The following is a 56567-nucleotide window of genomic DNA, read 5'->3' on the forward strand; positions in this document are numbered from 1 at the left end:
TGGGTATGCATGCCATTAAAGATCGCCCGATGGCGGTAGACGGTAAAGTTGAGATCCTGCCGATGATGTACCTGGCGCTCTCTTACGACCACCGCCTGATCGACGGCCGCGAGTCCGTGGGCTTCCTGGTCGCGATTAAAGAGCTGCTGGAAGATCCAACCCGTCTGCTGCTGGACGTCTAGTTTTGCAGTCTTGCCCGGCGGCGTATGGCTGCCGGGCCAATAAAAGCACGACCTAACGATTACCTGAAGGATGGATAGAACACATGAACTTACATGAATATCAGGCCAAACAGCTGTTTGCCCGGTATGGCTTACCGGCTCCGGTGGGTTATGCCTGTACTACCCCGCGTGAAGCAGAAGAAGCCGCATCTAAAATCGGTTCCGGCCCTTGGGTAGTTAAGTGTCAGGTTCACGCTGGTGGCCGTGGTAAAGCGGGCGGTGTGAAGGTTGTTAAGAGCAAAGAAGAGATTCGTGCGTTTGCTGAACATTGGCTCGGCAAGCGTCTGGTAACGTACCAGACAGATGCGAACGGCCAGCCGGTTAACCAGATCCTGGTTGAAGCGGCGACCGACATCGCGAAAGAATTGTACCTGGGCGCGGTTGTTGACCGTAGCTCACGTCGCGTGGTGTTCATGGCGTCTACCGAAGGCGGCGTGGAAATCGAAAAAGTGGCGGAAGAAACCCCGCACCTGATCCACAAAGTGGCAATCGATCCGCTGGCAGGCCCAATGCCTTACCAGGGTCGCGAGCTGGCGTTCAAACTGGGCCTGGAAGGCAAGCTGGTTCAGCAGTTCACCAAGATCTTCATGGGTCTGGCGAACATCTTCCTGGAGCGCGACCTGGCGCTGATCGAGATCAACCCGCTGGTGATCACCACCCAGGGCGACCTGATCTGCCTCGACGGCAAGCTGGGCGCTGACGGCAACGCGCTGTTCCGCCAGTCCGATCTGCGCGAAATGCGCGATCAGTCTCAGGAAGACCCACGTGAAGCGCAGGCTGCACAGTGGGAGCTGAACTACGTGGCGCTGGACGGCAACATCGGCTGTATGGTTAACGGTGCGGGCCTGGCAATGGGCACCATGGACATCGTTAAGCTGCACGGCGGTGAGCCAGCAAACTTCCTCGACGTAGGCGGTGGCGCAACCAAAGAGCGCGTAACCGAAGCGTTCAAAATCATCCTCTCTGACGACAACGTGAAGGCCGTTCTGGTTAACATCTTCGGCGGCATCGTTCGTTGCGACCTGATCGCCGACGGTATCATCGGTGCGGTAGAAGAAGTGGGTGTTAACGTTCCGGTGGTTGTGCGTCTGGAAGGTAACAACGCTGAACTTGGCGCGAAAAAACTGGCTGACAGCGGCCTGAATATTATTGCAGCGAAAAGTCTGACGGATGCAGCTCAGCAGGTTGTTGCCGCAGTGGAGGGGAAATAATGTCAGTTTTAATTAATAAAGATACCAAGGTTATCTGCCAGGGCTTCACCGGTAGCCAGGGGACTTTCCACTCCGAACAGGCGATTGCCTACGGCACGCAGATGGTTGGCGGCGTAACGCCAGGTAAAGGCGGCACCACGCACCTGGGCCTGCCGGTGTTCAACACCGTGCGTGAAGCCGTAGAAGCGACGGGCGCAACCGCGACCGTGATCTACGTTCCGGCTCCGTTCTGCAAAGACTCCATTCTGGAAGCGATCGACGCAGGCATCAAACTGATCATCACTATTACTGAAGGCATCCCGACGCTGGATATGCTGACCGTGAAAGTGAAGCTGGATGAAGCAGGCGTGCGCATGATCGGCCCGAACTGCCCTGGCGTTATCACCCCGGGCGAATGCAAAATCGGCATCATGCCGGGCCACATTCACAAGCCGGGTAAAGTGGGCATCGTGTCCCGTTCCGGTACGCTGACCTATGAAGCAGTGAAGCAGACCACCGATTACGGCTTCGGCCAGTCCACCTGCGTGGGCATCGGCGGTGACCCGATCCCGGGCTCTAACTTCATCGACATCCTGAAGCTGTTCCAGGAAGATCCACAGACCGAAGCGATCGTGATGATCGGTGAGATCGGTGGTAGCGCGGAAGAAGAAGCGGCTGCTTACATCAAAGAACACGTGACCAAGCCAGTTGTCGGTTACATCGCGGGTGTGACCGCGCCGAAAGGCAAGCGTATGGGTCACGCAGGCGCGATCATCGCCGGTGGTAAGGGTACGGCTGATGAGAAATTCGCAGCGCTGGAAGCCGCAGGCGTGAAAACCGTTCGCAGCCTGGCGGATATCGGCGAAGCACTGAAATCCATCATTAAGTAAGTCCTCTCTGCTCCCCAAAAGGGGGGCGTTGAAGTATAAAAATGTCCGTTTCGACATGGTTGGCCGCTGTAAAGCGGCCTTTTTTATTGCCTGTCGGGCGTCATGTAATAGTCACTATATGGTGTTAATTAGAGAGGGGGATAAAAGTAAAATAATTGTTATTTATTTGCCTTAAAGAGAGCGGATGGAAAAAAACGAAAAACGCACTAAAATTTATGTCCTGAATAAATTAGGCATTCGGGCTTCTGAGTTAATAAAAATCACTTCTGTTTATATTCATCAATCGACTTGATAACCTTAATTGTATTTTATATACATATCTTTAACATGGTTTTTACTATGTTCACCCCATCAAAACACATTTAACACAACGGATTGTTTTTGATTTAAATCAATGTTTAATCCTTGGAAAAACCCATCAAAAGGCGGTAAATTGTCCCCGATCAAAATGGCCGAAAAGTGGTAATTTTGCTATAAATTGATCGCCGTCGAAAAACGTAAATGTGATTCAATAAAAACCTGTTTATTGTAAGGGTTTTGCAGCGTATTATATTTGCGGGATCAATTTGAGTTTTTTATTAACGTATTTGTAACCTCACGTCATCGTTTTTATCCTCCTTCAGGGTAATAACGACGACAAGGATGCGAATAATTTGTATTGGGGCATGCGTGTGGATCTCTCTCTGACGGGGTTCACTCTCGGAGTCTTCATGCGATGAGCAAGGAGTCATGATGTTAGATATAGTCGAACTGTCGCGCTTACAGTTTGCCTTGACCGCGATGTACCACTTCCTGTTTGTGCCACTGACGCTCGGTATGGCGTTCCTGCTGGCCATTATGGAAACGGTATACGTTCTCTCCGGCAAACAGATTTATAAAGATATGACCAAGTTCTGGGGCAAGTTGTTTGGTATCAACTTCGCGCTGGGCGTGGCAACCGGTTTGACCATGGAGTTCCAGTTCGGGACTAACTGGTCTTACTATTCCCACTATGTCGGGGATATCTTCGGTGCGCCGCTGGCCATTGAAGGTCTGATGGCATTCTTCCTCGAATCCACCTTTGTAGGTCTGTTCTTCTTCGGCTGGGATCGTCTGGGTAAAGTCCAGCATATGGCGGTGACCTGGCTGGTGGCATTAGGTTCGAACCTGTCCGCACTGTGGATTCTGGTGGCGAACGGCTGGATGCAGAACCCTATCGCGTCTGATTTCAACTTCGAAACCATGCGTATGGAGATGGTCAGCTTTGCCGAGCTGGTCCTGAACCCGGTTGCGCAGGTTAAATTCGTTCACACCGTTGCTTCTGGCTACGTGTGCGGCGCGATGTTTATCCTGGGTATCAGTTCTTACTACATGCTGCGCGGTCGTGACTTCGCGTTTGCTAAGCGCTCCTTTGCTATCGCTGCAAGCTTCGGTATGGCTGCAATCCTCTCTGTTATCGTTCTGGGTGATGAATCCGGTTACGAAATGGGTGACGTGCAGAAAACCAAACTGGCCGCCATCGAAGCTGAATGGGAAACCCAACCGGCACCTGCTGCTTTTACGCTGTTCGGTATTCCCGATCAGGACGCGCAGGAAAACCGCTTCGCCATTCAGATCCCTTACGCGCTGGGTATTATCGCCACCCGTTCTGTTGATAAGCAGGTGACCGGTCTGAAAGAGCTGATGGTTCAGCACGAAGAGCGCATCCGTAACGGTATGAAAGCCTACTCGCTGCTGGAACAGCTGCGTGCCGGTTCTACCGACCAGGCCGTTCGCGATCAGTTCAACAACGTGAAGAAAGATCTGGGTTACGGTCTGCTGCTGAAGCGTTATACCCCGAACGTTTCTGATGCGACAGAAGCGCAGATCCAGATGGCAACCAAAGACTCGATTCCACGCGTTGCGCCACTGTACTTCGCATTCCGTATCATGGTGGGCTGCGGCATCATCATGCTGCTGATTATTGCGGCGTCCTTCTGGTCCGTGATTCGCAACCGCATCGGCGAGAAAAAATGGCTGCTGCGCACCGCGCTGTACGGTATTCCACTGCCGTGGATCGCTATCGAATCCGGCTGGTTTGTTGCGGAGTATGGCCGTCAGCCATGGGCGATTGGTGAGGTACTGCCAACGGCGGTAGCGAACTCGTCCCTGACAGCGGGCGACCTGATCTTCTCCATGCTGCTGATTTGTGGTCTGTACACCCTGTTCCTGGTGGCTGAACTGTTCCTGATGTTCAAGTTCGCGCGCCTTGGCCCAAGCAGCCTGAAAACCGGTCGCTATCACTACGAGCAGTCCACTGCGACTACTCAGCCGGCACGCTAAGACAGGAGTCATCAAATGATCGATTATGAAGTATTGCGTTTTATCTGGTGGCTGTTGATCGGCGTTCTGCTGATCGGTTTCGCCGTCACGGATGGTTTCGACATGGGGGTGGGGATGCTCACCCGTTTCCTCGGTCGTAATGACACCGAGCGTCGAATCATGATCAACTCCATCGCCCCTCACTGGGACGGTAACCAGGTGTGGCTGATCACCGCAGGCGGCGCGCTGTTCGCTGCCTGGCCGATGGTCTACGCGGCTGCGTTCTCCGGCTTCTACGTGGCGATGATTCTGGTGCTGGCCTCTTTATTCTTCCGTCCGGTCGGTTTCGACTACCGTTCCAAGATTGAAGACACCCGCTGGCGCAACATGTGGGACTGGGGCATCTTCATCGGTAGCTTCGTTCCACCGCTGGTGATCGGCGTGGCGTTCGGTAACCTGCTGCAGGGCGTACCGTTCCACCTGGACGAATACATGCGTCTTTACTACACCGGTAACTTCTTCCAGCTGCTGAACCCGTTTGGTCTGCTGGCAGGCGTGGTGAGCGTGGCGATGATCATCACTCAGGGCGCAACTTATCTGCAGATGCGTACGGTTGGTGAACTGCACCTGCGTTCCCGTGCGACGGCTCAGGTTGCGGCACTGGTGACGCTGGTCTGCTTCGCGCTGGCCGGTGTGTGGGTGGTGTACGGCATTGATGGCTACGTGGTGACGTCTGCAATCAACCATACTGCGCCGTCTAATCCGCTGACCAAAGAAGTGGCGCGTCAGGCAGGTGCATGGCTGGTTAACTTTAACAATACCCCTGCGCTGTGGGCTATCCCGGCTCTGGGCGTATTGCTGCCGCTGCTGACCGTGTTGACGTCTCGTCTGGAGAAAGGCGCTCTGGCGTTCGTGTTCTCATCACTGACCCTGGCGTGCATCATCCTGACATCGGGGATTGCGATGTTTCCATTCGTCATGCCATCCAGCACCATGCTGAATGCTAGCCTGACCATGTGGGACGCAACGTCCAGCCATATGACGCTGAACCTGATGACGTATGTTGCCTGCGTGTTCGTTCCGATTGTTCTGGCCTACACCATCTGGTGTTACTGGAAAATGTTCGGTCGTATCACTAAAGAACATATCGAAAGCAACACCCACTCTATGTACTAAGTAAGGAGCTGAATATGTGGTATTTCGCATGGATTTTAGGGACGCTTCTTGCCTGTGCATTTGGTGTCATCACTGCCCTGGCGCTTGAGCACGTGGAAGCGACCAAAGCGGGTGAAGAAAAACACTGATGAATATTATCGCGAAACTTTACGCGGTAATGGACAAGCGCCCGTTACGGGCGCTTTCTTTAGTGATGGCATTACTGCTGGCAGGTTGTATCTTCTGGGACCCTTCGCGCTTTGCAGCGAAAACCAGCGAGCTTGAAATCTGGCACGGCTTTCTCATTATGTGGGCGGTATGCGCAGGTGTGATCCACGGCGTGGGCTTTCGTCCGAAAGCCGTTCACTGGCAGGGAATTTTTTGCCCGCTGATTGCCGATCTGGTGCTTCTCGCCGGTTTGATTTTCTTCTTCTTCTGAATAAGAAATGTCCGTTAACGTTATGGGCTTACCCGAGCCCATAAAAATTTACTCTCCGTTTACTTTCTCCCATTCCCAACCCTCTTTCCCGCGCGTATAGTAGCGAAGTTTAAAAGCATTAACTTTTGTTGCATTACCGGGATGTAAAGTGAATACAACGCTGTTTCGATGGCCGGTTCGTGTCTATTACGAAGATACCGATGCCGGTGGTGTGGTTTACCACGCCAGCTACGTTGCTTTTTATGAACGGGCACGCACAGAGATGCTGCGCCATCATCACTTTAGTCAACAGGTACTGTTGGCTGAGCGAGTTGCCTTCGTGGTTCGCAAGATGACGCTTGAGTATTTTGCGCCTGCCAGACTCGACGATATGCTCGAAGTCCAAACTGAAATTACATCAATGCGCGGGACCTCACTGGTTTTCACGCAGCGGATAGTCAACGCAGAGAATACCGTACTGAACTCAGCTGAAGTGCTGATTGTTTGTGTTGATCCAACCATAATGAAGCCTCGTGCGCTTCCTAAGTCTATTGTCGCGGAGTTTAAGCAGTGACTGACATGAATATCCTTGATTTGTTCCTGAAGGCAAGCCTTCTGGTTAAACTTATCATGTTGATTTTGATTGGTTTTTCAATCGCATCCTGGGCCATCATCATCCAGAGAACGCGTATCCTCAATGCCGCTGGCCGTGAAGCTGAAGCGTTTGAAGATAAGTTCTGGTCGGGTATTGAGCTTTCTCGTCTGTACCAGGAAAGCCAGGGACGCCGTGAAAACCTTACAGGCTCCGAGCAAATTTTTTATAGCGGTTTCAAAGAGTTTGCTCGTCTGCATCGTGCAAACAATCATGCGCCGGAAGCGGTGGTGGAAGGTGCCTCGCGTGCGATGCGCATCTCTATGAACCGCGAGCTGGAAAATCTCGAAACGCACATTCCATTCCTCGGCACTGTCGGTTCCATCAGCCCGTATATCGGCCTGTTTGGTACCGTGTGGGGGATTATGCACGCCTTTATCGCGCTGGGCGCGGTGAAGCAGGCGACGTTGCAGATGGTTGCACCGGGTATCGCTGAAGCACTGATTGCGACCGCTATCGGTCTGTTTGCGGCAATTCCTGCGGTTATGGCTTACAACCGTCTGAACCAGCGCGTGAACAAACTGGAACTGAACTACGACAACTTTATGGAAGAGTTCACTGCGATTCTGCACCGTCAGGCGTTTACCAGCACCGAGAGCAACAAGGGGTAAACCATGGCCAGATCGCGTGGACGAGGTCGTCGCGAGCTCAAGTCCGAAATCAATATCGTTCCACTGCTGGACGTCCTGCTGGTACTGCTGCTGATCTTCATGGCGACAGCGCCAATCATTACCCAGAGTGTGGAAGTGGATCTGCCGGATGCGACAGAATCACAGGCGGTGAGCACCAATGACGATCCTCCGGTTATCATTGAGGTTTCCGGCGTAGGGCAATACAGCGTCGTGGTTGAGAAAGATCGTATGGATCAGCTTCCGCCCGAGCAGGTGATTGCTGAAGCGCAGCGTCGCCTGGAGTCAAATCCGAAAACGGTCTTCTTAATCGGTGGCGCGAAAGACGTACCCTACGATGAAATTATTAAAGCGCTGAACTTGCTACATAGTGCGGGTGTTAAGTCAGTTGGCTTAATGACCCAACCTATTTGATCATCCGCGTAGTTTTTGGGAACCGATAGTGTCAAAGGCAACCGAACAGAACGACAAGCTTAAGCGAGCGATAATCGTCTCCGCAGTGCTGCACGTGATTCTCTTTGCAGCGCTGATCTGGAGTTCGTTCGACGAGCATATTGATGCATCAGCCGGCGGCGGTGGAGGGTCTTCCATTGACGCCGTGATGGTGGATCCCGGTGCGGTAGTACAGAACTATAATCGCGAACAACAGCAGAAGGCGAGTGCCAAACGGGCTGAAGAGCAGCGTGAAAAACAGTCGCAACAGCAGGCGGAAGAGCTGCGTGAAAAGCAGGCTGCAGAGCAGGAGCGTCTGAAGCAGCTTGAGAAAGAGCGTTTGCAGGCGCAGGAAGCTGCGAAAGAGCAGGCGGAACAGCAGAAGCAAGCCGAAGAGGCCGCGAAGAAAGCCCAGGAACAGCAAAAGCAGGCGGAAGAGGCGGCAGCAAAAGCCGCAGCGGACGCGAAAGCACAGGCTGATGCCCAGGCTAAATTAGCGGCAGAAGCGGCGAAGAAAGCCGCTGCGGATGCTCAGAAGAAAGCTGAAGCGGAAGCCGCGAAGAAAGCCGCGGCCGATGCTCAGAAGAAAGCTGAAGCGGAAGCCGCGAAGAAAGCCGCTGCTGATGCTCAGAAGAAAGCTGAAGCCGAAGCCGCGAAAAAAGCCGCTCAGGATGCAGAGAAGAAAGCTGCTGCCGAGGCCGCTAAGAAAGCGGCTGCTGCTGAGAAAGCGGCAGCAGAAAAAGCAGCCGCCGCAGAAAAAGCCGCTGCTGATAAAAAAGCTGCAGCTGAGAAGGCTGCCGCCGATAAGAAAGCTGCAGCTGAGAAGGCCGCTGCCGATAAGAAAGCTGCTGCTGATAAAGCGGCTGCCAAAAAGGCCGCTGCCGCTGAAAAAGCCGCTGCAGCCGCAGGGGTTGACGATCTGCTGGGCGATTTGAGCTCAGGTAAGAATGCACCGAAAACGGGCGGTGGTGCGAAAGGAAACAACGCAGCGCCGACGGGAAGTGGTAACACTAAGAGTAACGGTGCGACAGGGGCTGAAATCAACGGTTATGCCGCGCAGATTAAATCCGCTATTGAAAGCCGATTCTATGATGCGTCTTCCTATACCGGTAAAACGTGTACGTTGCGTATAAAACTGGCTCCGGACGGCATGCTGCTGGATATTAAGTCTGAAGGTGGCGACCCGGCTTTATGTACTGCGGCCCTGGCTGCAGCGCGTCAGGCGAAGATGCCTAAACCGCCGTCTCAGGCAGTTTACGAAGTCTTCAAAAATGCGCCGCTGGACTTCAAACCTTAAGTTACATTTTCCCCGTGCAAACGGGGAAAAATAGACCAGGTTTAGTCACAGGGTTCTGGTAGTTTTGTCTATTTGAGTTTGTTAACATTCTGCTAAATTATCGTGGGTAAGGTTACCCGGATAAGGGAGATATGATGAAGCAGGCATTACGTGTAGCATTTAGTTTTTTAATGCTGTGGGCAGCAGTACTGCACGCAGAAGTACGTATCGAGATCACCCAGGGGGTGGACTCGGCACGCCCAATCGGTGTTGTCCCGTTCCAGTGGGCCGGTCCTGGCGCTGCACCTGAAGATGCCGGTGGCATCGTGGCGGCTGACCTGCGTAACAGCGGTAAATTCAACCCGTTAGATCGTTCTCGTCTGCCTCAGCAGCCGGGCAGCGCGCAGGAAGTACAGCCTGCAGCATGGTCTGCACTGGGTATTGATGCCGTGGTTGTGGGTCAGGTTACGCCTAACCCGGACGGCTCTTACAACGTGGCCTGGCAGCTGGTGGATACCGGCGGTGCACCGGGTACCGTTCTGGCACAGAACTCTTACAAGGTCACTAAGCAGTACCTGCGCTACGCGGCACACGCTGCCAGCGATGCGGTATTTGAAAAACTGACCGGCATTAAAGGGGCGTTCCGTACCCGTATTGCTTATGTGGTACAGACCAACGGTGGTCAGTTCCCGTATGAGCTGCGCGTATCTGACTACGACGGCTACAACCAGTTCCTGGTGAAACGTTCTTCTCAGCCGCTGATGTCTCCAGCCTGGTCTCCGGACGGTTCTAAACTGGCCTATGTAACCTTCGAAAGCGGCCGTTCAGCGCTGGTTATCCAGACCCTGGCAAACGGTGCTGTTCGTCAGGTGGCCTCTTTCCCACGTCACAACGGTGCGCCTTCCTTCTCTCCGGACGGGTCTAAACTGGCGTTTGCGCTGTCAAAAACCGGTAGCCTGAACCTGTACGTGATGGACATTGGCTCTGGCCAGATTCGTCAGGTGACCGACGGTCGCAGCAACAACACCGAACCTTCATGGTTCCCGGACAGTCAAAACCTGGCGTTTACCTCTGACCAGGCTGGCCGTCCACAAATCTACAAAGTCAACATCAACGGCGGTGCTCCGCAGCGTATTACCTGGGAAGGTTCGCAGAACCAGAACTCAGACGTGAGCAGCGACGGTAAATTTATGGTAATGGTGAGTTCCAACGGTGGGCAGCAGCACATTGCCAAACAGGATCTGGTAGCGGGTGGCGTTCAAGTTCTGTCGTCAACGTTCCTGGATGAAACGCCAAGTCTGGCACCTAACGGCACGATGGTAATCTACAGCTCTTCTCAGGGGATGGGATCTGTGCTGAATCTGGTTTCTACAGATGGGCGTTTCAAAGCGCGTATTCCGGCAACTGATGGACAGGTAAAATCACCTGCCTGGTCGCCGTATCTGTAAATAATAATTAATTGATTACTAAAGGAATCATAGAAATGCAACTGAACAAAGTGCTGAAGGGGCTGATGATCGCTCTGCCTGTAATGGCAATCGCAGCGTGTTCTTCTAACAAGAACGCCAGCAATGACCAGAGCGGCGAAGGCATGATGGGTGCCGGCACCGGTATGGACGCGAACGGCAATGGCAACATGTCTTCTGAAGAGCAGGCGCGTCTTCAGATGCAGCAGCTGCAGCAGAACAACATCGTTTACTTCGATCTGGATAAATACGACATCCGTTCTGACTTCGCTGCGATGCTGGATGCTCACGCTAACTTCCTGCGTAGCAACCCATCTTACAAAGTCACCGTAGAAGGTCACGCGGACGAACGTGGTACTCCAGAGTACAACATCTCCCTGGGTGAACGTCGTGCTAACGCTGTTAAAATGTACCTGCAGGGTAAAGGCGTTTCTGCTGACCAGATCTCCATCGTTTCTTACGGTAAAGAAAAACCTGCAGTACTGGGTCACGACGAAGCGGCTTACTCCAAAAACCGTCGTGCCGTACTGGTTTACTAAGAGAATTGCATGAGCAGTAACTTCAGACATCATCTGTTGAGTCTGTCGTTACTGGTTGGAATAGCGGCCCCCTGGGCCGCTTTTGCTCAGGCACCAATCAGTAGTGTCGGCTCAGGCTCGGTAGAAGACCGGGTCACTCAACTCGAGCGTATTTCTAACGCTCACAGCCAGCTTTTAACCCAACTCCAGCAACAACTTTCTGATAACCAAAACGATATTGACTCTCTCCGCGGCCAGATTCAGGAAAGCCAGTATCAGTTGAACCAGGTTGTGGAACGTCAGAAGCAGATTTTGCTGCAGATAGATAGCCTGAGTAGCGGTGGTGGTGCAGCACAAGCACAGCCAGCCGCGGGCGATCAGACCGGTGCGGCGACATCAGCTCCGGCTGCGGATGCTTCTGCTTCAACAGGGGCGCCTGTACAGAGCGGTGACGCGAATACGGACTACAACGCGGCCATTGCCCTGGTGCAGGATCAATCTCGTCAGGATGACGCGCTTGCTGCGTTTCAGAACTTTGTTAAGAAATACCCTGATTCCACTTATCAGCCAAATGCGAATTACTGGCTCGGTCAGCTGAATTACAACAAGGGTAAAAAGGACGATGCGGCGTTTTATTTTGCCTCCGTGGTAAAAAACTACCCGAAATCGCCAAAAGCGCCTGATGCGATGTACAAAGTGGGCGTCATCATGCAGGACAAAGGCGACACTGCGAAAGCCAAAGCGGTTTATCAGCAGGTGGTCTCCAAATTCCCGGGTACCGAAGGTGCCAAGCAGGCGCAAAAACGTCTGAATTCGATGGGATGATTATCGCATGACCAGAAATCGCGTTATTTCTGGTCGTGCAGCATGATTCGTAAGCAGTTAAGTGATCTTCATCGAAATTTTTGTTGCGCTGAATTCTTAAATCAGTAATATATGCCGCCGTTGCCACGGGATATCAAACAACGTGAAAACAGCGTAAAAGTGGGTCGTTAGCTCAGTTGGTAGAGCAGTTGACTTTTAATCAATTGGTCGCAGGTTCGAATCCTGCACGACCCACCACTAAGTCAGGTGGAAGTAGTAGTAAAACGTGAAGGATAACGTTGCGTCAGCAACGGCCCGTAGGGCGAGGCGAAGCCGAGTCATCCTGCACGACCCACCACTTAACGCATACCGGCAGTACAGAGTGGGTGATTAGCTCAGTTGGTAGAGCATCTCCTTTACACGGAGGGGGTCGGCGGTTCGAGCCCGTCATCACCCACCACTCGGGTCGTTAGCTCAGTTGGTAGAGCAGTTGACTTTTAATCAATTGGTCGCAGGTTCGAATCCTGCACGACCCACCACTCTCCGGTGGTACCGAGTAAAAATCTTCGAAGTCAGCACCCGAATGGGTCGTTAGCTCAGTTGGTAGAGCAGTTGACTTTTAATCAATTGGTCGCAGGTTCGAATCCTGCACGACCCACCACTTCGAAGAAAAAAATCCCGCAAGGGGTCGTTAGCTCAGTTGGTAGAGCAGTTGACTTTTAATCAATTGGTCGCAGGTTCGAATCCTGCACGACCCACCAGTGTAGAAAGGCGCCCTAAAGGCGCCTTTTTGCTATCTGTCGTCTGTGCAGGTCGGGCAAGGTGAAGCCGCCACCCGACAAATGCTATCCGCACCTATTTCCGGTGACTTTTCCGCTCATATTCGCTATCTTGTTTAGTATACAAAACACAATTGCCATGCGTTTTGCTATGTCATGCAAAAGAAAGGCAATATTGTTAAGCCCGTAAAACGAGAAGCCATAATGAGTGTGATGTTTGATCCTGAAGCCGCAATCTATCCGTTTCCGCCAAAGCCAGTCCCGCTGAGCCTGGATGAAAAGCAATTCTACCGTGAGAAGATCAAACGTCTTCTCAAAGAACGAGATGCAGTGATGGTGGCCCATTACTACACCGACCCGGAAATTCAGCAGCTGGCGGAAGAAACCGGGGGCTGTATTTCTGACTCACTGGAGATGGCACGCTTCGGTGCAAAACATCCTGCTTCCACGCTGCTGGTTGCTGGCGTGCGTTTTATGGGCGAAACGGCAAAGATCCTGAGCCCTGAAAAAACCATTCTGATGCCGACGCTTAATGCAGAGTGTTCTCTGGATCTCGGCTGCCCGATTGACGAATTCACGGCCTTCTGTGACGCCCACCCTGACCGGACCGTGGTGGTTTACGCCAATACCTCTGCGGCGGTAAAAGCGCGGGCAGACTGGGTTGTAACCTCAAGCATCGCCGTTGAGCTGATTGAACATCTGGATAGCCTGGGCGAGAAAATCATCTGGGCGCCTGACCGCCATCTTGGAAATTATGTCCAGAAGCAGACGGGGGCTGACGTTCTCTGCTGGCAGGGTGCTTGCATTGTGCACGACGAATTTAAAACCCAGGCGCTGGCGCGCATGAAGGCTCTTTATCCTGACGCCGCGATCCTTGTTCACCCTGAATCACCGCAGTCTATTGTCGACATGGCGGACGCCGTGGGCTCAACCAGCCAGCTTATCAACGCGGCCAGGACGTTGCCTCACAAGCAGCTCATCGTGGCGACCGATCGCGGTATCTTCTACAAGATGCAGCAGGCCGTGCCGGAGAAAGAGCTCCTTGAAGCGCCAACGGCGGGTGAGGGCGCAACGTGTCGCAGCTGTGCGCATTGCCCGTGGATGGCGATGAACGGCCTGAAGGCCATTGCCGAAGGGCTCGAGACGGGCGGTGCAGCACATGAAATCCATGTGGACGCCGCTCTGCGTGAAGGTGCGTTGATCCCGCTTAACCGCATGCTGGATTTTGCGGCTACACTACGTACTTAATTCACAACGCCCCGGGGAAAAGATGGATTTTTTTAGCACGCAGAACATTCTGGTTCATATACCGATTGGTGCAGGTGGCTATGACCTGTCATGGATTGAGGCCGTTGGCACGCTGGCGGGATTACTCTGTATCTGGCTGGCAAGCCTGGAGAAGATCAGCAACTATGCGTTCGGGCTGATTAACGTTACGCTGTTTGCGATTATCTTCTTTCAGATCCAGCTGTACGCCAGCCTGCTTTTGCAGCTGTTCTTCTTCGCCGCCAATATCTACGGCTGGTACGCGTGGTCGCGTCAGAACAGCCAGCAGGAGGCAGAGCTGCAGATCCGCTGGCTTCCCTTGCCGAAAGCCATCGGCTGGTTTGTCGCCTGCGTGGTCGCCATTGGTTTAATGACCGTCTATATCAACCCGGTGTTTGCGTTTCTGACCCGCGTTGCCGTTTCGGTCATGTCCGGTTTCGGCCTGAACGTGACGATGCCCGAGCTCCAGCCGGATGCCTTCCCGTTCTGGGATTCCTGCATGATGGTGCTGTCGATTGCAGCGATGATCCTGATGACCCGTAAATACGTTGAAAACTGGCTGCTGTGGGTCATCATCAACGTGATCAGCGTGGCGATCTTCGCCCTGCAGGGCGTCTATGCGATGTCGCTGGAATATCTGCTGCTGACCTTCATCGCGCTCAACGGCAGCCGGATGTGGATTAAGAGCGCGCGTGAGCGAGGTTCTCACGCGCTTTCCAGCTAGTGGTGATGCTGATGTGAATGTCCGGACTGCGCCTCGTTAAGGTGGCAGTCCGGCCCGTTACAGGGCTGATACTCCATCTGGATGGTGGCGTGGCCAATTTCGTAGTGATGTACGAGAAAATGCTGGATGCGCTCAAGCAGCGCATCGTGGTCGTGAGGCGGGATCACCTGGACGTGCAGCGTCATGACCGGTTTCTCCCCCACCAGCCAGACGTGCACGTGATGAACGTTGCGGACTTCCGGGACCGAACGGCGCAGGTTGCGCTTCAGCTCGTCAATATCCATTGATGCCGGTGCCCCTTCAAGCAGTTCATTCACGCTCTCCTTCAGCAGCCGCCAGGCGCTGCGCAGGACCAGACACGACACCAGCACGGACAGAATAGGATCGACAGGCGTCCAGCCGGTGTAGAGGATCACCAGCGCGGCGACAATCGCCCCGACTGAGCCGAGCAAATCACCCAGAACATGCAGAGCCGCAGCGCGTACGTTGAGGTTCTTTTCCCCGCTGCCGCGGTGCAAAATCCAGAAGGCCAGGATATTTGCCAGCAGCCCCGCCACGGCAATCACCATCATTGTCGCCCCGGCGATAGGCTGCGGGTGTCTGAAGCGCTGTACGGCCTCCCAGACGATAAGAACGGTAATGACCACCAGCGCAATGGCGTTAACAAATGCGGCGAGTGTTGTCAGCCTCAGCCAGCCGAAGGTATGGCGCGCATTCGGAGGACGACGCGCAAACTGTACCGCAAGCAGGGCGAAGAGCAGCGCTGCGGCATCGGTCAGCATGTGTCCGGCATCAGCCAGTAGCGCCAGAGAGCCGGAGATCAGGCCGCCAATGACCTCGATAATCATAAACGTTGCCGTGACGCCAAAGGCCAGCATCAGTCGTTTAGCGTTGTCGTTGCCGGGAGAGTGTGAGTGAGAATGGGAGTGCGCCATGTCTGCTTTCCTGATGTGTTATTGTTTTTAGTGTAGCGTTTTTAATAGGTTACTCCAAAAAGAAAGGAGAGCCAGAGCTCTCCTTTTTCTTACCGAACATCCCCATTACTGGGTGGTGCCATCGGTTTTGGTATTCGCGTCGTTTCCTACTTTGTCATTAGGGTCAGGGCATTTGCCGTCCTTGCACATTGAGTTCTTATGAACCTCGTCCGAACTCATATTGTCATGATTCATGGTGCCGGAACCGCTGCCGTTGGGATGCAGCATGGTACCTCCGGTGTTAGTGTTGCCGGTATTGATCTGGCTGTTGTCGACATTATTCGGGGCGATATTCTGTTTCGCATCAGGTGCGGGCTGGCCTGCTGCCGCAGCGGCATTCGCATCACCGTTGCTGTCTGATGTGCCCGTTTCCGCGGCCAGGACGCTGCCGCTGGCCAGAGTGAGTGTGGCGGTCAGGAAGAGGGTTGCCAGTTTTGTCATTTTCATCATGGTGCTCCTGTTCTTGTCGTTACGCTGGATAACATTCTCCAACAGTGCATCTTTTTCTGAGGCGAAAGATTCCGCCTTACGGACTTACGTCAGTAGGGAATCGCGTTTAAGCGTGTAAAATTGGTTGTTACAGTTAAAAAGCTTAGGTTAGATCTCATTTTTCGCTATTTTGTGGCGATTTTTAGGCGAATTCCAGGAATTATCTGCGTGAAGTGTAAAACCGTGTTTACACTTCCTGGTCGACAAGATAGATTGAAAGGATTGCTTTCATTACTAAAGATATGGCAGAGCTGGAAAGAAAATGAATTATCAGAACGACGATTTACGTATTAAAGAGATCAATGAGTTATTACCTCCTGTAGCGCTCCTTGAGAAATTCCCCGCCACTGAAAATGCCGCAAATACGGTTTCTCATGCTCGTAAAGCGATCCATAAAATCCTGAAAGGTAATGACGATCGTCTTCTGGTGGTGATTGGTCCGTGCTCTATTCACGATCCTGCAGCTGCGAAAGAGTACGCAGCCCGTCTGCTCACCCTCCGTGAAGAGCTGAAGGACGAGCTGGAAATCGTGATGCGCGTTTATTTTGAAAAACCGCGCACCACCGTGGGCTGGAAAGGGCTGATTAACGATCCGCATATGGATAACAGCTTCCAGATCAACGACGGCCTGCGCATTGCGCGCAAGCTGCTGCTGGAGATCAACGACAGCGGCCTGCCTGCGGCCGGTGAATTCCTCGACATGATTACGCCACAATATCTGGCAGACCTGATGAGCTGGGGCGCAATTGGTGCCCGCACAACCGAATCTCAGGTTCACCGCGAGCTGGCGTCCGGTCTTTCTTGCCCGGTGGGTTTCAAAAACGGCACTGACGGCACCATTAAGGTGGCTATCGACGCCATCAACGCAGCGGGTGCGCCGCACTGCTTCCTGTCCGTGACCAAATGGGGCCATTCCGCCATCGTTAACACCAGCGGTAACGGTGACTGCCATATCATTCTGCGCGGCGGCAAAGAGCCGAACTACAGCGCGAAACACGTGGCGGAAGTGAAGGTCGGGCTGGAAAAAGCCGGGCTGCCACCGCAGGTGATGATCGATTTCAGCCATGCCAACTCCAGCAAGCAGTTTAAAAAGCAGATGGAAGTGGGTGCAGACGTCTGCCAGCAGATTGCCGTCGGTGAGAAGGCGGTGATTGGGGTAATGATCGAAAGCCATCTGGTTGAAGGTAACCAGAACCTGGAAGGCAGCGAGCCGCTGGTGTATGGCAAAAGCGTCACCGATGCCTGCATTGGCTGGGACGATACCGATACCATCCTGCGTCAGCTGGCGAATGCGGTAAAAGCGCGCCGCGGCTGAATTCTCAGGCACAAATAAAAAAGCGCGGAAGGCTCCGCGCTTTTTTTTATGCCTTGCGAAAGTTACTTCGCTTTACCCTGGTTCGCGACAGCCGCTGCTTTCGCCGCGATCTCTTCTGCGTTACCCAGATAGTAGTGTTTGATTGGCTTGAAGTTTTCGTCGAACTCATACACCAGCGGTACGCCGGTTGGGATGTTCAGTTCGAGGATTTCGTCTTCACCCATGTTGTCCAGGTATTTCACCAGCGCACGCAGGGAGTTACCGTGAGCAGCGATGATCACGCGCTCGCCGCTTTTCAGGCGTGGCAGAATGGTTTCGTTCCAGTAAGGCACAACGCGGTCGATGGTCAGCGCCAGGCTTTCGGTGGTTGGCAGCTCAGCGTCGGTCAGCTTCGCGTAGCGCGGGTCGTGGCCCGGGTAACGCTCGTCATCTTTGGTCAGTTCTGGTGGAGTGATTGCGAAGCCGCGACGCCACTGTTTAACCTGCTCATCGCCATATTTCTCAGCGGTTTCCGCTTTGTTCAGGCCCTGCAGCGCACCGTAGTGACGTTCGTTCAGTTTCCAGGACTTCTCAACCGGCAGCCAGGCCTGATCCAGTTCGTCCAGCACGTTCCACAGGGTGTGGATGGCACGTTTCAGCACAGAGGTGTAAGCAAAATCAAAGCTGAAGCCTTCTTCCTTCAGCAGTTTACCCGCTGCTTTTGCTTCGCTTACGCCTTTCTCAGACAGATCAACGTCGTACCAACCGGTAAAGCGGTTTTCGTTGTTCCACTGGCTTTCGCCGTGACGCACCAGGACCAGCTTAGTTATAGCCATCTCTTACTCCTCAAGCATTTTTAGAATGATAACAATTCTCATTATATTGCCGTGGCCGTGCCACCAGCAACGCTTAACCCTAACCATAGCGAAAATAGTCTCTGAGTGTAAGATGCTTGTGAATCCAGGGTTATGATTTTGTCTGCGATCGGCGCTATTTTCAGCAAGGCGCGCAGAAAAAAGCCCTCGTTGTGAGGGCTGGCGTTTTTTGCCGGATGGCGCTTCGCTTATCCGGCCTACCCGTAGGTCCGTGCAAGCGTAGCGCCGCCGGGCGTTAAGCGCGCGGAATGAAATGATACTCGGTGACGCTCACGTACTCTTCACCCGGGCGCAGCACGCAGTCCGGCTGCGGCCATTCCGGATGGTTCGGGCTGTCCGGCAGGAACTCGCTCTCCAGCGCCAGGCCTTGCCAGTCGCTGTACTCATCGTGTTCGCGCGCCGTCGTGCCGCCGAGGTAGTTGCCTGAGTAAAACTGCAGGGCAGGGGCGGTGGTATAAACCGTCATCTGCAGCTTCTCATCCGCAGACCAGACCTGCGCGGCAGGCTGTTTCACATCGCCTTTGGCCTGCAGCAGGAAAGCGTGGTCGTAGCCTTTCACCTTGCGCTGATCGTCATCGCTCAGGAAATCCTGGGCGATGGATTTTGCGCTGCGGAAGTCGAAGCTGGTGCCGTTCACGTCTTTGAGGCCCTGATGCGGAATGCCCATCTCGTCAACCGGCAGATACGCATCCGCCAGGATCTGCAGCTTGTGCTCACGCACGTCGCACTGGTTACCGTCCAGATTAAAGTACGCGTGATTGGTCAGGTTGACCGGACACGGCTTGTCGACCGTCGCACGGTATTCAATGGCGATACGGTTGTCGTCGGTCAGCGTAAAGCGCGCGGACGCGGTAAGGTTCCCCGGGAAGCCCTGATCGCCATCAGGCGAATCCAGCGAGAACAGCACTTCCCCGTCGTTTTGACGAACAATTTTCCAGCGGCGTTTATCAAACCCGTCCGGGCCGCCGTGCAGCTGGTTCTCACCCTGGCTTGGAAGCAGGGCGTACTGAACGCCGTCGAGTTCAAAACGGCTTTTCGCGATGCGGTTAGCATAGCGCCCAACGGATGCGCCCAGATAGGCGGACTGATTAACGTACTGCTCAGGCGAGGCGCAGCCGAGCAGGGTCTCGCGCACGCTGCCGTCCGGCATCGGTACGCGGGCAGAAAGAAGGGTTGCCCCCCAGTCCATCACCGTAACGACCATCCCCGCGCTGTTGCGCAGGGTTAACAGGCGATACGGCAGACCATCCGGTGCGAGGGTAGGTGTTTCGTTTAGCACTGTCCGGCTCCTTGTGATGCTTTACAAACATAGAAGGTTTCTTTGATGCCCGTTTTTGCTTCGTACTGCTTCGCCACGGCGTCCTGTACGGCAGGGACCAGCTCTTCAGGCACCAGCGCAACGATGCAGCCGCCAAAGCCGCCGCCCGTCATGCGCACGCCGCCTTTGTCGCCAATGGTGGCTTTAACGATGTCCACCAGGGTGTCGATCTGCGGAACGGTGATTTCAAAATCATCGCGCATGGAGGCGTGCGATTCCGCCATCAGCTCACCCATGCGTTTCAGATCGCCTTTCGCCAGCGCGGACGCGGCTTCGACGGTACGGGCATTTTCCGTCAGCACGTGACGAACGCGTTTGGCGACAACCGGATCCAGCTCGTGCGCCACTTTGTTAAATTCATTGAGCGTCACGTCGCGCAGGGCGGGCTGCTGGAAGAAGCGGGCGCCGGTTTCACACTGCTGGCGGCGGGTGTTGTATTCGCTGCCCACCAGCGTGCGCTTAAAGTTGCTGTTGACGATCACCACAGCCGCGCCTTTCGGCAGGGGAACGGCTTTGGTACCCAGCGAGCGGCAGTCAATTAACAGGGCATGCTCTTTTTTGCCCAGCGCGGAGATCAGCTGGTCCATAATGCCGCAGTTACAGCCCACGAACTGGTTTTCTGCTTCCTGACCGTTCAGGGCGATTTGCGCGCCGTCCAGCGGCAGATGATAAAGCTGCTGGAACACGGTACCCACGGCGACTTCCAGAGACGCAGAGGAGCTTAAGCCCGCACCCTGCGGCACGTTGCCGCTGATAACTAAGTCCGCACCGCCAAAGTTCTTGTTGCGCTTCTGAAGGTGTTTCACCACGCCGCGCACGTAGTTAGACCACTGCTGGCTGTCGTGCGTCACAATCGGGGCATCGAGGGAAAACTCGTCCGCCTCATTATCGTAATCCGCCGCAATCACGCGGACTTTACGGTCGTCGCGCTTCGCGCAGCTGATGACGGTCTGGTAATCGATGGCGCACGGCAGCACGAAACCGTCGTTATAGTCGGTGTGTTCACCGATCAGATTAACGCGGCCCGGCGCCTGGATAACGTGGGTGGCAGGGTAGCCAAATTTCTCAGCAAACAGGGATTGGGTTTTATCTTTCAGACTCATTTTTTAGACTCCTGATTCGCGATAGTGGACGTCGCTAACGGCACGCAGACGTTCTGCCGCCTGTTCCGCCGTCAGGTCACGCTGGGTTTCCGCCAGCATTTCATAGCCCACCATGAATTTACGCACCGTCGCAGAGCGCAGCAGCGGCGGATAGAAATGGGCGTGCAGCTGCCAGTGTTGATTCTCTTCGCCGTTAAACGGGGCGCCGTGCCAGCCCATGGAGTACGGGAAAGAGCACTGGAACAGGTTGTCGTAACGGCTGGTGAGCTTTTTCAGCGCCAGGGCAAGGTCGTCGCGCTGTGCGTCGCTAAGATCGGTGATGCGCTGTACGTGCGCTTTCGGCAGCAGCAGCGTTTCAAACGGCCAGGCGGCCCAGTAAGGGACGACGGCCAGCCAGTGTTCGGTTTCCACCACGGTGCGGCTGCCGTCGGCCAGCTCGCGCTGGGTGTAATCCACCAGCATCGGCGAACCGTTTTCCGCGAAATACGCTTTCTGCAGACGGTCTTCACGCTCGGCTTCGTTAGGCAGGAAGCTGTTCGCCCAGACCTGGCCGTGCGGGTGCGGGTTCGAGCAGCCCATGGCCGCGCCTTTGTTTTCGAACACCTGCACCCACGGATAGCTCTGCCCCAGCTCTGCGGTTTGCGCCTGCCAGGTGCTGACGACCTCTTTCAGCGCGTCCACGCTCAGCTCCGGCAGCGTTTTGCTGTGATCGGGCGAGAAGCAGATTACGCGGCTGGTTCCGCGCGCGCTTTCGCAGCGCATCAGCGGATCGTGGCTTTCCGGCGCGTCCGGCGTGTCGGTCATCAGGGCGGCAAAATCGTTGGTGAAGACGAAGGTGCCTTTGTAATCCGGGTTTTTGTCCCCGGTGACGCGCGTGTTGCCCGGACAGAGGAAGCAGTCCGGGTCGTGCTGTGGCAGCGTCTGTTTTGCAGGCGTCTCCTGCGCCCCCTGCCAGGGGCGCTTGGCGCGATGCGGAGAAACCAAAATCCATTGCCCGCTTAACGGGTTAAAACGACGATGCGGATGATCGACGGGATTGAATTGCGTCATGACGGATCCTTAGTCCGGATAGCCTTGCGGGTGGCGTGACTGCCAGTGCCAGGTATCCTGTGCCATTTCATCAAGCGTGCGCGTCACACGCCAGTTGAGCTCTTTGTCGGCTTTGGTGGCATCGGCCCAGTAAGCAGGCAGGTCGCCATCACGACGCGGAGCGAAGTGGTAGTTCACCGGCTTACCGCAGGCTTTGCTGAAGGCGTTAACCACGTCCAGCACGCTGCTGCCGACCCCGGCGCCGAGGTTGTAAATATGCACGCCCGGTTTGTTGGCCAGCTGCTGCATGGCCGCAACGTGACCGTCGGCCAAATCCATCACGTGGATGTAGTCGCGCACGCCGGTGCCGTCTTCGGTCGGATAGTCATTGCCAAAAATCGCCAGCGAGTCGCGGCGGCCCACGGCAACCTGGGCGATATACGGCATCAGGTTGTTCGGGATGCCCTGCGGATCTTCACCCATATCGCCGGACGGATGCGCGCCGACCGGGTTGAAGTAGCGCAGCAGCGCGATGCTCCACTCCGGCTGCGCTTTTTGCAGGTCGGTCAGGATCTGCTCCACCATCAGCTTGCTTTTGCCGTACGGGCTTTGCGGGGTGCCGGTCGGGAAGCTTTCAACGTAAGGAATTTTGGGCTGATCGCCGTAGACGGTGGCGGAGGAGCTAAAGATAAAGTTTTTGACGTTCGCCGCGCGCATGGCGGAGATAAGACGCAGGGTACCGTTGACGTTGTTGTCGTAATACTCAAGCGGCTTCGCAACGGATTCACCGACCGCTTTCAGGCCCGCGAAGTGGATCACCGCTTCGATGGCGTGGTCGTGAAGGATCTCGGTCATCAGCGCTTCGTTGCGGATGTCGCCTTCCACGAAAGTCGGTTGTTTACCGCCAAGGCGTTCAATCACCGGCAGCACGCTGCGCTTACTGTTGCACAGGTTGTCGAGGATGATGACGTCGTGACCGTTTTGCAGCAGTTGCACGCAGGTATGACTACCTATGTAACCGCTACCACCTGTTACCAGAACTCGCATATTTCGCTCCATTGGGCTTATGGTATGTAATAACCATAGCATAACAGAGACGCGAAAAGTGTGACATGGGATAAAATAGTGGAATCGTTTACACTCGGTTTCACACTGGCTTTTACAATGACTCCGAGCATTCTAGATCAAAGAGATAGCGATGTATTGATGCAAGTTATCTGAAAAAGAGGAGGGCAGAGCCCTCCACGATTAATCGACGTTGCTGAGAAGGTAGCGATAACCCTCACCGTCGGGAACAAACTCCAGGCGATGCGTGATGCAGGCGGGGGCATCTTCGGCATGGTGTGAAACGAACAGCAGCTGCGTTTCACCTTCGCTAATCAGCACGTCCACAAAGCGGCGGATAAGCTGTCGATTCAGCGGATCGAGTCCCTGCAGCGGTTCGTCGAGGATCAGAAGCGTAGGGTGTTTCACCAGCGCGCGAACGATCAGGGCCAGACGCTGCTGCCCCCACGACAGGCTATGAAACGGCGCGTCAGCCACCCGGCTGTCCATGCCCAGGATATCCAGCCACTGCTGGGCCAGCTTGTGCTGTTTGTCCGACACCGCCTGATAAATACCGATGGAATCAAAATACCCGGAAAGGATCACGTTGCGTACCGTGGTACTGACCCGGTAATCCAGATGCAGGCTGCTGCTGACGTAGCCGATATGTTTTTTAATATCCCAGATGGTTTCGCCGCTGCCGCGACGCCGACCGAACAGCGTCAGATCGTTGCTATAGCCCTGCGGGTGATCGCCGGTTATCAGGCTCAGCAGCGTGGATTTTCCCGCGCCGTTAGGGCCGACGATCTGCCAGTGCTCGCCGGGATTGACCGTCCAGCTAAGACGGTTGAGGATCGGGCGATCGTCATAAGAGACAATCCCATCCCGCAGCACGATGCGCGGCTGGTGGGGATCGAGCGCGTGGCGGGCCGAAGGGGCGTCAGGTTCCGGAAGGGTAATTCCGTCGAGTTGTTCACTGTGCGCGAGCTGGGCAATGAGCGCCTGCTTGAGCAGCGCTGTTTTTTCACCGGTCTCGGTCAGGTTACAGTCAGCCAGTACGCCTGCATGCTGAATAAAGTCCGGAATTTCATCGAAGCGGTTAAGCACCAAAACCAGGGTATATCCCTGCTGATTAAGCGACTCCAGCAGGCCCGCCAGCTGCGCACGGGACTGCACGTCAAGGCCATCAAACGGTTCGTCGAGGATAAGCAGCTCGGGCTCGCTCATCAGCGCCTGGCAAAGCAGCGTTTTTCGCGTCTCGCCGGTAGAAAGGTATTTGAAGCGCCGGTTCAGCAGGGCGGTGATGCCGAACCGTTCTGCCAGGCGCAGACAGCGGGCGGGATCTTTCACCTCATCCTGAATAATTTCCGCCGTCGTACGGCCTGTATCTTCTTCGCCAGGGCTGAGTAAATCAGTGTTATTGCGCTGCCACTCGTCGCTCACCAGCTTTTGCAGTTGTTCAAATGACAGGCGCGTCAGGCGCGTAAAGTCGCCCTGGTATTCGCCCTTGAGGAGGGGGGCCTCTCCGGCCAGCGCGCGGGCCAGAGCGGATTTACCGCTGCCGTTAGTGCCGACAAACGCCCAGCTTTCACCCGCGCGTATCGTCAAATCAGCAATCGTCAGCGTTCGGGTATCGCTAAGACGAAACGTGCCTTGCGAAATATGCAATGATGACATGATTTATCCCTGTTTTTGCAGCAATAGATATCAGGGATACGCACTGTCGGCGCGATTGTCAATGCGCTCAGCACAATGTGGCGATAATCACCCGGTCTGCGTTGAACCAGGCGGTAACGACAGAACCTTCCTCTAAACCGTCCGCTTCGCTAAGCGGTATCGTCGCGCAAAGCGGTTGCCCGTCTGCCAGGGTCATCAGCACTTCGCACTGCGCCAGGCCGCGTTCGATATGGCTAATTGCGCCCTGGAGCTGGTTATCGGCCGCCTTTGCGGCGTCGGGATCGCGCGTGATATTGACCCACGGCGCTTTCAGCAGCACCAGCACCTCTTTACCTTCATCAAGCTCAAGGCGCTCTGCGCTCTGCGCCGTGATTGCGGCCTTCAGACGGGTGGTGCCATCGGCAAGCAGGATCTCAATATGCTGCTGTACCTGGAGATTGTCGCGCGCCGTCACCGTTCCAAACCACTGGTTGCGGGCGCTGGTTTGTAACGAGAAGCGGGAAATGGCGGCCAGCAAGCTGTCCAGCGGAACGTTATCGTCGTCGCTCAACGCATCAAACGCTTTTTGCTGGATCTGGGCCAGCAGATCGTAAAGCTGAATAAGACGCTGGCCATAGCGCGTCACGATCGCACCGCCGCCGCCTTTGCCGCCCGTGGCTCTGTCCACCAGCGGTTGTTCGCTCAGGGTGTTCATTTCGTTGATGGCGTCCCAGGCACTTTTGTAGCTGATGCCCGCGTTTTTCGCCCCCTGGCTAATCGAGCCCGTTTGTTCTATTTGTTTAAGCAGGGCGATACGTCGCGGATCGGCGAAAAGCTTTTGCTGAAGTCGTAGAGTGAGGAGAATTTCGGCCTGCATAACAGTGTCCTGGCAAAAAGAGTATTGTGGCCTAAATGGGGCAGGGCGCAAAGGGTACCGCACAAAAGGGGATGTTTTTCTCACTTGAAAGGGTAGAATAAGCTGTTCACAATATCTGGAGAAAACCATGTTAGAGTTGTTGAAAAGTCTGGTATTCGCCGTGATCATGGTACCAGTAGTGATGGCCATCATCCTCGGTGCCATCTACGGCCTGGGTGAAGTGTTCAACGTCTTTTCGAACATTGGTCACAAAGACCAGGCTAAAAAGCAGCATTGATTCCCCACAAAACGCCCGGCCAGTCCGGGCGTTTTGCTCTCAAGATTTTCCCGTTTACGCCGATATTATTTAACGCATCACACCGGTTTACCCCTTCAGCGGTACGATTAAACGCTGGGATCTCCCTGACGTTACCGTTATATTAATATGTATATAACGCTACTCACAGGAGTTACAGATGGCACGTTCATGGGTACGCCTTTTCGCAGGGGCAACGCTGACGCTTTCACTTACCGGACACGCGCTGGCGGACGAGGGTAAAATCACGGTCTTTGCCGCGGCGTCGCTGACCAACGCGCTGCAGGACATCGCGGCGGCGTATAAAAAAGAGAAAAACGTCGAGGTGGTTTCCTCTTTTGCCTCTTCCTCGACGCTGGCGCGCCAGATAGAAGCTGGCGCACCGGCGGATCTGTTCATCTCTGCTGACCAGAAGTGGATGGATTACGCGGCGGAGAAGAAATCGATTGATGCCACAACCCGCGAAACGCTGCTGGGGAATAGCCTGGTTGTCGTGGCGCCAAAAGCCAGCGCGCAGGCGGACATCACCATCAACAAACAGACCAACTGGACGAGCCTGCTGAACGGTGGCCGTCTGGCGGTGGGCGACCCGGAGCACGTTCCGGCCGGGATTTATGCCAAAGAAGCGCTGCAAAAGCTGGGCGCATGGGAGACATTGTCACCGAAGCTGGCCCCGGCGGAAGACGTGCGCGGCGCTCTGGCGCTGGTAGAACGCAATGAAGCCCCGCTGGGCATTGTGTATGGCTCTGATGCCGTTGCCAGTAAAGGTGTAAAAGTGGTCGCAACGTTCCCGGAAGACTCCCACAAGAAAGTGGAATATCCTGTTGCGATTGTTGATGGACATAAAAATGCGGCCGTGACGGCCTTCCGCGATTACCTGAAAGGGCCGGAGGCGTCCGCAATCTTTAAACGTTATGGATTCACGACTCACTGATGATATTGACCGATCCTGAATGGCAGGCTGTTCTGCTGAGCCTAAAAGTCTCTTCCCTGGCGGTTGCGCTGAGCTTGCCCTTTGGGATCTTCTTTGCCTGGCTACTGGTTCGCTGTCAGTTTCCCGGCAAAACGCTGCTCGACAGCGTGCTTCATCTTCCGCTCGTTTTGCCGCCCGTGGTGGTCGGTTACCTGCTGCTGATTTCGATGGGGCGACGCGGTTTTATCGGCGAGAAGCTCTACGACTGGTTTGGGCTGACGTTTGCGTTTAGCTGGCGCGGTGCGGTACTGGCGGCGGCGGTGATGTCATTCCCGCTGATGGTGAGGGCGATACGCCTCGCGCTGGAAGGCGTGGACATGAAGCTCGAACAGGCGGCCCGCACGCTGGGCGCAGGGCGCTGGCGCGTCTTTTTCACCATCACGCTACCCCTGACGCTACCCGGCATTATTGTTGGTACGGTACTGGCCTTTGCCCGCTCGCTGGGCGAGTTTGGCGCGACGATCACGTTTGTGTCGAACATCCCCGGCGAGACGCGAACCATCCCGTCGGCAATGTATACCCTGATTCAAACGCCGGGCGGTGAAGGCGCGGCGGCGCGGCTGTGTATTATTTCAATTGTGCTGGCGCTGGCATCGCTAATGGTGTCTGAATGGCTGGCGCGGATCAGCCGCGAGCGGATGGGGAAATAAGCATGCTGGAACTCCATTTTACCCAGACGCTGGGAAACCATACCCTGACGCTTAACGAAACGCTGCCGGCCAGCGGTATCACCGCTATCTTTGGCGTGTCGGGGGCGGGAAAAACGTCGCTGATTAATGCCATCAGCGGCCTGACCCGCCCGCAGTCTGGCCGTATTGTCCTGAATGACCGCGTCCTGAATGACGTGGAGAATAAGGTTTACCTCTCGCCGGATAAGCGCCGCATCGGCTATGTTTTCCAGGACGCGCGCCTGTTCCCGCACTACAGCGTGCGCGGCAACCTGCGTTACGGCATGGCGAAAAGCATGGCCGGGCAGTTTGATAAGCTGGTGACGCTTTTAGGCATTGAGCCTCTGCTCGACAGGCTGCCCTCCTCGCTCTCCGGCGGAGAAAAACAGCGTGTGGCCATTGGCCGCGCGTTGCTGACAGCCCCCGAACTGCTGCTGCTCGACGAACCGCTGGCCTCGCTCGATATTCCGCGTAAACGCGAACTTCTGCCTTATCTACAGCGCCTGACGCGCGAAATTAATATTCCGATGCTCTACGTCAGCCATTCGCTGGATGAGATCCTCCATCTGGCCGACAAGGTGCTGGTGCTGGAAGAGGGCAGCGTTAAGGCCTTCGGCAACCTGGAAGAGGTGTGGGGCAGCAGCGTAATGCACCCGTGGTTACCCCGGGAACAGCAGAGCAGCATCCTGAAAGTGAGCGTTCTGGAACACCATCCACACTACGCAATGACCGCCCTGGCGCTGGGCGACCAGCATCTGTGGGTCAATAAGATCGACAAACCGTTGCAGTCCGCGCTGCGGATTCGCATCCAGGCGTCGGACGTCTCGCTGGTGCTGCAGCCGCCGCTGCAAACCAGTATTCGAAATATTCTGCGCGCCAAAGTCGCGGAGTGTTTTGATGATAACGGGCAGGTGGAAGTGAAGCTTGAAGTCGGCAGCAGGACGCTCTGGGCGCGCATCAGCCCGTGGGCGAGGGATGAGTTAGGGATCAAACCCGGCCTGTGGCTTTACGCGCAAATTAAGAGCGTCTCGATCACCGCCTGATTACAGCAGGTGGGTGTAAATGTACTGCGCGATGCTGTCGGTGGTGTTGTCGCCAATCACCACGTTGGCGCGGGCTTTGACCGCATCATCGGCATTGCCCATCGCCACGCCGGTACCGGCGGCTTCCAGCATGCTGATATCGTTGTAGTTGTCGCCGAAGGCGATCACGTCACGCATCGACCAGCCTTTTGCTTCCACATACTGCGTCAGGCGCTTGCCTTTGCTGTTGCCTTTGCGGGCAATGTCCACCTGGTCATGCCAGGACCATTCGCACTCCAGACCCAGCGTCTGCTCCACGTGTTTTGCGAAGGTATTCAGTTTGGTGGTGTCTTCATCGGTCAGGGCGAATTTCCAGATAGCCTCAACGTCCTGGGCTGCCTGACGCAGGGAGGAAACCTGGGTAAAGACCGGACGCTGCGCTTCAGGCAGGGACAGCGCCCAGTTGCTGGTGCGCACCACGTGGCCAGTAGGGCGCTCGTACACCATCGCGTTATCCACGTACATCAGGCCGTGAACGGCATGCTCATCCAGCAGATCGATCAGCTGCAGTGCCTGGGGAACCGGCAGCGGGTCGGATTCTAAAACCTTTTTTGCCTGATAATCATACAAATAAGTGCCATTACAACAAATTGCAGGTGTATCTAACGCCAGTGCCTGATAAAAAGGGTGAATGGCAACGTGATGTCGACCCGTTACGATAAGGAGTTGATATCCCACTTCCTGCGCGCGTTTTAGCGCCTTAAGGGAGGAGGGGAGAAGGGTTTTTTGCGGCGTCAGTAAGGTACCGTCTAAATCCAGAGCAATCACACGCGAGGTCATCTGTTTTCCCGGGTTAATATTGAATTTACGTTTTGATGGGATGGTACACCGAGAGGCGAACGCTTCAAAACTCCTGTCGACAATTCAGCATTCACCGTCAAAAGTTAACTACTTTCATGCGCAGTGAGGAGTGAATATTCATGAAACAAACCGTTTATACCGCCAGTCCTGAAAGCCAGCAGATCCACGTCTGGCGTTTAAATACCGAAGGGACACTCACGCTGGTTCAGGTTGTTGATGTGCCAGGCCAGGTGCAACCGATGGTCATCAGCCCGGATAAACGTTTCTTGTACGTGGGTGTGCGCCCGGAGTTCCGCGTGCTGGCCTATCGCATTTCTCCGGACGATGGCGCGCTGACGTACACTGCCGAAGCACCACTGCCGGGCAGCCCAACCCATATCTCGACCGATCGTAAAGGCAACTTTGTCTTCAGCGGCTCTTATAACGCGGGCTGCGTCAGCGTAACGCGTCTGGAAGATGGTATTCCGGTCGAAACCGTCGAGGTGGTGGAAGGGCTTGAAGGCTGCCACTCGGCGAATATCACGCCGGATAACCGCACGCTGTGGGTGCCTGCGCTGAAGCAGGATCGCATCTGCCTGTTCACCCTGAGCGACGATGGTCACCTGGTGGCGCAGCATCCTGCCGAAGTGACTACCGTTGAAGGCGCGGGTCCGCGCCATATGGTCTTCCATCCGAACCAGCAGTACGCCTACGTGGTTAATGAACTGAACAGCTCTGTGGACGTCTGGGAGCTGAAAGATCCTAACGGTCAGATCGAGTGCGTGCAAACACTCGACATGATGCCGTCCGACTTCTCCGACACCCGCTGGGCGGCGGATATCCACATTACGCCAAATGGCCGCCATCTGTACGCCTGCGACCGTACCTCCAGCCTGATTACCGTCTTTAGCGTCTCTGAAGACGGCAGCGTGCTGGCGATTGAAGGGTTCCAGCCAACGGAAACCCAGCCGCGCGGCTTTAATATCGATCACAGCGGTAAATACCTCATTGCGGCGGGGCAGAAATCCCACCACATCGCGCTGTATGAAATTAAAGGCGAGCAGGGGCTGCTGGAAGAGAAAGGGCGTTATGCCGTAGGCCAGGGGCCAATGTGGGTCGTGGTAAACGCTCACTAAGCGGCTAAAAACAAAAAACCTCGCGAATGCGAGGTTTTTTTATCTTTGTAGACCGGGTAAGGCGAAGCCGCCACCCGGCAAAACAGCTTACTGCTTCGGCTCAGCAACCACTTTACTACCCAGACCGCGGTTGTTGTATTCCCACATGCGGTTGAAGTTAGCGTCGTTCAGATTGCGCTGCACGTTCCCTTTATCATCCACCGCGCCGGTGTTGCCGGAGAATGGACGTTTGGAGATCGCGGCATCAGCCCACGGCTTCGCCATGTTAAAGCCTTCGTTGATCACGCTGTCGCGGATCACGACCTGGCCGTTGGTCGCAGAGTCGACGTCAAGGGAGCGTCCCAGCTGCGCCACGCCGTCACCGGCAGCGTTAAAGCGGCTGTTCACGGCCAGGAAGCCGTAGAAGAGGTTAGACTGGGTTGCTGGAGCAAACACGTAACCTTCCTGCTGAGTACGTGAGTTCACCACGCGGAAATCGGTATTATCAAACACCACCGCGCCGCGGCCGGACACCAGATCCACGTCACCTTCAACGTAGCTGTTGGTCACCAGGGTACGGGTCAGGCGGTTATTCTGCAGGGTGTTCTGCACGCCGCTGTTGGTCACGAAGAAGGTGTTCTGACGGCCCAGAATGTTAACGTTGTTAATCTGCACCTGATCGCCATCGCTACGCAGCGCAACGGCCTGGTGGCTGCCGGCATCAACGCTGTCGCCCAGGGTATTCTGAATGGTCAGGTTCTGCAGCTGCAGACCGTTATTCTGAGACCAGAATACCGCCGAGCACATCACGCCAATGGTGGCGGAACGCTTGCTCTGGCAGTTATCAAACATGTACCACGCCGGTTTACCCGGCATATATTTACCGGCCGGGTTCACCAGGTGACGCCAGGTGTTGCTGTCGATTTCGGAATCAATCGCCAGGCCAATTTTTACGTCGATCGCTTTTTCGCCCAGACCGTAAAGCGTAATGCTGCCAGGGGCCGCCGGAACATACACGGTGCCTTCATATTCACCTGGCAGGATCGCGATGTACTGGCGAGACGCGCTGTGCTTAGTGATGGCAGCATCAACCGCAGCCTGAATAGAGGTATGCGTTACGCCCTGCGCACCCGCCGGGCCAACCACGAAGTCAGGCTGTTTAGGCAGGTTAATAGAAGACGGTGTCCACGGCGCAGCGTTAGGATCCATCGCCGAGAAGTAGTGCGCACGATCGAAGTTCTTCGCTTCATCAGCGGACAAAATCGGGCGGGAGGCGGTACCGGGCGCAACCTGCTCAGAAGGACGCTGATCCGGTGGTGTTGAACTGCATGCGGATAAGGTCACGCCAAAGGCGAGTGCTAACGCCAGACGGGAAATCCTGGAAATGTTCAAGGTAGAGCTCCTGGGTATGCAAGTCTTAAACGGGATAGACGAAATAGCCTGCTTTTTTATACTAAGTTGAGCGAAACGGGAAGATAAAAAGGGTAAAAGTTGCATTTTTAGCCCCGGAGCGGCAGGTAAGTGATCACAAATAAATAACATTTTCAGTCAAGGCGGTTGACAGTAGACGGTGGATGCAAATAAATGTCTATACAACCTAAGACAAGTGGAATGCCTCATGCAGCAGATTCATCCCGACGATGTAATATGGCGAAATGCGCGACTGGCTACGATGGCGCCGGACTTACCTGAGCCTTACGGATTGAAAGAGCAACACGCCCTGGTCGTGCGCGGCCACACTATTCTGGCCGTGATCTCTGAATCTGACATTCCTTCCGGACACCGACACTGTGTCGATCTTCAGGGACGTCTGGTCACGCCTGGCCTGATTGACTGCCATACCCACCTGGTGTTTGGCGGGGATCGCGCGGCGGAGTGGGAGCAGCGTCTGAACGGCGTCTCTTATCAAACCATCAGCGCCCAGGGGGGCGGGATTAACGCTACCGTGACGGCGACGCGCAGCAGCTCGCCCGAAACCCTGCTTAAGCTGGCGCAGCAGCGGCTTCAGCGTCTTATGAATGAAGGCGTCACTACGGTTGAAATCAAGTCGGGATACGGTCTAAACCCCGAGGCCGAAGAGAAGATGCTGCAGGTCGCGCACCAGCTGAGCCTCAATAATCCGATCGATATCAGCCCAACGCTGCTGGCCGCGCATGCGGTTCCGCCGGAATACCGGCAGGATCCCGATGCGTACCTCACGCTGGTCTGCGAGCAGATATTGCCCACGCTGTGGCAGAAAGAGCTATATGAAGCAGTAGACGTGTTTTGTGAAAACGTCGGCTTCACCCCGTCGCAAACCGAGCGCCTCTTCCAGGCTGCCACCGCGCTCGGTATTCCGGTGAAAGGGCACGTCGAACAGCTGTCGAATCAGGGCGGCGCGGCGCTGGTCAGCCAGTATAAGGGCCTTTCAGCCGATCATATTGAGTATCTCGACGACGCAGGCGTTCAGGCGATGGCGGAAAGCGGCACGGTTGCCGTCCTGTTGCCGGGCGCGTTCTATTTTCTTCAGGAGCGCCAGCGTCCGCCTGTTGAACAGCTCAGAAAACGCGGTGTTCCGATGGCCGTCGCGACCGACTATAACCCCGGCACCAGCCCGTTTGCCAGCCTGCACCTGGCGATGAACATGGCCTGCGTCCAGTTTGGCTTGACCCCTGAAGAAGCCTGGGCCGGCGTCACGCGGCATGCCGCGCAGGCGCTGGGCCGTGGCGCAACCCACGGACAGCTGCGGGCAGGGTTTGTCGCTGATTTTATCGTCTGGGATGCTCGCCATCCGGTTGAGATGGTCTACGAGCCGGGACGCAATCCGCTGTATCAACGTATTTTCCGTGGGGAGGCAGTATGAAGTTATGGCGGCCGGTAGCCGAAACGGTCTGGCAGGGGCGCGACGACAGCGCCGAGGCCAGCAGTGCAAAGCGCATTTTCCAGACGATAAAGCAGCAGGGACAGTTCACGCCGCTTTCATCCGGCATCGCGCTGATAGGTTTTGAATGTGATGAAGGGGTAAAACGCAATCAGGGCAGGCCCGGCGCCGTGCAGGCACCGGATATGCTGCGAAAAGCGCTGGCAAATATGGCAAGCCATCAGGGGCACGAACGGCTGGCGGATATGGGCTCGGTGTACGTTGAAGGCGACGAGCTGGAAGCGGCGCAGCAGGCGTTAAGCGATGCCGTCACGGCCTACCAGCAGTCCGGGATGCGGACGCTGGTGTTTGGCGGCGGGCACGAAACCGCCTGGGCGCACGGTCGCGGCGTGCTGGACGCCTTCCCGAACGAGCGGGTTGTCATTATCAACCTTGATGCCCATCTCGATCTGCGCAAGGCCGATCATGCCACGTCCGGCACCCCGTTTCGCCAGCTGGCGCGCTACTGCGATGAGCGCGGGCGGGAATTTCACTACGCCTGCCTTGGCGTGAGCCGGGCGGCGAACACGCTGGCGCTGTGGGATGAGGCCGAACGCCTGAACGTCACGCTGGTGGAAGATCTCCATTTCAGGCGCGATGCGCTATCCGCCCTGGAAAGGGTGCTGGCGCAGGCCGATCGTATCTATCTGACAATCGACCTGGACGTCCTGCCCGCCAGCGAAATGCCTGCCGTGTCCGCACCGGCCGCGTTAGGCATACCGGCGCTGGATCTTCTCCCGGTTATCGAACAAATCTGCCGCAGCGGTAAGCTACAGGCCGCCGATCTGGTAGAGTTTAACCCGCAGTACGATCGGGACGGACAGGGCGCTAAGCTTGCCGCCCGCCTGGCCTGGCAAATTGCTCACTGGTGGGCATAATACTATTCAAGGAGTCACGATGTTTTCACGCTCACCTCTGCCGCAGTCGAGCCCTCCCGCGCCTTTCTACGAAAAGGTGAAGCAGGCAATTAGCGAAAAAATCGCTACCGGCGTCTGGCGCCCGCACGATCGCATTCCCTCGGAGGCCGAGCTGGTGGCGCAGTTTGGTTTTAGCCGGATGACCGTCAACCGGGCGCTGCGCGAGCTGACTGACGAAGGGCTTCTGGTGCGCCTGCAGGGCGTGGGGACGTTTGTGGCGGAACCGAAAGGACAGTCGGCCCTGTTTGAAATCCGCAGCATTGCGGACGAGATAGCCGCGCGTAGTCATCAGCACCGCTGTGAGGTGCTGGTGCTCGAAGAGACCCAGGCCAGCGCCGAGCAGGCCACAGAGCTTAACGTCAAGGAAGGCAGCCGCATTTTCCACTCCGTGATGGTGCATTTCGAAAACGACATTCCGGTGCAGATTGAAGATCGCTGCGTGAACGCTGAGCGGATACCGGACTATCTGAACCAGGATTACACCCAGACCACGCCGCACGCCTATCTCTCGCTCGTCGCACCGCTGACGGAAGGGGAGCACATTGTGGAGGCCGTGCGCGCCACGCCGCAGGAGTGTGAAAGGCTACGCATTAAAGAGCACGATCCGTGCCTGCTGATCCGCCGTCGAACCTGGTCCTCGTCGCACATTGTGTCGCATGCCCGGCTGCTTTTCCCGGGGAATCGCTACCGGCTGCAGGGCCACTTCATGTCATAAGTTTTATAAGCGTGATCGCTAACGCAATATAACAAAATTGTATCTTTTTTGTTAAATCTGACCTTGTGTGTGCTTGTCTATACAAGTATATCTAAATGCATCATCTGTCCCCTATGAGGAGCACACAATGTCGTCAGGTAAATACCGCCAGCAGGACGTCCGCGCCGCGCGCGGCACCACGCTTACCGCCAAAAGCTGGCTCACCGAAGCCCCGCTGCGCATGTTGATGAACAACCTCGACCCTGAGGTGGCGGAAAACCCCCACGAGCTGGTGGTCTACGGCGGCATAGGCCGCGCCGCGCGCAACTGGGAATGCTATGACGCAATTGTAAAATCCCTGACCGAACTCGAACACGACGAAACCCTGCTGGTGCAGTCAGGCAAGCCGGTGGGCGTGTTCAAAACGCACAAAAACGCGCCGCGCGTGCTGATCGCCAACTCTAACCTCGTGCCGCACTGGGCCACGTGGGAACACTTCAACGAACTGGACGCGAAAGGGCTGGCGATGTACGGCCAGATGACCGCGGGTAGCTGGATCTACATCGGCAGCCAGGGGATTGTGCAGGGCACCTACGAAACCTTCGTGGAAGCCGGCCGCCAGCACTATAACGGCTCGCTGAAAGGCCGTTGGGTATTGACTGCGGGTCTTGGCGGCATGGGCGGCGCGCAGCCGCTGGCCGCCACGCTTGCCGGCGCGTGCTCGCTCAACATTGAGTGCCAGCAGAGCCGCATTGATTTCCGTCTGCGCACCCGCTACGTCGATGAGCAGGCAACCGATCTGGACGATGCGCTGGCGCGCATCAAAAAATACACCTCCGAAGGCAAAGCGGTGTCGATTGCCCTGTGCGGCAACGCGGCTGACATTCTCCCGCAGCTCGTCGCCCGCGGCGTGCGTCCGGATCTGGTCACCGACCAGACCAGCGCCCATGACCCACTGCACGGTTACCTGCCAAAAGGCTGGACGTGGGAAGAATATCAGCAAAAAGCGGAAACCGACCCGGAAGGCACGGTACTTGCTGCGAAACGCTCCATGGCCGAGCACGTCTCCGCCATGCTGGCCTTTAGCCAGACGGGCATTCCGACCTTTGACTACGGCAACAACATCCGCCAGATGGCGAAAGAGATGGGCGTGAATAACGCGTTCGACTTCCCGGGCTTCGTTCCTGCCTATATTCGCCCGCTGTTCTGCCGCGGTATCGGTCCGTTCCGCTGGGTTGCCCTGTCCGGTGACCCGGAGGATATCTACAAAACCGACGCCAAAGTGAAGGAGATCGTCGCCGATGACGAACACCTGCATCGCTGGCTGGACATGGCCCGCGAGCGCATTAACTTCCAGGGCCTGCCGGCGCGTATCTGCTGGGTAGGGCTGGAGTGGCGTCAAAAACTCGGCCTCGCCTTCAACGAAATGGTGCGCAGCGGTGAGGTTTCCGCGCCGATCGTCATCGGCCGCGACCACCTGGACTCCGGCTCCGTCGCCAGCCCGAACCGCGAAACCGAAGCCATGCGCGACGGCTCGGATGCGGTCTCCGACTGGCCATTGCTGAACGCTCTGCTGAATACCGCCAGCGGTGCGACCTGGGTATCGCTGCACCACGGCGGCGGCGTGGGGATGGGCTTCTCCCAGCATTCCGGGATGGTCATCGTCTGCGACGGAACCGATGAAGCCGCCGCGCGTATCGCTCGCGTACTGCACAACGACCCGGCAACCGGCGTGATGCGTCACGCGGATGCGGGTTATGAGATTGCCATTGACTGTGCCAAAGAGCAGGGGCTTAACCTGCCGATGATCCCTGCCACACAAGGAAAGCATTAATGAACGCGTTAACACTCACTCCCGGCTCGCTGACGCTCAAACAGCTGCGTAACGTCTGGCGCAAGCCGGTCACCCTGTCGCTGGATGAAAGCGCCCACGCCGCCATTAACGACAGCGTCGCCTGCGTCGAAGCCATCGTTGCCGAAGGGCGCACCGCCTACGGGATTAACACCGGATTTGGCCTGCTGGCGCAGACCCGCATCGCGACACACGATCTGGAAAACTTACAGCGTTCGCTGGTGCTGTCACATGCGGCGGGCGTGGGTCAGCCGCTGGATGATGAGATTGTCCGTCTGATGATGGTGCTCAAAATCAACAGCCTGGCCCGCGGCTTCTCCGGCATTCGCCTGAGCGTGATTCAGGCGCTGATGGCGCTGGTCAATGCGGAAGTCTATCCGTGGATCCCGGCGAAAGGTTCCGTCGGCGCATCCGGCGATCTTGCGCCGCTGGCGCACATGTCGCTGCTGCTGCTGGGCGAAGGCAAAGCGCGCTGGCAGGGCGAGTGGCTTCCTGCGAAAGAGGCGCTGAAAAAAGCCGGGTTAAACCCGATCACCCTGGCGGCGAAAGAGGGGCTGGCGCTGCTGAACGGCACGCAGGCATCGACCGCTTTCGCGCTGCGCGGCCTGTTTGAAGCGGAAGAGCTGTTTGCCTCGGCGGTGGTGTGCGGTGCGCTGACTACCGAAGCCGTGCTGGGCTCGCGTCGCCCGTTCGATGCCCGCATCCACGAGGTGCGCGGTCAGCGCGGGCAGATTGATGCCGCCGCGATGTACCGTCACGTGCTTACCGACACCAGCGAAATTGCCGATTCACACCATAACTGCGAGAAGGTTCAGGATCCGTATTCCCTGCGCTGCCAGCCGCAGGTGATGGGCGCGTGCCTGACGCAGCTGCGCCAGGCGGCAGAGGTGCTGCTGGTGGAGGCCAACGCGGTGTCCGATAACCCGCTGGTGTTCGCCCAGGAAAACGAGGTGGTCTCCGGGGGCAACTTCCACGCCGAGTCGGTGGCAATGGCGGCGGATAATATCGCCCTGGCGATTGCCGAAGTCGGCGCCTTGTCCGAGCGCCGCATCGCGCTGATGATGGATAAACATATGTCCCAGCTGCCGCCGTTCCTGGTGCGTAACGGCGGGGTCAACTCGGGCTTTATGATTGCCCAGGTGACCGCGGCGGCGCTGGCGAGCGAGAACAAAGCCCTGTCGCACCCGCACAGTGTGGACAGCCTGCCAACGTCAGCGAACCAGGAAGATCACGTTTCGATGGCGCCGGCTGCCGGGCGTCGCCTCTGGGAAATGGCCTCCAACACCCGCGGCGTGCTGGCGGTGGAGTGGCTGGCGGCAAGTCAGGGTATCGATCTGCGAGAAGGGCTAAAATCCAGCCCGCTGCTGGAGCAGGCGCGTCATGTACTGCGCGAGCACGTATCGCACTACGATGATGACCGCTTCTTTGCACCGGATATTGATAAGGCGATGCAGCTCCTGGAAGAGGGGCGGCTGGTAGGGTTGTTGCCTTCGGTGCTGTGAATAACGCCCGGTGGCGCTGCGCTTACCGGGCCTACGCGTGCAAAATGTAGGCCGGGTAAGGCGAAGCCGCCACCCGGCTTTTTTTATGCGCCAGGCGATGCAGCTTCTGGAAGAAGGGCGGCTGGTGTGGCTGTTATCTTCGGTGCTGTGATTTTTTGCCCGGTGGCGCTGCGCTTACCGGGCCTACTGGTGTGAAATGCAGGCCGGGTAAGGCGAAGCCGCCACCCGGCTTTTTTTATGCGCCAGGCGATGCAGCTCCTGGAAGAGGGGCGGCTGGTGGGACTGTTACCTTCGGTGCTGTGATTTTTACCCTCACCCTAACCCTCTCCCACAGGGAGAGGGAATTGCCAGGTTTTCTCCCTCTCCCTGTGGGAGAGGGCCGGGGTGAGGGCATCAGCCCGCACGATTATGAATACATCGCCGTAATCGACGCGTTCCCCAGCGAATGGAAATGCACGTTAAACCCGACCATCGCGCCGCTCGCCCCTTCATCGACCTCAATCTTCTCCACATCCAGCGCGTGCACCGTGAAGATATAGCGGTGGGTTTCCCCTTTTGGCGGCGCCGCGCCGCCGTAGCCCGCTTTACCAAAGTCGGTGCGCGTCTGAATGGCGCCTTCAGGCAGGGCAACCAGGTCTGAACCGGAACCCTGTGGCAGCACGCGCGTGTCGGCAGGCAGGTTCGCCACAATCCAGTGCCACCAGCCGGAGCCGGTAGGCGCATCCGGGTCGTAGCAGGTCACGACAAAGCTTTTGGTTCCGGCCGGAACCTCGTCCCACGCCAGGTGCGGGGAGATATTGTCTCCCTGATACCCCATGCCGTTGAATACGTGACGTTCCGGCAGTTTTTCACCGTCGCGCAGATCTTTACTGATGATTTTCATACGGTTTACCCTCGTTGATCGCTCGTTCAGCAAGTGTAATGCATAGGGTTACATCGTGAAATGCGCGGGAATGTTAACGGCTGTTACAACCGCGTCGGTTAATTTACGCAGCTGCTCCGGCGTAATGCTGTACGGCGGCATCAGGTAGATAAGCTTGCCGAAAGGCCGCACCCAGACGCCCTGCTCAACGAAGAAGCGCTGCAGCGCCGCCATATTCACCGGATGGGGGGTTTCAATCACGCCGATGGCACCCAGCACGCGCACGTCCGCCACGAAATTCGCGCCCGTGGCGGCGCTCAGCTCGTCTTTCAGCTGCGCCTCAATCGCCGCAACCTGCGTCTGCCACTCGCCGCTCTCCAGAATGGCCAGGCTTTCGCTTGCGACGGCGCAGGCCAGCGGGTTGCCCATAAACGTCGGGCCGTGCATAAAGCAGCCCGCCTCGCCGTCGCTGATGGTGTCGGCAACGTGACGGGTCGTGAGCGTGGCGGAGAGCGTCATGGTGCCGCCGGTCAGCGCTTTACCCAGACACAGAATATCCGGCGCAATGCCCGCATGCTCGCAGGCAAACAGCCTGCCGGTGCGGCCAAAGCCGGTGGCGATCTCATCGGCAATCAGCAGAATGCCCTCGCGGTCGCACATCTTGCGAATACGCCTCAGCCATTCCGGATGATACATCCGCATTCCGCCTGCGCCCTGCACAATCGGCTCCAGGATCACGGCGGCGATTTCATGGCGGTGCGCCGCCATCAGCCGCGCGAAGCCGACCATGTCCATCTCGTTCCACTCGCCGTCGAAACGGCTCTGCGGGGCAGGGGCGAACAGGTTTTCCGGCAGATAGCCTTTCCACAGGCTGTGCATCGAGTTGTCCGGATCGCACACCGACATCGCCCCGAAGGTATCCCCGTGATAGCCGTTGCGGAAGGTGAGGAACCGCTGGCGCGTTTCGCCCTTCGCGTGCCAGTACTGCAGCGCCATTTTCATCGCCACTTCCACCGCCACGGAGCCGGAATCGGCCAGGAACACGCACTCCAGCGAGTCGGGCGTCATCGCCACCAGACGACGGCATAAATCCACCGCGGGCTGATGGGTGATTCCGCCAAACATCACGTGCGACATCTGGTCAATCTGCGCCTTCATCGCCGCATTCAGGCGCGGGTGGTTGTACCCGTGAATGGCCGCCCACCACGAAGACATCCCGTCAACGAGCTGTTCGCCGCTGGCGAGGTGCAGCTCGCAGCCGTGGGCCGAGGCCACCGGATAGACGGGAAGGGGGCGAGTGGTGGAGGTGTAAGGATGCCAGATATGCTGCTTGTCGAAGGCGAGATCGTCCTGGGTCATAATCGACTTGTAAACCATTTTGAAAAGTTTTAGGTTTACGAGTATAAACCGAACCGAAAATTAACAAAACCCTTTGGAGAAGCCCGATGGCTCACCACGCACGCTGGACGATGTCGCAAGTTACTGAATTATTCAACAAACCTTTCCTTGAGCTGATGTTCGAAGCCCAACAGGTACATCGTCAGCACTTCGATCCCCGCCATGTTCAGGTCAGCACGCTGCTGTCGATCAAAACCGGCGCCTGTCCTGAAGACTGCAAATATTGCCCGCAGAGCGCGCGCTACAAAACCGGTCTCGAATCCGAACGGCTGATGGAAGTGGAGCAGGTGCTCGACTCGGCGCGCAAGGCGAAAAACGCCGGCTCGACCCGCTTCTGCATGGGCGCGGCGTGGAAGAACCCGCACGACCGCGACATGCCGTATCTGGAGCAGATGGTGAAGGGCGTGAAGGAGATGGGCCTCGAAGCCTGTATGACGCTCGGCACGCTGAACGACGAGCAGGCGCAGCGCCTCTCCGCGGCGGGGCTGGACTACTACAACCACAACCTCGACACCTCGCCGGAGTTTTACGGCAACATCATCACCACGCGTACCTATCAGGAGCGTCTGGACACGCTGGATAAGGTGCGTGACGCGGGGATCAAGGTCTGCTCGGGCGGTATTGTCGGCTTAGGTGAGACGGTGAAAGACCGCGCGGGCCTGCTGCTGCAGCTGGCAAACCTGCCGACCCCGCCGGAAAGCGTGCCGATCAACATGCTGGTGAAGGTCAAGGGCACACCGCTGGCGGATAACGACGACGTGGATGCGTTTGATTTTATTCGCACCATCGCGGTGGCGCGCATCATGATGCCGACCTCTTTCGTGCGCCTCTCCGCCGGTCGCGAGCAGATGAATGAGCAGACCCAGGCCATGTGCTTTATGGCCGGAGCCAACTCCATCTTCTACGGCTGCAAGCTGCTGACCACGCCGAACCCGGAAGAGGACAAAGACGTTCAGCTGTTCCGCAAGCTGGGGCTTAACCCGCATCAGACCGAGGTGCTGACGGGCGATAACGAGCAACAGCAGCAGCTGGAGCAGCAGATTTTCAACGCCGACACCGACCAGTTCTACAACGCGGCAGCCGTATGACCTGGCAGGCACGCATTAATACCGCGCTGGACGAACGCCGGGCGGCAGAGGCGTTTCGCGTTCGCAGGGTGGTGGAAAACGGCGCGGGCCGTTTTCTTACCCGCGAGGGGCGGCAGTTTTGTAATTTCTCCAGCAACGACTATCTCGGGCTGAGCCAGCATCCGGCCATCGTCCGCGCCTGGCAGCAGGGTGCGGAGCGGTTTGGCGTGGGCAGCGGCGGTTCGGGACACGTCAGCGGATACACCACGGCGCATCAGGCGCTGGAAGAAGCGCTTGCCGACTGGCTCGGCTACCCGCGCGCGCTGCTGTTTATCTCCGGCTTTGCCGCCAATCAGGCGGTCATTACCGCCCTGATGGAAAAAGAGGACCGCATTGTCGCTGACCGCTTAAGCCACGCCTCGCTGCTGGAGGCGGCAAATTTAAGTCCGGCGCAGCTGCGCCGCTTTGCCCATAACGATGCGGGGCAGCTTGCTGCGCTGCTGGATAAACCCTGCGACGGACAGCAGCTGGCTGTCACGGAAGGGGTGTTCAGCATGGACGGCGACAGCGCGCCGCTTGCTGCGCTGCACGAGGCCGCAAAGCGGCAAAACGCCTGGCTGCTGGTAGACGATGCCCACGGTATTGGCGTGATGGGCGACGAAGGCCGCGGCAGCGCGCATCAGCAAAACGTGAAGCCGGAACTGCTGATTGTCACCTTCGGCAAAGGCTTTGGCGTCAGCGGCGCCGCCGTGCTGTGCAGCGAGTCCGTCGCCGACTATCTGCTGCAGTTTGCCCGACACCTGATCTACAGCACCAGCATGCCCCCGGCGCAGGCCGTGGCGCTGTCTGCGTCGCTGGCGGTGATCCGCAGCGCAGAAGGGGATGAACGTCGCCAGCGGCTGGCAGAGCATATCTCCCGCTTCCGCCAGGGGCTAGCGGCGCTGCCCTTCCACAGTCCCGATTCGCAGAGCGCCATCCAGCCGGTGATTGTCGGCGAAAACGGCCGCGCGCTGGCGCTGGCACAGGCGCTGCGCGAGCGCGGCATGTGGGTGACCGCCATTCGCCCGCCAACGGTCCCGCCGGGTACCGCGCGGCTGCGTTTAACCCTGACGGCGGCGCATGAAGCACGGGATATCCAGACGCTGCTGGAGGCGCTCCATGTTGCCGGTGAATAAACAGGCCGTTGCGGCGGCATTTGGTCGGGCCGCGCAGAGCTATTCGCAGCACGACGAACTGCAGCGTCAGAGCGCGCAGGGGCTTCTGGCCGCGCTTGGCGAGAACCGCTTTTCGCAGGTGCTGGACGCCGGCTGTGGTCCCGGCAGCAACAGCCGCTACTGGCGCGGGGCGGGAAGCCAGGTCACGGCTATCGACCTCTCAGACCAGATGCTCGACGAGGCGCGTCAGCGGCAGGCAGCGGATCGCTATCTGCTGGCCGATATCGAGGCGATCCCGCTGGCGGATGCGCAGTTCGATCTGGTCTGGAGTCATCTGGCGGTCCAGTGGTGCAGCAGCCTGCCGCAGGCCTTACGCGAGCTTTATCGCGTGGCGCGACCGGGCGGAAAGGTGGCCTTTACCACCCTGCTGGAAAGTTCGCTGCCGGAGCTAAATCAGGCGTGGAAAGCGGTGGATGAGCAGCCGCACGCAAACCGCTTTTTATCGCATGATCAGGTGACGCAGGCGCTGGCAGGCTGGCGCTACCGCAGCACGGTGCAGACCATCACCCTCAATTTTAGCGATGCGCTCAGCGCCATGCGCTCGCTGAAGGGCATCGGGGCCACGCACCTGCACGCCGGGCGGGAGAAAAAACCGCTGACCCGGGGCCAGCTGCAGCGTCTGGAGCTGGCCTGGCCGCAGCAGCGGGGACATTTCCCGCTCTCTTATCAACTTTTTCATGGGATTATCGAACGTGACTGAACGTTATTTTGTCACCGGAACGGATACGGAAGTGGGCAAAACGGTGGCCAGCTCGGCGCTGCTGCAGGCGGCACGACTGATCGGAAAAAACACCGCCGGATATAAGCCCGTCGCCTCAGGAAGCGAGATGACGGCGGAAGGGTTACGCAACACCGACGCGCTGGCGCTCCAGCGTAACAGCACGCTTGAACTCGCCTATTCAGCGGTCAATCCGTACACCTTTGCCGAGCCGACCTCGCCGCACATCATCAGCGCTGACGAAGGTCGTCCGATCGATTTCGCGGTGCTGTCAGCCGGGTTACGGACGCTGGAAGGCCAGGCCGACTGGGTGCTGGTGGAAGGCGCAGGCGGCTGGTTTACGCCGCTTTCGGACACGCAGACGTTTGCTGACTGGGTGCAGGCCGAGCAGCTTCCGGTCATTCTGGTCGTCGGCGTCAGGCTGGGCTGCATCAATCACGCCATGTTGACCGCGCAGGCCGTACAGCAGGCCGGGCTGACGCTGGCGGGCTGGATAGCCAACGACGTGGTTGCGCCGGGTAAACGACACCAGGAGTATCTGGCGACGCTCAGGCGCGTACTTCCCGCCCCGTGCCTCGGGGAAATTCCCTGGCTTGCTGACGGCGTGGAAAATGCCGACACCGGGCGTTATCTCGATCTCAGCGTCTTGCTTCCCGCGACATCCAGTGCGCGATAAGCTCGTCATCCAGTTCGTTAACGTGGCCCTGCGCCACGTTACGCCCGCGATAGAGCATGCAGAAACGGTCCGCAACGCGGCGGATAAACGACAGCTGCTGCTCCGCTAGAAGCACCGTCATACCTAACTCCCGGTTTAAGCGCGCCAGCAGCTGCCCCAGCTTCTGGGCGAAGCTGTGTCCCGCGCCGTGCAGGGGTTCATCGAGGATCAGCAGGTGCGGACGGTTCACCAGCGCGTTAGCCAGCGCCAGCTGATACTGATCGTCCGGAGAGAGCGTATTGGCGCGGGCCTGCCGCAATGCGTAGAGCGCCGGGAACAGGTCGTAAACGTCACTTTTCGCCTCCGGGTTGGGTTTCCCCATCGCCCGCATGGCGATATGCAGATTCTCCTCAATCGTTAGCTGGGAGAAGATCCGCCTGTCCTGCGGGACATAGCCTATCCCCGGTCCTGAGCGCTGCTCTGGCGGCAGGTTAAGCAAATCACGCGGCGGCGCGCCCGCCTCATGCCAGATGATGCTGCCGCTTTCAACGGGCACTCTCCCGGCGATGCAATTCATGAGGGTGGTTTTCCCCATCCCCGGCAGGCCAACGACGCCTGTACACATCCCTTGCGGAAAATCCAAATTCACGTTCCATAGCGTATGTTGGCTTCCGTAAAACTGATTCACAGCACGCAGACTCAACATCTTTTTCTCCTTAAAAATGTGTGTAGGTGAGGCTCGTGTTTGAATCTGCAAAACCCCTGCCAGAAACCGAAAAGTGTTCAAAAAAATAGCTTTTTTAGGAATAAATCACCGGAAAGCGGTTTATAAAAAAACGGATTGCACATCGACGGTGCTGGAGGTGGTGAGTTGTGGTGCAGAACCCGAAATGATGAAAATGTGAGCAAGATCCCATCGGTTGGTTATGAATGACGCAACTGTTAATCATCAAAAAATAGCTATAAAAATTTTTTACTGCCGTCTCGTGGGAAAAACCGGGAATTTGCCGAGCGCCAGTCTGCATGGGCTGGAAGCAGTTATCCACTATTCCTGTGGATAACCATGTGCATTAGAGTTAGAAAACACGCGATAAGCGAGAGAAGACGCGGCTTACGCCCAAATTGGCGCGAAACGCGGCTTTAGAAAATATCGTTTATTATTTAATTGCTTAGATAAAAGCAATTCCCGTCATGAAAGTGTCACCGGTTGCCACAAAACTATCATTACCTGGCTTGACAAATGTTAAAAAAGAAAAAGTTCTGGGGATAACCTGACCTGACTGGTGTTTTATATTGTCACAGTCCAAATTTTGGCCGTTATCCCACCAATCATTCAGGCGCTATGCTAAATATCCTGACATGCTACTGGTTTTTCATCCAGTGTTTTTTACTGGCATTCCTGGCAACAACGAGTAAAATTACTCACCTGCCGCTTTTAACGTCATCAGGTTGTCGCCCATGAGTAAACCGTTCAAATTGAATTCTGCTTTCCGTCCATCTGGCGATCAGCCTGAGGCGATCCGTCGTCTGGAAGAGGGGCTGGAAGACGGGCTGGCGCACCAGACGCTGCTGGGGGTAACCGGCTCGGGTAAAACGTTCACCATCGCCAACGTGATTGCGGATCTCCAGCGTCCAACGATGGTGCTGGCACCCAACAAAACCCTGGCCGCACAGCTTTACGGCGAGATGAAAGAGTTCTTCCCGGAAAATGCGGTGGAGTATTTCGTCTCCTACTACGATTACTACCAGCCTGAAGCCTACGTACCGAGCTCTGACACCTTCATCGAGAAGGACGCGTCGGTGAACGAACACATCGAGCAGATGCGTCTGTCGGCCACCAAGGCGCTTCTGGAGCGTCGCGATGTGGTCGTCGTCGCATCGGTTTCCGCGATCTACGGTCTGGGCGATCCGGATCTCTATCTCAAGATGATGCTGCACCTGACGCAGGGGATGATCATCGACCAGCGCGCGATCGTTCGCCGTCTGGCGGAGCTGCAGTATGCCCGTAACGATCAGGCGTTCCAGCGCGGCACCTTCCGCGTACGCGGAGAGGTGATCGACATCTTCCCGGCGGAATCGGACGATATGGCGCTGCGCGTCGAGCTGTTTGACGAAGAGGTTGAACGCCTGTCGCTCTTCGACCCGCTGACCGGACACGTTGAGTCGGTGATCCAGCGCTTTACCATCTACCCGAAAACGCACTACGTGACGCCGCGCGAGCGTATCGTGCAGGCGATGGAAGAGATCAAAGTGGAGCTGGCCGAGCGCCGTAAGGTGCTGCTGGCGAACAATAAGCTGCTGGAAGAGCAGCGCCTCAGCCAGCGCACCCAGTTCGACCTTGAGATGATGAACGAGCTGGGCTACTGCTCCGGCATTGAAAACTACTCGCGTTTCCTCTCCGGGCGCGGGCCGGGCGAGCCGCCGCCGACGCTGTTTGATTACCTTCCGGCAGACGGTTTGCTGGTGATCGACGAATCCCACGTCACGATCCCGCAGATCGGCGGGATGTACCGCGGTGACCGCGCGCGTAAAGAGACGCTGGTGGAGTACGGCTTCCGCCTGCCGTCGGCGCTGGATAACCGCCCGATGAAGTTTGAAGAGTTTGAGGCGCTCGCGCCGCAAACCATTTACGTCTCGGCCACGCCGGGCAACTACGAGCTGGAGAAATCCGGTGAAGACGTTGTCGATCAGGTTGTGCGTCCAACGGGTCTGCTCGACCCCATTATTGAAGTTCGTCCGGTGGCCACGCAGGTGGACGATCTGCTCTCTGAGATCCGCGCCCGTTCCGCCATCAACGAGCGCGTGCTGGTGACCACGCTCACCAAGCGCATGGCGGAAGACCTCACCGAGTATCTCGAAGAGCACGGCGAGAAGGTGCGTTATCTGCACTCGGATATCGACACCGTGGAGCGCATGGAGATTATCCGCGACCTGCGTCTGGGCGAGTTTGACGTGCTGGTGGGGATCAACCTGCTGCGAGAAGGTCTGGATATGCCGGAAGTCTCGCTGGTGGCGATTCTGGATGCGGACAAAGAGGGCTTCCTGCGTTCTGAACGCTCCCTGATCCAGACCATCGGCCGTGCGGCGCGTAACGTCAACGGTAAAGCGATTCTGTACGGGGACAAAATCACCCCGTCGATGGCGAAAGCGATTGGCGAAACGGAGCGCCGCCGCGAGAAACAGCAGCGCTATAACGAAGAGCACGGCATCACACCGCAGGGTCTGAACAAGAAGGTGGTGGATATTCTGGCGCTGGGTCAGAACATTGCCAAAACCAAAGCGAAAGGCCGCGGCAAGGCGCGTTCAGTGGTGGAAGAAGATACCGTCGTGCTGACGCCGAAAGCGCTGCAGCAGAAAATCCACGAGCTGGAAGGGCAGATGATGCAGCACGCGCAGAACCTGGAGTTCGAAGAGGCGGCGCAGATCCGCGACCAGCTACATCAGCTGCGGGATCTTTTCATCGCGGCATCGTGAGTAAAGCAATGTTTTCTCCCTCTCCCTGTGGGAGAGGGCCGGGGTGAGGGCATCAGGCCACACAAAACGAACCTAACCCAGCGCCTGAATCGCCTTCTCCAGCGCCTCGCGCAGCAGGTGACGGTCATGACGATATTTAATGTCACTCGCTTCCAGCGGCTCCTGCACCACCACGCGGTCGCCAATATCCGACACATCCACCTTCGGCCCCACCACGACGCCGTCGATGATTTTTTTACCGACGTACTGCTCCATTAAATCCAGCTTGTCCGCCAGCGACAGGCTCGCCGCCGCCGGGCTAAGCTCACGTCCCAGGTTACCGATGTAAACCATCGGGGCAGGGGTGCGGCGCAGCGCCTGCGCCAGCTCTTTCACCAGCAGAATGGGCATCAGGCTGGTGTAAAAACTGCCCGGGCCGATCAGGATAAGATCCGCTTCTCCGATGGCCTCCACCGCTTCTCGCGTGGCGGGTACGCTCGGATAGGTCATTAACTCCGTGGGCGGCAGGAGGAGCTGGTCAATATTCACCTCGCCGTAAACTTCATGCCCTTCGGCGTCGATTGCCATCAGGTCAACCGGTTGTTCTGACATGGGGATCAGGAATGCGTCCACTTTGAGCAGATTACGGATTAAGTTGATGGCTTCCAGAGGCCTAACGCTCAGGTGATCTAGCGCCTTTAACATCAGATTTCCGAGGTTATGGCCGGAAAGTTCGCCATTACCGCCAAAACGGTACTCAAACATCGCCGACGCGACGCTTGGCTCGGTAATTAACTGGTTCAGGCAGTTGCGCATGTCTCCCCAGGCGATACCGCCTTCGGCACGACGAATGCGCCCGGTTGAGCCGCCGTTGTCGGTGGTGGTCACTATCCCTGTCAGCCTTGAGCCGAGTGACGACAAAGAGGACATAACCCGGCCTAAGCCGTGTCCTCCGCCAAGAGCGACCACTCGGTCAAGATCCGCAAAAGTGCGATTGCGCATACGTATTCCTTATCACGTTCGATCGCGTAACAGTAACCTAACTACCCCTAAAAGACGATGCCTCACCCGACGCAAAATGACGTATATCAATGTGAAAATGCGGTTTTTAGGTATTCTGTAGCGAAAAAGCAGGAACGATTCGCTATATAGGTGATTATATAGCGAAAAGCGATAATGGCGTCGTCAGAATTTCCGCGCTACTATCGCCCTAACCACGTTTTCAAAATTGAAAACATACACTCTAGCCCTTGTGCCTGTGTCGAAAGATATGGCGCTCTGGCCGTGGCGAATTTGCCACCAGGGTACAGAAAGAAATGACTGTGCCTCCCGATCTGGAAAGGTGTACATGGCTTCACAACTTACTGATGCTTTCGCGCGTAAGTTTTATTACTTACGTCTGTCGATTACCGATGTGTGCAACTTCCGCTGCACCTACTGCCTGCCCGATGGCTACAAACCGGGCAGCGTCACCAATAACGGCTTTCTCTCCGTGGATGAAGTGCGCCGCGTCACGCGCGCCTTCTCTGAGCTCGGCACCGAAAAAGTGCGTCTGACCGGCGGCGAACCCTCTCTGCGCCGCGATTTCCCCGACATCATTGCCGCCGTGCGTGAAAACGAACGTATCCGCCAGATTGCGGTGACCACCAACGGTTACCGCATGGCGCGCGACGTGGCGAACTGGCGCGATGCGGGGCTGACGGCGATCAACGTCAGTGTCGATAGCCTGGATGCCCGTCAGTTCCACGCCATTACCGGGCAGGATAAATTTCAGCAGGTCATGGACGGTATCGACGCGGCATTTGCGGCCGGGTTCGAGAAGGTCAAAGTCAACACGGTGCTGATGCGTGATGTGAACCATCATCAGCTCGATACCTTCCTGGCGTGGATCCAATCCCGCCCCATTCAGCTGCGCTTTATTGAGCTGATGGAAACCGGCGAGGGCAGCGAGCTGTTCCGTCGTCATCACATCTCCGGTATGGTGCTGCGCGACGCGCTGCTGAAGCGCGGCTGGATCCACCAGATCCGCCAGCGCAGCGACGGCCCGGCGCAGGTCTTCTGCCACCCGGATTACGAAGGTGAGATTGGGCTTATCATGCCCTATGAGAAAGACTTCTGCGCCAGCTGCAACCGCCTGCGCGTCTCCTCCGTTGGCAAGCTCCACCTTTGCCTGTTCGGCGACGGCGGCGTGAACCTTCGCGATCTGCTGGAAGACGATGCGCAGCAGGACGCGCTTGAAGCACGCATTTCTGAAGCGCTGACGCATAAAAAACAGACCCACTTCCTGCATCAGGGCAATACCGGCATTACTCAGAACCTGTCCTACATCGGCGGGTAATCAGGCTTAAGAAGGAATCAGAAGATGAGTCAGGTAAGCGCAGAATTTATCCCGACACGCATTGCTATCCTTACCGTTTCCGACCGCCGTGGCGAAGAGGATGATACCTCCGGCCACTGGCTGCGCGAGGCGGCTCATGACGCGGGGCATCACATCGTCGATAAAGCGATCGTGAAGGAGAACCGCTACGCCATTCGCGCTCAGGTTTCGCAGTGGATTGCCAGCGATGAGGTGCAGGTGGTGCTGATTACCGGCGGCACCGGCTTTACCGCAGGCGATCAGGCCCCCGAAGCGCTTATCCCGCTGTTCGACCGCGAGGTGGAAGGCTTCGGCGAAGTGTTCCGCATGCTCTCCTTTGAAGAGATTGGTACCTCTACGCTCCAGTCGCGCGCCGTTGCCGGGGTGGCTAACAAAACCCTGATTTTCGCCATGCCGGGTTCGACCAAAGCCTGCCGCACCGCGTGGGAAAACATCATCGCCCCGCAGCTGGATGCCCGTACCCGTCCGTGTAATTTCCATCCCCATTTAAAGAAATAAGCTATGCCACAACTGACCCACATTAACGCCGCCGGTGAAGCGCATATGGTGGATGTTTCCGCCAAAGCCGAAACGGTGCGCGAGGCGCGCGCGGAAGCGTTCGTCACTATGCTGCCGGAGACGCTGGCGATGATTATCGACGGCAGCCACCATAAGGGCGACGTCTTTGCCACCGCCCGCATTGCCGGTATTCAGGCCGCCAAGCGCACCTGGGACTTAATTCCGCTGTGCCATCCGCTGATACTGAGCAAGGTGGAAGTGAACCTTCAGGCGCAGCCGGAGCATAATCGCGTGCGCATTGAGTCACTCTGCCGCTTAACCGGCAAAACCGGCGTGGAGATGGAGGCGCTGACGGCGGCCTCAGTTGCCGCGCTGACCATCTACGACATGTGCAAAGCGGTGCAGAAAGATATGGTGATTGGCCCGGTTCGCCTGCTGGCAAAAAGCGGCGGCAAATCCGGTGATTTTAAGGTGGACAGCCATGATTAAGGTGCTCTTTTTTGCGCAGGTGCGCGAGCTGGTGAATACCGACAGCCTGACGCTGGACGCGTCCTTCGAAAACGTCGCCGCCCTGCGCGCGCATCTGGCGGCGCAAAGCGACCGCTGGGCGCTGGCGCTGGACGAAGGCAAGCTGCTGGCCGCCGTTAACCAGACGCTGGTGGAGTTCACCCATCCGCTGAAGGAAGGCGATGAAGTGGCCTTCTTCCCGCCGGTAACGGGGGGCTAAGATGGCTGAGACCCGAATTCTGGTCAGCCCCGAGCGTTTTAACGTGGGGACCGAATACAGCTGGCTGGCGGAACGCGATGAAGACGGCGCGGTTGTCACCTTCACCGGCAAAGTGCGTAACCACAACCTCGGCGACAGCGTGAAGGCACTGACGCTGGAGCACTATCCGGGGATGACCGAGAAATCGCTGGCGGAGATTGTCGACGAGGCGAGAGGCCGCTGGCCGCTTGGCCGCATCACGGTGATTCACCGCATCGGCGAGATGTGGCCCGGCGAGGAGATTGTCTTCGTCGGGGTGACCAGCGCACACCGCCGCAGCGCGTTTGCGGCAGGGGAGTTCATTATGGATTACCTCAAAACCAAAGCGCCGTTCTGGAAGCGCGAAGCCACGCCGGAAGGCGACCGCTGGGTGGAATCTCGCGACAGCGATAAACAAGCCGCCAGCCGTTGGTAGTCGGTTTACGTGGATGTGTTAATCTTAACGTGTGTGTCTACTTAAACTTAATCAGGAGTGAATCATGGACCGATTTCCGCGTTCCGATTCAATAGTACAGCAGACCCGTAGCGGCCTGCAGACGTATATGGCTCAGGTGTACGGCTGGATGACGGTTGGTCTGCTGCTTACCGCGTTTATCGCGTGGTATGCGGCAAACACGCCTGAACTGATGATGTTTATCTTTTCCAGCAAAATCACCTTCTTTGGGCTGATTATCGCGCAGCTGGCGCTGGTGTTTGTGCTTTCGGGTCTGGTGCAAAAGCTCAGTGCCGGAATGGCGACTACGCTGTTTATGCTCTATTCGGCGCTAACGGGGCTGACGCTTTCCAGTATTTTCATCGTCTACACCTACTCTTCCATCGCCAGCACCTTTGTGGTGACCGGTGGGATGTTCGGCGTGATGAGTCTCTACGGTTACACCACGAAGCGCGATCTGAGCGGTTTAGGCAGCATGCTGTTTATGGGGCTGATTGGGATTGTGCTGGCGTCGCTGGTAAACCTGTGGCTGAAGAGCGACGCGCTGATGTGGGCCGTGACCTACATCGGGGTGGTGATCTTCGTTGGGTTGACGGCGTATGACACCCAGAAGCTGAAAAACATCGGCGAGCAGATCGACGTACGCGACAGTTCAAACCTGCGCAAATACGCGATCCTGGGCGCGCTGACGCTGTATCTGGACTTCATCAACCTGTTCCTGATGCTGCTGCGTATTTTCGGCAACCGTCGTTAAGGTTGCTTTGCCGGGTGGCGGCTTCGCCTTACCCGGCCTACGAAGCGCGAACCGTAGGTCGGGTAAGGCGAAGCCGCCACCCGACTTATTCACTTCGCTAACATCCTCTCATTCTTCGCTCTCAGCTTCTTCGCCCGACTCTCCAGCACCAGATAACAGACCGTTGCCAGCGCCAGCGGCAGGAAGTAATACAGCATGCGGTATGCCAGCAGGGCGGCGATAATCGTTCCCTGAGAGACATGCTCCCCGGCCAGCAACGCGATAAACACCGCCTCCAGCACGCCGATCCCCGCCGGAATATGCACAATCACGCCCGCAATACTGCTCACCAGCAGCACGCCCAGCACGAAGAAGTAGTTCACGTCCTCGCCAATCAGCAGCCAGATAATGGCCCCCATCGCCATCCAGTTGGCGCTGGAGACTGCCATCTGCAGCACCGCAAACTTCCACGAGGGCAGCACCAGCTTTTGCCCTTTAATGGTCATATGGCGGCGTTTAGCAAACGCGCAGGCCCAAAGATAAACGGCGATAATCAGCAGCAGTACGATGCCCAGAATGCGCAGCGTGGCCTCATCGATATACCAGTGCGCGGGCAGCTGCACCACGCCGATGGTGAAGATCACCCCGCCGAGCAGAATATAGCCCAGCCAGTTGGTGGTGATGCTTAACGAGAAAATGCGCGTGATGGTCCCGCCCGGCAGGCCGAGCCGCGAATAAAGGCGATAGCGCATGCCGATGCCGCCGACCCAGGTGCTCAGCGTCAGGTTAAAGGCGTAGCAGATAAACGACACCAGCATAACCTGACGTTTGGCCAGCTTGTGGCCGCAGTAAGCGCGGCCCAGCAGGTCATAGCAGCCGTACATCAGGTAGCTCACAATAACCAGCCCTACAGCACCCAGCAGCACCATCCGGTTATAGTTGCGGATGACTTTCCACACCTCTTCCCAGTCAACTTTCTGCGCGTAGACCACCAGCAGAACCGCGACCGCAATAAAAAATAGCCAGGTCAGGATCTTTTTTGCCAGCCGCCAGCGCGGATGCGATTTCGACATCAGGGTTTGCCTCCGTCTTCCGCTTCAATACGGTCCTGGGTTTCCATTTCGGGTTGTACCGGCGGGTCCACCTGCGCAAGCTTAGGCGTATGCGCCGGCAGCCAGCCGACCATGGCCGGGAAATGACGCAGAAAGTGGAACACCACCACGCTGATGCCCAGATTCCACCAGGTGCGTTTGGGAACCATGGATTCGTCCACGCGCACGCTGTCGTTAACGATCAACGCCTGCAGGTTATCCCGCAGGGTCTGGTTAAACTGGCGATCGTGAATGATCAGGTTGGCTTCAAGGTTGAGCGATAAGCTCAGCGGATCGAGATTGCTGGAGCCTACGGTTGCCCAGTGATCGTCCATCAGCGCCACTTTGCCGTGCAGCGGTCGGCGGCGATATTCATAGATCTGTACGCCGCCCTTCACCAGATAGTTATACAGCAGCCGCGCGCCGACTTTGACTATCGGCATATCCGGCTCGCCCTGCACAATCAGCTTCACGCGTACCCCGCGCCGGGCCGCATTGCGCATGGCGTGCAGCAGACGATAGCCGGGGAAAAAGTAGGCGTTAGCAATAATCACTTCGCGCTTCGCGTTGGCGAGCATCTTGAGATAATGACGTTCAATGTCGTCACGGTGCTCGCCGTTATCCCGCCAGACGAAAAGCGCCTGCGCTTCGCCGGGCTTGCGGTTCTCTTCCGGGCGATGGCGGCGTCTCCACCAGCGGCGAACGGCCTCTTTACCCGGCAGGTTCTCCAGCTCAAAGAGCAAAATGTCCTGCACCACCGGGCCTTCAATGCGAATGGCGTAGTCCTGCTTTGCCTCCGGGCCGTAGTCGGACATATGCTCAGCGGAATAGTTAATGCCGCCGACAAACGCCACCGTCTCGTCCACCACCACAATTTTGCGGTGCATCCGGCGGAAAAGATTGGTACGCATGCCGAACAGGCGAGGGCCGGGATCGTAGTAGCGGAACACCACGCCCGCGGAGGTCAATTCATTGACGAACGCATCGCTGAGATCCGGCGAGCCATAGCCATCAAGCAGCACTTCAATTTTGACGCCGCGCCGGGCGGCGCGCAGCAGCACGCCGTGCAGCTGCTTGCCCACGTTGTCTTCGAACCAGATAAAGGTTTCGAGGATCACCTTCTGCTGAGCGTTATCAATCGCTTTAAACACGGCCGGGTAGTACTCGTCCCCGTTGACCAGCAGCGTGATCCGGTTGCCTTCCTGCCAGGAACATTTCATAGGTGGATCTCCGCGCTGAGCGGGGCGTGGTCGGAAAGATGTCGCCAGTTAAGGAGCGCCAGAGCGGTCGGGCTGCTGGCGTGTGCATTTTTCACGTAGATGCGGTCAAGCCGAAGCAGCGGGAAACGGACCGGGAAGGTGCGCGCAGGCCTGCCGTTGGCGCGAGTAAAAATCTCCTCCAGTCCGGCATCCACTTTCAACGGATGGTTTGCCCGCTGTCGCCAGTCGTTAAAATCGCCCGCCACCACCACAGGTTCACCTTCAGGAAGCGCGTTGGCCCATTCGGCCAGCATTTTCAGCTGCGCCTGACGATGGGCTTCGCGAAGGCCCAGATGAACACAGCCGACATGCACAGGTCGCTCGAGGTCGGGCGGAGTAATACGGCAGTAAAGCAGGCCGCGTTTTTCGCTTTCCCCGACGGAAACGTCGCGGTTTTCGTAATGTTCAATGGGGTAGCGGGACAGCACCGCGTTCCCGTGATGCCCTTCCGGGTAGACCGCGTTGCGGCCGTAGGCGTAATCACTCCACATGGTGTCGGCCAGAAATTCATAGTGCGGCGTGTCGGGCCAGTTCTCAAAGTGGAGCGGATGCACTTCGTGTGCGCCCATCACCTCCTGCAGGCAGACAATATCCGCGCTGACGGTGCGTACCGCGTCGCGCAGCTCCGGTAAAATGAAGCGGCGGTTAAATGCTGTGAAGCCCTTATGAATGTTTATCGTCAGCACCTTAAGCGAGAAATGCTGCATTTTTTGAGTCATAAGCTCCTTCCTGAGTGACTATCCCAATGAAAATAAAGTGTAGACGTCGTCACAAAAAGATGCGGCGTTACGGAATTTTCCGTAAAGTGCGGTAGTCTGATTAAGCAGATAAAAATCCTTCAGGAGAGAAGCCATGAAGTGGCAACAACGTGTTCGTGTCGCAACTGGCCTGAGTTGCTGGCAGATAATGTTGCATTTACTGGTCGTGGCCGTACTGGTGATGGGCTGGATGAGCGGCACGCTGGTGCGTGTTGGCCTGGGGCTATGCGTCCTTTATGGCGTCACCGTGCTGTCGATGCTGTTCTTACAGCGCCACCATGAAGCGCGCTGGCGCGAGGTGGGTGATGTGCTCGAAGAGCTCACCACCACCTGGTATTTTGGTGCGGCGATGATCGTGCTTTGGCTGCTGTCGCGCGTGCTGCAAAACAACCTGCTGCTGGCCCTGGCGGGTCTGGCAATCCTCGCAGGGCCTGCGGTCGTCTCGCTGCTGACCAAAGAGAAAAAGCTACGCAATGTTGCGTCTAAACATCGCGTACGCCACTGAGCCCGTCGTGGCCGCAATCACCAGTAGCGGCCACAAACTACCCCAGACAATATCCAGACTCGCATCCTTCAGATAGATTTGCTTGGTGATGTCCGTAAAGTGCCGAATCGGGTTTACCCACGTCAGATCCTGTAGCCACACCGGCATGTTCTCGACGGGTGAAACATAACCCGAGAGCAAAATCGCGGGCATCATAAAGACGAATACCCCGATAAACGCCTGCTGCTGCGTCGAGCAGAGCGCTGAGATCAGCAGTCCAAACCCCACCAGCGACAGCCCGTAAATCACCATCGTGAAGTAAAACAGCGCCAGCGAACCGGCGAACGGGATCTGGTAGGCCCAAATACCGACTCCCAGCACGATGGTGGCCTGGAACGTCGCGACGATCAGCGCCGGAACCGCTTTGCCGACGAAAATTTGCCAGGTGGCGAGCGGGGAGACCAGCAGCTGGTCCAGCGTGCCCTGTTCGCGCTCGCGGGCGACGGACAGGGAGGTCACGATCATCACCCCGATAGTGGTGATCATGGCGATCAGCGACGGCACCACGAACCACTTGTAGTCCAGATTCGGGTTGTACCAGTTACGCACCACCAGCTCGCTGTTGTTGGGCTTCGGTTTGCCCTCCATCAGCTCCTGCTGGTAAT

Annotated in this window: 58 protein-coding genes, 5 tRNA genes and 1 riboswitch (2 of these 64 cut by a window edge); of the genes, 44 read left to right on the forward strand and 19 right to left on the reverse strand. The window is 57.0% G+C overall.

Going from position 1 to position 56567, the window contains the following annotated elements; translation table 11 throughout:
- The 21 genes from odhB to pnuC all read left to right on the forward strand — a co-directional run.
- A protein-coding gene (gene odhB / locus P346_RS06650; protein WP_008501093.1) for a 2-oxoglutarate dehydrogenase complex dihydrolipoyllysine-residue succinyltransferase crosses the window boundary here: on the forward strand, positions 1–182 show its final stretch. 1039 nt of this gene lie to the left of the window's left edge; 182 of the gene's 1221 nt are visible here — the last part of the coding sequence; its start codon lies off the left edge, out of view; it ends in the stop codon at positions 180–182.
- A gap of 83 nt (positions 183–265) precedes the next feature.
- On the forward strand, positions 266–1432 hold the full coding sequence (sucC, locus tag P346_RS06645; protein WP_023310791.1) for an ADP-forming succinate--CoA ligase subunit beta: 1167 nt from the start codon (positions 266–268) through the stop codon (positions 1430–1432).
- Positions 1432–2301: a succinate--CoA ligase subunit alpha gene (sucD, locus tag P346_RS06640; RefSeq protein WP_008501094.1), complete on the forward strand. Its 870-nt coding sequence runs from the start codon at positions 1432–1434 to the stop codon at positions 2299–2301. The genes sucC and sucD overlap by 1 nt, the downstream gene beginning before the upstream one ends.
- Before the next feature lie 732 nt (positions 2302–3033).
- Positions 3034–4602 (forward strand): cytochrome ubiquinol oxidase subunit I, encoded by a 1569-nt coding sequence (gene cydA, locus P346_RS06635; protein WP_032661145.1) that lies wholly within the window; start codon positions 3034–3036, stop codon positions 4600–4602.
- A 15-nt stretch (positions 4603–4617) separates the two neighbouring features.
- The gene (gene cydB / locus P346_RS06630) at positions 4618–5757 is read left to right on the forward strand and encodes a cytochrome d ubiquinol oxidase subunit II (RefSeq protein ID WP_023334940.1); all 1140 of its coding nucleotides are present in this window, start codon (positions 4618–4620) and stop codon (positions 5755–5757) included.
- Positions 5758–5771: 14 nt separating this feature from the next.
- Positions 5772–5885 (forward strand): cytochrome bd-I oxidase subunit CydX, encoded by a 114-nt coding sequence (gene cydX, locus P346_RS06625; protein WP_003858598.1) that lies wholly within the window; start codon positions 5772–5774, stop codon positions 5883–5885.
- Positions 5885–6175, forward strand: a complete 291-nt coding sequence (ybgE, locus tag P346_RS06620; RefSeq protein WP_008501100.1) for a cyd operon protein YbgE — start codon at positions 5885–5887, stop codon at positions 6173–6175. The genes cydX and ybgE overlap by 1 nt, the downstream gene beginning before the upstream one ends.
- A gap of 148 nt (positions 6176–6323) precedes the next feature.
- Positions 6324–6728 carry a tol-pal system-associated acyl-CoA thioesterase gene (gene ybgC, locus P346_RS06615; RefSeq protein WP_003858593.1) on the forward strand — a complete coding sequence of 135 codons (405 nt, stop codon included), beginning with the start codon at positions 6324–6326 and terminating at the stop codon, positions 6726–6728.
- Positions 6725–7417, forward strand: a complete 693-nt coding sequence (gene tolQ / locus P346_RS06610) for a Tol-Pal system protein TolQ (RefSeq protein WP_008501101.1) — start codon at positions 6725–6727, stop codon at positions 7415–7417. Before ybgC ends, tolQ begins: the two co-directional genes overlap by 4 nt.
- 3 nt (positions 7418–7420) lie before the next feature.
- On the forward strand, positions 7421–7849 hold the full coding sequence (gene tolR / locus P346_RS06605; protein WP_003858589.1) for a colicin uptake protein TolR: 429 nt from the start codon (positions 7421–7423) through the stop codon (positions 7847–7849).
- A 28-nt stretch (positions 7850–7877) separates the two neighbouring features.
- Positions 7878–9164 (forward strand): cell envelope integrity protein TolA, encoded by a 1287-nt coding sequence (tolA, locus tag P346_RS06600; RefSeq protein ID WP_032661148.1) that lies wholly within the window; start codon positions 7878–7880, stop codon positions 9162–9164.
- Positions 9165–9298: 134 nt separating this feature from the next.
- Entirely contained in the window at positions 9299–10591 is a 1293-nt protein-coding gene (gene tolB, locus P346_RS06595) for a Tol-Pal system beta propeller repeat protein TolB (protein WP_008501103.1), read from the forward strand.
- 35 nt (positions 10592–10626) lie between these two features.
- A complete protein-coding gene (pal, locus tag P346_RS06590) occupies positions 10627–11148 on the forward strand; it encodes a peptidoglycan-associated lipoprotein Pal (RefSeq protein ID WP_003858578.1) in 522 nt (173 codons plus the stop codon).
- 9 nt (positions 11149–11157) lie between these two features.
- On the forward strand, positions 11158–11952 hold the full coding sequence (gene cpoB / locus P346_RS06585; RefSeq protein WP_032661151.1) for a cell division protein CpoB: 795 nt from the start codon (positions 11158–11160) through the stop codon (positions 11950–11952).
- A gap of 161 nt (positions 11953–12113) precedes the next feature.
- Positions 12114–12189, forward strand: a tRNA-Lys gene (locus tag P346_RS06580).
- A gap of 126 nt (positions 12190–12315) precedes the next feature.
- A tRNA-Val gene (locus tag P346_RS06575) sits at positions 12316–12391 on the forward strand.
- A 3-nt stretch (positions 12392–12394) separates the two neighbouring features.
- Positions 12395–12470, forward strand: a tRNA-Lys gene (locus P346_RS06570).
- A gap of 46 nt (positions 12471–12516) precedes the next feature.
- Positions 12517–12592 (forward strand) — tRNA-Lys (locus tag P346_RS06565).
- Positions 12593–12616: 24 nt separating this feature from the next.
- Positions 12617–12692, forward strand: a tRNA-Lys gene (locus P346_RS06560).
- Positions 12693–12914: 222 nt separating this feature from the next.
- Positions 12915–13958: a quinolinate synthase NadA gene (gene nadA, locus P346_RS06555; RefSeq protein WP_032661153.1), complete on the forward strand. Its 1044-nt coding sequence runs from the start codon at positions 12915–12917 to the stop codon at positions 13956–13958.
- 22 nt (positions 13959–13980) lie between these two features.
- Positions 13981–14700 (forward strand): nicotinamide riboside transporter PnuC, encoded by a 720-nt coding sequence (gene pnuC, locus P346_RS06550; RefSeq protein ID WP_032661156.1) that lies wholly within the window; start codon positions 13981–13983, stop codon positions 14698–14700.
- Here the strand turns inward: pnuC and zitB are convergent.
- Both zitB and P346_RS06540 read right to left on the reverse strand, forming a co-directional pair.
- A complete protein-coding gene (gene zitB, locus P346_RS06545) occupies positions 14697–15635 on the reverse strand; it encodes a CDF family zinc transporter ZitB (protein WP_032661159.1) in 939 nt (312 codons plus the stop codon). The genes pnuC and zitB overlap by 4 nt on opposite strands.
- A gap of 105 nt (positions 15636–15740) precedes the next feature.
- Positions 15741–16121, reverse strand: coding sequence for a protein YbgS (locus P346_RS06540; protein WP_032661161.1), 381 nt, complete (start codon positions 16119–16121; stop codon positions 15741–15743).
- A gap of 304 nt (positions 16122–16425) precedes the next feature.
- Here P346_RS06540 and aroG point away from each other — a divergent pair, with 304 nt between their 5' ends.
- The gene (gene aroG, locus P346_RS06535; protein ID WP_032661164.1) at positions 16426–17478 is read left to right on the forward strand and encodes a 3-deoxy-7-phosphoheptulonate synthase AroG; all 1053 of its coding nucleotides are present in this window, start codon (positions 16426–16428) and stop codon (positions 17476–17478) included.
- 62 nt (positions 17479–17540) lie between these two features.
- Here aroG and gpmA read toward each other — a convergent pair whose 3' ends face one another.
- From gpmA to modE, 7 genes are all read right to left on the reverse strand, one after another.
- Positions 17541–18293 (reverse strand): 2,3-diphosphoglycerate-dependent phosphoglycerate mutase, encoded by a 753-nt coding sequence (gene gpmA, locus P346_RS06530; RefSeq protein ID WP_023310804.1) that lies wholly within the window; start codon positions 18291–18293, stop codon positions 17541–17543.
- Between the two features lie 274 nt (positions 18294–18567).
- Entirely contained in the window at positions 18568–19611 is a 1044-nt protein-coding gene (galM, locus tag P346_RS06525; RefSeq protein WP_032661166.1) for a galactose-1-epimerase, read from the reverse strand.
- Positions 19605–20753, reverse strand: coding sequence for a galactokinase (gene galK, locus P346_RS06520; RefSeq protein ID WP_032661169.1), 1149 nt, complete (start codon positions 20751–20753; stop codon positions 19605–19607). The genes galM and galK overlap by 7 nt, the downstream gene beginning before the upstream one ends.
- Before the next feature lie 3 nt (positions 20754–20756).
- Positions 20757–21803 carry a galactose-1-phosphate uridylyltransferase gene (gene galT / locus P346_RS06515; protein WP_032661172.1) on the reverse strand — a complete coding sequence of 349 codons (1047 nt, stop codon included), beginning with the start codon at positions 21801–21803 and terminating at the stop codon, positions 20757–20759.
- A 9-nt stretch (positions 21804–21812) separates the two neighbouring features.
- On the reverse strand, positions 21813–22829 hold the full coding sequence (gene galE, locus P346_RS06510; protein WP_023334950.1) for a UDP-glucose 4-epimerase GalE: 1017 nt from the start codon (positions 22827–22829) through the stop codon (positions 21813–21815).
- Between the two features lie 201 nt (positions 22830–23030).
- Positions 23031–24503: a molybdate ABC transporter ATP-binding protein ModF gene (modF, locus tag P346_RS06505; protein WP_032661175.1), complete on the reverse strand. Its 1473-nt coding sequence runs from the start codon at positions 24501–24503 to the stop codon at positions 23031–23033.
- Between the two features lie 67 nt (positions 24504–24570).
- Entirely contained in the window at positions 24571–25359 is a 789-nt protein-coding gene (gene modE / locus P346_RS06500) for a molybdenum-dependent transcriptional regulator (RefSeq protein WP_032661177.1), read from the reverse strand.
- A 127-nt stretch (positions 25360–25486) separates the two neighbouring features.
- Between modE and P346_RS06495 the strand changes: the two genes are divergently transcribed.
- The 4 genes from P346_RS06495 (at position 25487) to modC (ending at position 28338) form a co-directional block, all read left to right on the forward strand.
- Positions 25487–25636, forward strand: coding sequence for an AcrZ family multidrug efflux pump-associated protein (locus tag P346_RS06495; protein ID WP_023310811.1), 150 nt, complete (start codon positions 25487–25489; stop codon positions 25634–25636).
- Between the two features lie 178 nt (positions 25637–25814).
- Entirely contained in the window at positions 25815–26588 is a 774-nt protein-coding gene (gene modA, locus P346_RS06490; RefSeq protein WP_032661179.1) for a molybdate ABC transporter substrate-binding protein, read from the forward strand.
- Positions 26588–27277, forward strand: a complete 690-nt coding sequence (modB, locus tag P346_RS06485) for a molybdate ABC transporter permease subunit (protein WP_032661182.1) — start codon at positions 26588–26590, stop codon at positions 27275–27277. The genes modA and modB overlap by 1 nt, the downstream gene beginning before the upstream one ends.
- 2 nt (positions 27278–27279) lie before the next feature.
- Entirely contained in the window at positions 27280–28338 is a 1059-nt protein-coding gene (gene modC / locus P346_RS06480) for a molybdenum ABC transporter ATP-binding protein ModC (RefSeq protein WP_032661184.1), read from the forward strand.
- Here the strand turns inward: modC and P346_RS06475 are convergent, their stop codons facing one another.
- Positions 28339–29157 (reverse strand): pyridoxal phosphatase, encoded by an 819-nt coding sequence (locus P346_RS06475; protein WP_032661187.1) that lies wholly within the window; start codon positions 29155–29157, stop codon positions 28339–28341.
- 140 nt (positions 29158–29297) lie between these two features.
- Here P346_RS06475 and pgl point away from each other — a divergent pair, with 140 nt between their 5' ends.
- Positions 29298–30293 (forward strand): 6-phosphogluconolactonase, encoded by a 996-nt coding sequence (pgl, locus tag P346_RS06470; RefSeq protein WP_032661189.1) that lies wholly within the window; start codon positions 29298–29300, stop codon positions 30291–30293.
- A gap of 87 nt (positions 30294–30380) precedes the next feature.
- Here pgl and P346_RS06465 read toward each other — a convergent pair whose 3' ends face one another.
- Positions 30381–31664, reverse strand: a complete 1284-nt coding sequence (locus tag P346_RS06465; RefSeq protein WP_032661191.1) for a putative acyl-CoA thioester hydrolase — start codon at positions 31662–31664, stop codon at positions 30381–30383.
- 226 nt (positions 31665–31890) lie between these two features.
- On the opposite strand from P346_RS06465, the gene hutI reads away from it, so the two are divergent.
- From hutI to hutH, 5 genes are all read left to right on the forward strand, one after another.
- Positions 31891–33114 carry an imidazolonepropionase gene (gene hutI, locus P346_RS06460; protein WP_032661194.1) on the forward strand — a complete coding sequence of 408 codons (1224 nt, stop codon included), beginning with the start codon at positions 31891–31893 and terminating at the stop codon, positions 33112–33114.
- Positions 33111–34049, forward strand: a complete 939-nt coding sequence (gene hutG, locus P346_RS06455; protein WP_032661196.1) for a formimidoylglutamase — start codon at positions 33111–33113, stop codon at positions 34047–34049. The genes hutI and hutG overlap by 4 nt, the downstream gene beginning before the upstream one ends.
- A 19-nt stretch (positions 34050–34068) precedes the next feature.
- The gene (locus P346_RS06450; RefSeq protein ID WP_032661199.1) at positions 34069–34803 is read left to right on the forward strand and encodes a histidine utilization repressor; all 735 of its coding nucleotides are present in this window, start codon (positions 34069–34071) and stop codon (positions 34801–34803) included.
- A gap of 127 nt (positions 34804–34930) precedes the next feature.
- On the forward strand, positions 34931–36616 hold the full coding sequence (hutU, locus tag P346_RS06445; protein WP_032661201.1) for a urocanate hydratase: 1686 nt from the start codon (positions 34931–34933) through the stop codon (positions 36614–36616).
- Positions 36616–38136 (forward strand): histidine ammonia-lyase, encoded by a 1521-nt coding sequence (gene hutH / locus P346_RS06440; protein ID WP_032661203.1) that lies wholly within the window; start codon positions 36616–36618, stop codon positions 38134–38136. Before hutU ends, hutH begins: the two co-directional genes overlap by 1 nt.
- A 406-nt stretch (positions 38137–38542) precedes the next feature.
- Here the strand turns inward: hutH and P346_RS06435 are convergent, their stop codons facing one another.
- Complete coding sequence (locus P346_RS06435) at positions 38543–39019, reverse strand: kinase inhibitor (protein WP_032661206.1); 477 nt, start codon at positions 39017–39019, stop codon at positions 38543–38545.
- Between the two features lie 48 nt (positions 39020–39067).
- Positions 39068–40357, reverse strand: a complete 1290-nt coding sequence (bioA, locus tag P346_RS06430; protein ID WP_407044823.1) for an adenosylmethionine--8-amino-7-oxononanoate transaminase — start codon at positions 40355–40357, stop codon at positions 39068–39070.
- Positions 40358–40443: 86 nt separating this feature from the next.
- On the opposite strand from bioA, the gene bioB reads away from it, so the two are divergent.
- Genes bioB through bioD form a run of 4 tightly spaced genes read left to right on the forward strand, consistent with a single transcriptional unit; the run spans position 40444 to position 44071 of the window.
- On the forward strand, positions 40444–41484 hold the full coding sequence (gene bioB, locus P346_RS06425) for a biotin synthase BioB (protein ID WP_032641628.1): 1041 nt from the start codon (positions 40444–40446) through the stop codon (positions 41482–41484).
- Entirely contained in the window at positions 41481–42638 is a 1158-nt protein-coding gene (gene bioF / locus P346_RS06420) for an 8-amino-7-oxononanoate synthase (protein ID WP_032661212.1), read from the forward strand. The genes bioB and bioF overlap by 4 nt, the downstream gene beginning before the upstream one ends.
- A complete protein-coding gene (gene bioC / locus P346_RS06415) occupies positions 42622–43377 on the forward strand; it encodes a malonyl-ACP O-methyltransferase BioC (protein ID WP_032661221.1) in 756 nt (251 codons plus the stop codon). The genes bioF and bioC overlap by 17 nt, the downstream gene beginning before the upstream one ends.
- Positions 43370–44071, forward strand: a complete 702-nt coding sequence (bioD, locus tag P346_RS06410; RefSeq protein ID WP_193743815.1) for a dethiobiotin synthase — start codon at positions 43370–43372, stop codon at positions 44069–44071. The genes bioC and bioD overlap by 8 nt, the downstream gene beginning before the upstream one ends.
- Here the strand turns inward: bioD and P346_RS06405 are convergent.
- Positions 44034–44756, reverse strand: coding sequence for an ABC transporter ATP-binding protein (locus P346_RS06405; RefSeq protein ID WP_032661226.1), 723 nt, complete (start codon positions 44754–44756; stop codon positions 44034–44036). The two genes, bioD and P346_RS06405, sit on opposite strands and share 38 nt — an antisense overlap.
- A gap of 752 nt (positions 44757–45508) precedes the next feature.
- Here P346_RS06405 and uvrB point away from each other — a divergent pair.
- Positions 45509–47524, forward strand: coding sequence for an excinuclease ABC subunit UvrB (uvrB, locus tag P346_RS06400; protein ID WP_029742168.1), 2016 nt, complete (start codon positions 45509–45511; stop codon positions 47522–47524).
- 72 nt (positions 47525–47596) lie between these two features.
- Here the strand turns inward: uvrB and yvcK are convergent, their stop codons facing one another.
- Positions 47597–48505: a uridine diphosphate-N-acetylglucosamine-binding protein YvcK gene (gene yvcK / locus P346_RS06395; RefSeq protein WP_032661228.1), complete on the reverse strand. Its 909-nt coding sequence runs from the start codon at positions 48503–48505 to the stop codon at positions 47597–47599.
- A 225-nt stretch (positions 48506–48730) separates the two neighbouring features.
- A riboswitch (molybdenum cofactor riboswitch) is annotated at positions 48731–48864 on the forward strand.
- Here yvcK and moaA point away from each other — a divergent pair.
- The 6 genes from moaA to P346_RS06365 all read left to right on the forward strand — a co-directional run bounded on the left by moaA (position 48852) and on the right by P346_RS06365 (position 52331).
- Positions 48852–49841: a GTP 3',8-cyclase MoaA gene (moaA, locus tag P346_RS06390; RefSeq protein WP_032661231.1), complete on the forward strand. Its 990-nt coding sequence runs from the start codon at positions 48852–48854 to the stop codon at positions 49839–49841. (Overlaps the previous riboswitch by 13 nt.)
- A 24-nt stretch (positions 49842–49865) precedes the next feature.
- On the forward strand, positions 49866–50378 hold the full coding sequence (gene moaB, locus P346_RS06385) for a molybdenum cofactor biosynthesis protein B (protein ID WP_024908761.1): 513 nt from the start codon (positions 49866–49868) through the stop codon (positions 50376–50378).
- A gap of 3 nt (positions 50379–50381) precedes the next feature.
- Positions 50382–50867 (forward strand): cyclic pyranopterin monophosphate synthase MoaC, encoded by a 486-nt coding sequence (gene moaC, locus P346_RS06380; protein ID WP_032661234.1) that lies wholly within the window; start codon positions 50382–50384, stop codon positions 50865–50867.
- The gene (moaD, locus tag P346_RS06375) at positions 50860–51105 is read left to right on the forward strand and encodes a molybdopterin synthase sulfur carrier subunit (protein ID WP_023334974.1); all 246 of its coding nucleotides are present in this window, start codon (positions 50860–50862) and stop codon (positions 51103–51105) included. Before moaC ends, moaD begins: the two co-directional genes overlap by 8 nt.
- A gap of 1 nt (position 51106) precedes the next feature.
- Positions 51107–51559 carry a molybdopterin synthase catalytic subunit MoaE gene (gene moaE / locus P346_RS06370; RefSeq protein WP_032661238.1) on the forward strand — a complete coding sequence of 151 codons (453 nt, stop codon included), beginning with the start codon at positions 51107–51109 and terminating at the stop codon, positions 51557–51559.
- 64 nt (positions 51560–51623) lie between these two features.
- Positions 51624–52331: a Bax inhibitor-1/YccA family protein gene (locus P346_RS06365; protein WP_029742164.1), complete on the forward strand. Its 708-nt coding sequence runs from the start codon at positions 51624–51626 to the stop codon at positions 52329–52331.
- An 89-nt stretch (positions 52332–52420) separates the two neighbouring features.
- Here the strand turns inward: P346_RS06365 and P346_RS06360 are convergent, their stop codons facing one another.
- The 3 genes from P346_RS06360 to P346_RS06350 are packed head-to-tail and all read right to left on the reverse strand — an operon-like array spanning position 52421 to position 55379.
- Positions 52421–53383 (reverse strand): lysylphosphatidylglycerol synthase domain-containing protein, encoded by a 963-nt coding sequence (locus P346_RS06360; RefSeq protein ID WP_032661241.1) that lies wholly within the window; start codon positions 53381–53383, stop codon positions 52421–52423.
- A complete protein-coding gene (clsB, locus tag P346_RS06355) occupies positions 53383–54621 on the reverse strand; it encodes a cardiolipin synthase ClsB (RefSeq protein WP_032661244.1) in 1239 nt (412 codons plus the stop codon). The genes P346_RS06360 and clsB overlap by 1 nt, the downstream gene beginning before the upstream one ends.
- On the reverse strand, positions 54618–55379 hold the full coding sequence (locus P346_RS06350; protein ID WP_023334979.1) for an endonuclease/exonuclease/phosphatase family protein: 762 nt from the start codon (positions 55377–55379) through the stop codon (positions 54618–54620). The genes clsB and P346_RS06350 overlap by 4 nt, the downstream gene beginning before the upstream one ends.
- A 133-nt stretch (positions 55380–55512) precedes the next feature.
- On the opposite strand from P346_RS06350, the gene P346_RS06345 reads away from it, so the two are divergent.
- Complete coding sequence (locus P346_RS06345) at positions 55513–55923, forward strand: YbhQ family protein (protein ID WP_014883088.1); 411 nt, start codon at positions 55513–55515, stop codon at positions 55921–55923.
- Here the strand turns inward: P346_RS06345 and P346_RS06340 are convergent.
- On the reverse strand, positions 55885–56567 hold the 3' portion of the coding sequence (locus P346_RS06340; protein ID WP_023310860.1) for an ABC transporter permease. Its footprint extends 424 nt past the window's final position; 683 of the gene's 1107 nt are visible here — the last part of the coding sequence; the start codon falls outside the window, past its right edge; its stop codon occupies positions 55885–55887. The genes P346_RS06345 and P346_RS06340 overlap by 39 nt on opposite strands.

This window comes from Enterobacter sp. DC1 (assembly GCF_000568075.1).
In the GTDB taxonomy this organism is placed as follows: Bacteria; Pseudomonadota; Gammaproteobacteria; order Enterobacterales; family Enterobacteriaceae; genus Enterobacter; species Enterobacter asburiae.

Coding starts and splice junctions, on each gene's coding strand:
- sucC (WP_023310791.1), top strand. CDS start 266: ATGAACTTACATGAATATCAGGCCAAACAGCTGTTTGCCCGGTATGGC.
- sucD (WP_008501094.1), top strand. CDS start 1,432: ATGTCAGTTTTAATTAATAAAGATACCAAGGTTATCTGCCAGGGCTTC.
- cydA (WP_032661145.1), top strand. CDS start 3,034: ATGTTAGATATAGTCGAACTGTCGCGCTTACAGTTTGCCTTGACCGCG.
- cydB (WP_023334940.1), top strand. CDS start 4,618: ATGATCGATTATGAAGTATTGCGTTTTATCTGGTGGCTGTTGATCGGC.
- cydX (WP_003858598.1), top strand. CDS start 5,772: ATGTGGTATTTCGCATGGATTTTAGGGACGCTTCTTGCCTGTGCATTT.
- ybgE (WP_008501100.1), top strand. CDS start 5,885: ATGAATATTATCGCGAAACTTTACGCGGTAATGGACAAGCGCCCGTTA.
- tolR (WP_003858589.1), top strand. CDS start 7,421: ATGGCCAGATCGCGTGGACGAGGTCGTCGCGAGCTCAAGTCCGAAATC.
- tolB (WP_008501103.1), top strand. CDS start 9,299: ATGAAGCAGGCATTACGTGTAGCATTTAGTTTTTTAATGCTGTGGGCA.
- pal (WP_003858578.1), top strand. CDS start 10,627: ATGCAACTGAACAAAGTGCTGAAGGGGCTGATGATCGCTCTGCCTGTA.
- cpoB (WP_032661151.1), top strand. CDS start 11,158: ATGAGCAGTAACTTCAGACATCATCTGTTGAGTCTGTCGTTACTGGTT.
- nadA (WP_032661153.1), top strand. CDS start 12,915: ATGAGTGTGATGTTTGATCCTGAAGCCGCAATCTATCCGTTTCCGCCA.
- pnuC (WP_032661156.1), top strand. CDS start 13,981: ATGGATTTTTTTAGCACGCAGAACATTCTGGTTCATATACCGATTGGT.
- zitB (WP_032661159.1), bottom strand. CDS start 15,635: ATGGCGCACTCCCATTCTCACTCACACTCTCCCGGCAACGACAACGCT.
- P346_RS06540 (WP_032661161.1), bottom strand. CDS start 16,121: ATGAAAATGACAAAACTGGCAACCCTCTTCCTGACCGCCACACTCACT.
- aroG (WP_032661164.1), top strand. CDS start 16,426: ATGAATTATCAGAACGACGATTTACGTATTAAAGAGATCAATGAGTTA.
- gpmA (WP_023310804.1), bottom strand. CDS start 18,293: ATGGCTATAACTAAGCTGGTCCTGGTGCGTCACGGCGAAAGCCAGTGG.
- galK (WP_032661169.1), bottom strand. CDS start 20,753: ATGAGTCTGAAAGATAAAACCCAATCCCTGTTTGCTGAGAAATTTGGC.
- galT (WP_032661172.1), bottom strand. CDS start 21,803: ATGACGCAATTCAATCCCGTCGATCATCCGCATCGTCGTTTTAACCCG.
- galE (WP_023334950.1), bottom strand. CDS start 22,829: ATGCGAGTTCTGGTAACAGGTGGTAGCGGTTACATAGGTAGTCATACC.
- modF (WP_032661175.1), bottom strand. CDS start 24,503: ATGTCATCATTGCATATTTCGCAAGGCACGTTTCGTCTTAGCGATACC.
- modE (WP_032661177.1), bottom strand. CDS start 25,359: ATGCAGGCCGAAATTCTCCTCACTCTACGACTTCAGCAAAAGCTTTTC.
- P346_RS06495 (WP_023310811.1), top strand. CDS start 25,487: ATGTTAGAGTTGTTGAAAAGTCTGGTATTCGCCGTGATCATGGTACCA.
- modA (WP_032661179.1), top strand. CDS start 25,815: ATGGCACGTTCATGGGTACGCCTTTTCGCAGGGGCAACGCTGACGCTT.
- modB (WP_032661182.1), top strand. CDS start 26,588: ATGATATTGACCGATCCTGAATGGCAGGCTGTTCTGCTGAGCCTAAAA.
- modC (WP_032661184.1), top strand. CDS start 27,280: ATGCTGGAACTCCATTTTACCCAGACGCTGGGAAACCATACCCTGACG.
- P346_RS06475 (WP_032661187.1), bottom strand. CDS start 29,157: ATGACCTCGCGTGTGATTGCTCTGGATTTAGACGGTACCTTACTGACG.
- pgl (WP_032661189.1), top strand. CDS start 29,298: ATGAAACAAACCGTTTATACCGCCAGTCCTGAAAGCCAGCAGATCCAC.
- hutI (WP_032661194.1), top strand. CDS start 31,891: ATGCAGCAGATTCATCCCGACGATGTAATATGGCGAAATGCGCGACTG.
- hutG (WP_032661196.1), top strand. CDS start 33,111: ATGAAGTTATGGCGGCCGGTAGCCGAAACGGTCTGGCAGGGGCGCGAC.
- P346_RS06450 (WP_032661199.1), top strand. CDS start 34,069: ATGTTTTCACGCTCACCTCTGCCGCAGTCGAGCCCTCCCGCGCCTTTC.
- hutU (WP_032661201.1), top strand. CDS start 34,931: ATGTCGTCAGGTAAATACCGCCAGCAGGACGTCCGCGCCGCGCGCGGC.
- hutH (WP_032661203.1), top strand. CDS start 36,616: ATGAACGCGTTAACACTCACTCCCGGCTCGCTGACGCTCAAACAGCTG.
- P346_RS06435 (WP_032661206.1), bottom strand. CDS start 39,019: ATGAAAATCATCAGTAAAGATCTGCGCGACGGTGAAAAACTGCCGGAA.
- bioA (WP_407044823.1), bottom strand. CDS start 40,357: ATGACCCAGGACGATCTCGCCTTCGACAAGCAGCATATCTGGCATCCT.
- bioB (WP_032641628.1), top strand. CDS start 40,444: ATGGCTCACCACGCACGCTGGACGATGTCGCAAGTTACTGAATTATTC.
- bioF (WP_032661212.1), top strand. CDS start 41,481: ATGACCTGGCAGGCACGCATTAATACCGCGCTGGACGAACGCCGGGCG.
- bioC (WP_032661221.1), top strand. CDS start 42,622: ATGTTGCCGGTGAATAAACAGGCCGTTGCGGCGGCATTTGGTCGGGCC.
- P346_RS06405 (WP_032661226.1), bottom strand. CDS start 44,756: ATGTTGAGTCTGCGTGCTGTGAATCAGTTTTACGGAAGCCAACATACG.
- uvrB (WP_029742168.1), top strand. CDS start 45,509: ATGAGTAAACCGTTCAAATTGAATTCTGCTTTCCGTCCATCTGGCGAT.
- yvcK (WP_032661228.1), bottom strand. CDS start 48,505: ATGCGCAATCGCACTTTTGCGGATCTTGACCGAGTGGTCGCTCTTGGC.
- moaA (WP_032661231.1), top strand. CDS start 48,852: ATGGCTTCACAACTTACTGATGCTTTCGCGCGTAAGTTTTATTACTTA.
- moaB (WP_024908761.1), top strand. CDS start 49,866: ATGAGTCAGGTAAGCGCAGAATTTATCCCGACACGCATTGCTATCCTT.
- moaC (WP_032661234.1), top strand. CDS start 50,382: ATGCCACAACTGACCCACATTAACGCCGCCGGTGAAGCGCATATGGTG.
- moaD (WP_023334974.1), top strand. CDS start 50,860: ATGATTAAGGTGCTCTTTTTTGCGCAGGTGCGCGAGCTGGTGAATACC.
- moaE (WP_032661238.1), top strand. CDS start 51,107: ATGGCTGAGACCCGAATTCTGGTCAGCCCCGAGCGTTTTAACGTGGGG.
- P346_RS06365 (WP_029742164.1), top strand. CDS start 51,624: ATGGACCGATTTCCGCGTTCCGATTCAATAGTACAGCAGACCCGTAGC.
- P346_RS06360 (WP_032661241.1), bottom strand. CDS start 53,383: ATGTCGAAATCGCATCCGCGCTGGCGGCTGGCAAAAAAGATCCTGACC.
- clsB (WP_032661244.1), bottom strand. CDS start 54,621: ATGAAATGTTCCTGGCAGGAAGGCAACCGGATCACGCTGCTGGTCAAC.
- P346_RS06350 (WP_023334979.1), bottom strand. CDS start 55,379: ATGACTCAAAAAATGCAGCATTTCTCGCTTAAGGTGCTGACGATAAAC.
- P346_RS06345 (WP_014883088.1), top strand. CDS start 55,513: ATGAAGTGGCAACAACGTGTTCGTGTCGCAACTGGCCTGAGTTGCTGG.